At 59.4% G+C, this 41,783-nt stretch carries 34 protein-coding genes, 4 pseudogenes and 1 riboswitch (1 of these 39 running past the window's edge); of the genes and pseudogenes, 17 read left to right on the top strand and 21 right to left on the bottom strand.

What is annotated here, in order from left to right; all coding sequences use genetic code 11:
- The 4 genes from IVA95_RS04425 to IVA95_RS04410 form a co-directional block, all read right to left on the bottom strand.
- Nucleotides 1–593 (bottom strand): transposase (locus IVA95_RS04425; protein ID WP_247509390.1); only part of this gene is annotated, 593 nt, incomplete at its 3' end.
- A 243-nt stretch (nt 594–836) separates the two neighbouring features.
- Nucleotides 837–2,273: an IS1182 family transposase gene (locus IVA95_RS04420; RefSeq protein ID WP_247509389.1), complete on the bottom strand. Its 1,437-nt coding sequence runs from the start codon at nt 2,271–2,273 to the stop codon at nt 837–839.
- 348 nt (nt 2,274–2,621) lie between these two features.
- A complete protein-coding gene (locus IVA95_RS04415; RefSeq protein WP_247509388.1) occupies nt 2,622–3,821 on the bottom strand; it encodes an IS256 family transposase in 1,200 nt (399 codons plus the stop codon).
- A 1,167-nt stretch (nt 3,822–4,988) separates the two neighbouring features.
- Complete coding sequence (locus IVA95_RS04410; RefSeq protein WP_346657978.1) at nt 4,989–5,351, bottom strand: thermonuclease family protein; 363 nt, start codon at nt 5,349–5,351, stop codon at nt 4,989–4,991.
- 390 nt (nt 5,352–5,741) lie between these two features.
- Between IVA95_RS04410 and IVA95_RS04405 the strand changes: the two are divergent.
- Nucleotides 5,742–5,980 (top strand): annotated as a pseudogene (locus IVA95_RS04405) (hypothetical protein).
- Nucleotides 5,981–6,014: 34 nt separating this feature from the next.
- Here the strand turns inward: IVA95_RS04405 and IVA95_RS04400 are convergent.
- Nucleotides 6,015–6,200 (bottom strand): DUF3606 domain-containing protein, encoded by a 186-nt coding sequence (locus IVA95_RS04400; RefSeq protein ID WP_247509387.1) that lies wholly within the window; start codon nt 6,198–6,200, stop codon nt 6,015–6,017.
- Nucleotides 6,201–6,308: 108 nt separating this feature from the next.
- On the opposite strand from IVA95_RS04400, the gene ligD reads away from it, so the two are divergent.
- From ligD to IVA95_RS04385, 3 genes are read left to right on the top strand one after another with little or no spacing between them, the layout of a single operon-like run.
- A complete protein-coding gene (gene ligD, locus IVA95_RS04395) occupies nt 6,309–7,229 on the top strand; it encodes a non-homologous end-joining DNA ligase (RefSeq protein ID WP_247509386.1) in 921 nt (306 codons plus the stop codon).
- The gene (locus tag IVA95_RS04390; RefSeq protein ID WP_247509385.1) at nt 7,229–7,396 is read left to right on the top strand and encodes a hypothetical protein; all 168 of its coding nucleotides are present in this window, start codon (nt 7,229–7,231) and stop codon (nt 7,394–7,396) included. Before ligD ends, IVA95_RS04390 begins: the two co-directional genes overlap by 1 nt.
- Complete coding sequence (locus IVA95_RS04385) at nt 7,393–8,304, top strand: hypothetical protein (protein ID WP_247509384.1); 912 nt, start codon at nt 7,393–7,395, stop codon at nt 8,302–8,304. Before IVA95_RS04390 ends, IVA95_RS04385 begins: the two co-directional genes overlap by 4 nt.
- 58 nt (nt 8,305–8,362) lie before the next feature.
- Here IVA95_RS04385 and IVA95_RS04380 read toward each other — a convergent pair whose 3' ends face one another.
- The 7 genes from IVA95_RS04380 to IVA95_RS04350 form a co-directional block, all read right to left on the bottom strand.
- Complete coding sequence (locus tag IVA95_RS04380) at nt 8,363–9,223, bottom strand: hypothetical protein (protein WP_247509383.1); 861 nt, start codon at nt 9,221–9,223, stop codon at nt 8,363–8,365.
- 10 nt (nt 9,224–9,233) lie between these two features.
- The gene (locus IVA95_RS04375) at nt 9,234–10,670 is read right to left on the bottom strand and encodes a DUF1524 domain-containing protein (RefSeq protein WP_247509382.1); all 1,437 of its coding nucleotides are present in this window, start codon (nt 10,668–10,670) and stop codon (nt 9,234–9,236) included.
- Nucleotides 10,671–10,731: 61 nt separating this feature from the next.
- Nucleotides 10,732–11,073 carry a DUF262 domain-containing protein gene (locus IVA95_RS04370; RefSeq protein WP_247509381.1) on the bottom strand — a complete coding sequence of 114 codons (342 nt, stop codon included), beginning with the start codon at nt 11,071–11,073 and terminating at the stop codon, nt 10,732–10,734.
- A 162-nt stretch (nt 11,074–11,235) separates the two neighbouring features.
- Complete coding sequence (locus IVA95_RS04365; protein WP_247509380.1) at nt 11,236–11,514, bottom strand: hypothetical protein; 279 nt, start codon at nt 11,512–11,514, stop codon at nt 11,236–11,238.
- Nucleotides 11,515–13,198: 1,684 nt separating this feature from the next.
- Entirely contained in the window at nt 13,199–13,690 is a 492-nt protein-coding gene (locus tag IVA95_RS04360) for a GNAT family N-acetyltransferase (protein WP_247509379.1), read from the bottom strand.
- 84 nt (nt 13,691–13,774) lie between these two features.
- Nucleotides 13,775–14,953, bottom strand: coding sequence for a hypothetical protein (locus IVA95_RS04355; protein WP_247509378.1), 1,179 nt, complete (start codon nt 14,951–14,953; stop codon nt 13,775–13,777).
- The gene (locus IVA95_RS04350) at nt 14,950–16,425 is read right to left on the bottom strand and encodes a coproporphyrinogen-III oxidase family protein (RefSeq protein WP_247509377.1); all 1,476 of its coding nucleotides are present in this window, start codon (nt 16,423–16,425) and stop codon (nt 14,950–14,952) included. Before IVA95_RS04350 ends, IVA95_RS04355 begins: the two co-directional genes overlap by 4 nt.
- A 1,645-nt stretch (nt 16,426–18,070) precedes the next feature.
- Between IVA95_RS04350 and ybgC the strand changes: the two are divergent.
- Nucleotides 18,071–18,513 (top strand): annotated as a pseudogene (ybgC, locus tag IVA95_RS04345) (tol-pal system-associated acyl-CoA thioesterase).
- Here ybgC and IVA95_RS04340 read toward each other — a convergent pair.
- The 4 genes from IVA95_RS04340 to IVA95_RS04325 form a co-directional block, all read right to left on the bottom strand.
- The gene (locus IVA95_RS04340) at nt 18,451–18,852 is read right to left on the bottom strand and encodes a hypothetical protein (protein WP_247509376.1); all 402 of its coding nucleotides are present in this window, start codon (nt 18,850–18,852) and stop codon (nt 18,451–18,453) included. The pseudogene ybgC and the gene IVA95_RS04340 sit on opposite strands and share 63 nt — an antisense overlap.
- A 288-nt stretch (nt 18,853–19,140) precedes the next feature.
- Nucleotides 19,141–19,518, bottom strand: a complete 378-nt coding sequence (locus tag IVA95_RS04335) for a hypothetical protein (protein ID WP_247509375.1) — start codon at nt 19,516–19,518, stop codon at nt 19,141–19,143.
- A gap of 37 nt (nt 19,519–19,555) precedes the next feature.
- Complete coding sequence (locus IVA95_RS04330; protein ID WP_247509374.1) at nt 19,556–19,921, bottom strand: hypothetical protein; 366 nt, start codon at nt 19,919–19,921, stop codon at nt 19,556–19,558.
- Between the two features lie 100 nt (nt 19,922–20,021).
- A complete protein-coding gene (locus IVA95_RS04325) occupies nt 20,022–21,218 on the bottom strand; it encodes a Fic/DOC family N-terminal domain-containing protein (protein WP_247509373.1) in 1,197 nt (398 codons plus the stop codon).
- A 682-nt stretch (nt 21,219–21,900) separates the two neighbouring features.
- On the opposite strand from IVA95_RS04325, the gene IVA95_RS04320 reads away from it, so the two are divergent.
- The 7 genes and pseudogenes from IVA95_RS04320 to ccoO all read left to right on the top strand — a co-directional run.
- The gene (locus IVA95_RS04320; RefSeq protein ID WP_247509372.1) at nt 21,901–22,302 is read left to right on the top strand and encodes a hypothetical protein; all 402 of its coding nucleotides are present in this window, start codon (nt 21,901–21,903) and stop codon (nt 22,300–22,302) included.
- On the top strand, nt 22,196–23,164 hold the full coding sequence (locus tag IVA95_RS04315; protein WP_346657979.1) for a carbohydrate porin: 969 nt from the start codon (nt 22,196–22,198) through the stop codon (nt 23,162–23,164). Before IVA95_RS04320 ends, IVA95_RS04315 begins: the two co-directional genes overlap by 107 nt.
- A gap of 716 nt (nt 23,165–23,880) precedes the next feature.
- Nucleotides 23,881–24,480, top strand: a complete 600-nt coding sequence (locus IVA95_RS04310; protein WP_247509371.1) for a hypothetical protein — start codon at nt 23,881–23,883, stop codon at nt 24,478–24,480.
- Nucleotides 24,477–26,279, top strand: coding sequence for an ABC transporter ATP-binding protein (locus IVA95_RS04305; protein ID WP_247509370.1), 1,803 nt, complete (start codon nt 24,477–24,479; stop codon nt 26,277–26,279). Before IVA95_RS04310 ends, IVA95_RS04305 begins: the two co-directional genes overlap by 4 nt.
- 1,062 nt (nt 26,280–27,341) lie before the next feature.
- Nucleotides 27,342–27,770 (top strand): CBS domain-containing protein, encoded by a 429-nt coding sequence (locus tag IVA95_RS04300; protein ID WP_247509369.1) that lies wholly within the window; start codon nt 27,342–27,344, stop codon nt 27,768–27,770.
- A gap of 288 nt (nt 27,771–28,058) precedes the next feature.
- Nucleotides 28,059–29,507, top strand: a pseudogene (gene ccoN, locus IVA95_RS04295) (cytochrome-c oxidase, cbb3-type subunit I).
- An 11-nt stretch (nt 29,508–29,518) separates the two neighbouring features.
- Nucleotides 29,519–29,963: pseudogene (gene ccoO / locus IVA95_RS04290) on the top strand (cytochrome-c oxidase, cbb3-type subunit II); the annotation flags it as partial.
- An 818-nt stretch (nt 29,964–30,781) separates the two neighbouring features.
- On the opposite strand, the gene bluB reads toward ccoO, so the two are convergent.
- Genes bluB through cobU form a run of 3 tightly spaced genes read right to left on the bottom strand, consistent with a single transcriptional unit; the run spans nt 30,782 to nt 32,740 of the window.
- On the bottom strand, nt 30,782–31,414 hold the full coding sequence (gene bluB, locus IVA95_RS04285; protein WP_247509368.1) for a 5,6-dimethylbenzimidazole synthase: 633 nt from the start codon (nt 31,412–31,414) through the stop codon (nt 30,782–30,784).
- Nucleotides 31,414–32,202, bottom strand: coding sequence for an adenosylcobinamide-GDP ribazoletransferase (cobS, locus tag IVA95_RS04280; protein WP_247509367.1), 789 nt, complete (start codon nt 32,200–32,202; stop codon nt 31,414–31,416). The genes bluB and cobS overlap by 1 nt, the downstream gene beginning before the upstream one ends.
- 34 nt (nt 32,203–32,236) lie before the next feature.
- On the bottom strand, nt 32,237–32,740 hold the full coding sequence (gene cobU / locus IVA95_RS04275) for a bifunctional adenosylcobinamide kinase/adenosylcobinamide-phosphate guanylyltransferase (protein WP_247509366.1): 504 nt from the start codon (nt 32,738–32,740) through the stop codon (nt 32,237–32,239).
- 124 nt (nt 32,741–32,864) lie between these two features.
- Here cobU and cbiB point away from each other — a divergent pair, with 124 nt between their 5' ends.
- Entirely contained in the window at nt 32,865–33,806 is a 942-nt protein-coding gene (gene cbiB / locus IVA95_RS04270) for an adenosylcobinamide-phosphate synthase CbiB (protein WP_247509365.1), read from the top strand.
- 11 nt (nt 33,807–33,817) lie between these two features.
- Nucleotides 33,818–34,783, top strand: a complete 966-nt coding sequence (gene cobD / locus IVA95_RS04265; RefSeq protein ID WP_247509364.1) for a threonine-phosphate decarboxylase CobD — start codon at nt 33,818–33,820, stop codon at nt 34,781–34,783.
- 10 nt (nt 34,784–34,793) lie between these two features.
- On the opposite strand, the gene IVA95_RS04260 is transcribed toward cobD, so the two are convergent.
- A complete protein-coding gene (locus tag IVA95_RS04260; protein ID WP_247509363.1) occupies nt 34,794–36,242 on the bottom strand; it encodes a cobyric acid synthase in 1,449 nt (482 codons plus the stop codon).
- Nucleotides 36,243–36,266: 24 nt separating this feature from the next.
- Nucleotides 36,267–36,920 carry a cob(I)yrinic acid a,c-diamide adenosyltransferase gene (cobO, locus tag IVA95_RS04255; RefSeq protein WP_247509362.1) on the bottom strand — a complete coding sequence of 218 codons (654 nt, stop codon included), beginning with the start codon at nt 36,918–36,920 and terminating at the stop codon, nt 36,267–36,269.
- A 35-nt stretch (nt 36,921–36,955) separates the two neighbouring features.
- Nucleotides 36,956–37,173: riboswitch (cobalamin riboswitch) on the top strand.
- A gap of 92 nt (nt 37,174–37,265) precedes the next feature.
- Between cobO and IVA95_RS04250 the strand changes: the two genes are divergently transcribed.
- The 3 genes in view from IVA95_RS04250 to cobN are tightly spaced (each overlapping or abutting the next) and all read left to right on the top strand, a layout consistent with a single transcriptional unit that may run on beyond the window.
- Nucleotides 37,266–37,640 (top strand): DUF1636 domain-containing protein, encoded by a 375-nt coding sequence (locus IVA95_RS04250; protein ID WP_247509361.1) that lies wholly within the window; start codon nt 37,266–37,268, stop codon nt 37,638–37,640.
- Nucleotides 37,637–38,671 (top strand): cobalamin biosynthesis protein CobW, encoded by a 1,035-nt coding sequence (gene cobW, locus IVA95_RS04245; protein ID WP_247509360.1) that lies wholly within the window; start codon nt 37,637–37,639, stop codon nt 38,669–38,671. Before IVA95_RS04250 ends, cobW begins: the two co-directional genes overlap by 4 nt.
- Nucleotides 38,671–41,783: the 5' portion of a cobaltochelatase subunit CobN gene (cobN, locus tag IVA95_RS04240; protein WP_247509359.1), read on the top strand. It continues 139 nt past the right edge of the window; only the first 3,113 of its 3,252 coding nucleotides appear in the window; it begins with the start codon at nt 38,671–38,673; its stop codon lies off the right edge, out of view. The genes cobW and cobN overlap by 1 nt, the downstream gene beginning before the upstream one ends.

Here is a 41,783-nt window from a genome sequence, read left to right as displayed (position 1 = left end):
CCGCCCACAATCTGCTGCTCGATGGCCATTCGGGCGCTGAGTAGCGGCGCTACCGCAACGGCGAGTGCTGGCCGATCTTCGATGAGCTCGGCAGCACGCAACGCGAATACGTTCATCTTTGCTGGGCCAATAACAAGCCCCAGATTCTTTAAGAACCCGCGGACTTGGTTCTCGAGATCCCGCTTGATCTTGACGAGCAGAGCCCGGCTCGCCAAGAGAGCCTTGACCGCGTGACTGTCGAGGTCTTTGACGCGCACCTCCTTGTACCATCCACACTGCATGATGCGGGCGATGCCTATGGCATCGTTGCGATCGCTCTTGTTGATCTGCATTTTCAAAACGGCCTTGGCGTGCCTGGCGTCGATGCAGATGACGGGCAGCTCCAACTTCTTCAACTCAGTGCACAGCCACGTCGATGTTGCTCCGGCTTCGAGTCCGATCCGCGCGACATGCGGAGCGTTTGATTTGATGAAAGCTGCGATCGCTTCCGGGTCGGATTGAACAGTTCCTTCACGTCGAATCTTTCCCGTTCGATCAACAATGCAGATCGCTGTTAGCTTCAGGGACACGTCCAGTCCGACATAATGCTCCATTGCAGCTCTCCGGTTTGCGGGGCCCAAGAGGTGAGCCTCATCGATTCCTGGAGAGCTGATTCGCAGAGCTTCAGTATGGCTCTGGCCCGGAATTACCCCATGTGTGAAAATCGCGCAACTTGGGGCGCTCCGGGGCATTTCGCGGCCGCCGAGCTTCTAATTCGGTGGAATCGACCTCCCGTCATCTCAGTGGCAACCAGGAGCTTCATGTAGGCGTTGATTTGATCGCTCAGAAGGCCGGCCTCACGCCCGCATCGCCTCCAGCAATCCGCCCACGCCCACGATCATCATCACGCGCTTCATGTTGTAGGCGAGGACGTTGAGCGCCATCTCGGTGGCCACCTTTGGCAGCCTTTTCGTGAGAAAGTGTGTTGCTCCCATCCAACACTTCATCGTGCCGAACGGATGCTCCACTGTCTGACGGCGGACACCCATTGCATCGGGGTTTTGGTCGAGCCGATTTTGAACTCTCTCCAGAACAGCTTCGTGCTCCCAGCGTGAGATGCGGCGCTCGGGGCCTGTCGTGCACTGAGCTTTTAGCGCGCAGGTTTTGCAGGTGCTTGTCCAATAGCGGCGCAGTGTCTTTCCGTCCTCTATGTTCGTATAGTGATAAGTTAGCCGCTCGCCGGCGGGACAGCGATAGACATCGTCGGCAGCAACATAGACGAAGTCCTGTTTGCCGAAGCGGCCAGCAGCTTTGGCGCCCGAAGTCATCGGCTTCGGCAGCGTCACCGTGATGGCGGCTTCCTCGCAGGCCTTGATCTCCTCTCCATCGTAATAGCCGCGGTCTGCCACGGCTTCGAGCGTCTCGACAGCCATCTCGGCGCGAGCCTGTCCGGCCATGTTGACGAGTTGGTGGCGATCGGTGCCCACGTTGGTCACTTCGTGAGCCACGATGAGATGATGCTGCGTATCAACTGCAATCTGAACGTTGTAGCCAACGATGCCGGTGTCCTTGCCACTTGTCGCCATCGAGCGCGCGTCAGGATCGGTCAGCGAGATCTGCTTGTCCTCGCTCTTCATCATCTCCGCATTGATCGCATTGAGCCGGACCGTCTCCTCCTTGAGCTTCTCGATCTTACCCTTCAACCGCTCAACCTTCGCCTCTGGCACTGCATCGCCGTGCCGATCGGCGGTCTCGAGCTGCGAGAGATAGCGGGCGATGCTCTCGTCTATCCGCTCAAGGCGCCGCTTCATCTTCGCCTCAGTGAAGTTCTTGTCCCGCGCATTGACGGCCTTGAACTTCGATCCATCGATGGCGACGCTCGCTGCAACAAGCAGATCAAGCTTGCGGCACAGCGCGACGAACTCGCGGCAGACCTCACGAATGGCCTTGCCATTGTCCTTGCGGAAATCTGCGATGGTCTTGAAGTCTGGCGCCAACTGCCCCGTCAGCCAGATCATCTCGATATTGCGCTGGCATTCCCGCTCCAGGCGTCGGCTCGACGGCACGCGATTGCGGTAGCCGTAGATGTAGAGCTTGAGCATCATGCCGGGGTGATAGCCGGATCGCTCCTTGTCGAGTGGCTGGACACCGACAAATCCGAGCTTGTCGAGATCGAGACCGTCGACAAACACGTCGACCGCCCGCACCGGGTTATCCTCGGTCACATAGTCGTCGAGCGATGCCGGAAACAGTGTGCTCTGCCCGCGATCCAATCCTTCAACAAAGCGCTTCATCGGATGCCCCGCAAAATCGCCGGGAATCTTACCGCGCGAATCACAGGAAACAGAGCCTTTTCACACAGCCTGGGCCAGAACCAGTTAGCTACTGAGCGCGCAGTGATGCGCTACAGACGCGTACACGATGTGGAGATGAGTTGCAGTTCTTAGTCCGTACGCTTTTTCATGGGCATGGTTGGGTCACTTCGCTCCCTTAGAATGGTGCCGCGCTTATTGCAAACCCTGCAGATGAATCGCTCCTCGCAAGGCGGACGTGTGTCCGGCCATTAGTCGAACCGGATCGTGTCCCTAAGCGTGGTGTAACTGGCGGTGGGACACCGCGTTCGCCGGCAAGAGCCGGACTGGTCAGCTGGCGATAGCCGGGAGGCTGACGGTTGGATCATCGCTCAACGGAGCGATAGTTTCCAGCGTCATGTAGCGGGCGCGCTGGACGGCCCATTCATCGTTCTGCTCGAGCAGGATCGCGCCGATGAGGCGGATGATGGCATCTTCATTGGGGAAGATGCCGACCACCTCGGTGCGCCGCTTGATCTCGCCGTTGAGGCGCTCGATCGGGTTGGTCGAGTGCAACTTGCTTCGATGCTGGGGCGGGAAGGTCATATAGGAGAGCACGTCGGTCTCGGCCTCGTCGAGGAAGCCAGAGAGCTTCGGCAGCTTGGGGCGGAGCTGGTCGGCGACCTTGCGCCATTGCGTTCGTGCGGCCTCGGCATCGTCCTGGGCAAACGCGGTGGCGATGAAGGCGGAGACGACGCGCCGTCCGCTCTTGCCGGCATGGGCCAGCGCGTTGCGCATGAAGTGGACGCGACAACGCTGCCAAGAGGCGTTGAGCACCTTGGCCACGGTGGCCTTGATGCCCTCGTGGGCGTCGGAGACGACCAGCTTGACGCCGCGCAGGCCGCGGCGAGCGAGCTTGCGCAGGAAGGCTGTCCAGAACGTCTCAGCCTCCGAGGGGCCGATATCCATGCCGAGAACCTCGCGCCGGCCATCGCTGTTGACGCCGACCGCAATGATCACCGCGACTGAGACGATGCGCCCCTGCTGGCGCACCTTCACGTCGGTGGCATCGATCCACAGATACGGCCAGTCGCCCTCGATCGGGCGGCCGAAGAACGCCTTCACCTTGTCATCGATCTCGCCGCACAGCCGGCTCACCTGACTCTTGGAGATGCCGGTCATGCCCATGGCCTGCACCAGATCGTCCACCGAACTGGTCGAGACGCCTTGCACATAGGCTTCCTGCACCACGGCGGTGAGCGCCTTCTCGGCCATCCGGCGCGGCTCCAGAAAGCCAGGGAAGTAGGAGCCCTTGCGCAGCTTGGGGATACGAAGCTCGACCGTGCCGGCGCGGGTCTCCCAGGTCCGGTCGCGGTAGCCGTTGCGCTGTGCCAGACGCTCCGGGTGCTTCTCGCCGTAGGCGGCCCCGGTCTGGCCTTCCACTTCCAGCTCCATCAATCGCTGGGCAGCAAAGCCGATCATCTCGCGCAGTAGATCCGCATCAGGGGTCTTCTCCAAGAGCGTGCGGAGGTTGATCATCTCATCGGTCATCGGTGGTTCCTCGAATCAGGTTGGTGTCAGCAACCCGACCCTATCGGCGAACTGCCGGTGACCACCGCAAAGCCGCCCGCCCGCTACGGCGCTATGTGACGGCGCGCGTACGGGCGGCTTTGCTCTACCGAGCTAGTGCAGCGAAGCTAGCTGCCATTCCAGCGGGTGCAAGTCCCGCCGACACAGGAGTCCAATCGATGTCGTAGTCATATCCAGCGACGGGAAGGGTGACCGACCCGTCGGAAGCCTGGACGTAAAAGCCTCCGGTGGCTGGGTTTATCCCGGTCGGATCCGTCTAGGGGAGGCGAGCAACCTGACAGGCCGCAACAGTTGTAAACCAGTGAAGCCGCGAAAGTGAGCGCCCGCGTGAAACGGATCGCGGGAGCATTGGGAGTGTCGAGCCGGTTAGCTCGTGGCGAAGACCATGTCGGCGTCGTGAACTTGGACGATACGATGTCCGGACTCCCCGAGGTCGTAGAGGGCGGCATGTCAGGAAGGAATGCGCAGCGAAAGCTCGGAACCACTCGCGGGTCGCCTCGGCGCTCCCGCACAGCGAAGGCATCGCGTATAAGCCGCTCCGCGGTGAAATCGCGATGTGCCTGCGAGTGGGGCGGATGGGGTCGATTAAGTGATGATGGTCCGGGACAACATAACCCGGGCAGGAGCGAGGACCCCTGGGGTAGGAGTGGTGATTCCACTTTAATGGCGGTGCACGATCGAGCCCGCGGCCCGACACTGCGCGGGATAACCGTTGGACCACGAGGTGCACGAAGGGTGGAGGCAAACTGGCTGACACGGCGCGTATGTCGGGAGCAGACTTAAGCGCGTGTGGCATCCGGGAAGGCGCCACTTGAAATGCCAGCCTTGCAGCCGTACTGGGGAAAACCCGCCGTACGGAATGATAGGGGGGATCGAGGAAACGTCGGCATCATCCGAAGCCCGCTACGCGCCTCGATCCTACCCGACCACCACCACCGGGGACACGACCTTGGCCCAACACACATTGTGGATCGGCATCTCTCTGGAATCGTATCAAGGATGGGCATTTGCGTCATCCGAGCAGGTGGCCGGCTTTCCACTTGCCCGGATGCATGCACGATAGCGCCATGGCTCGACGTAGCTTCCCTTCCAGAATCCCTGGCCGGTACGCTCAGCCTCGCGCTGAGCTTACCGATATCGGCCCTTCGAGTATTGAGGCCAATCCAACGCAAGGCCGCTCAGTACAAGCCATTCAGCGAGATCCCTGCCTGCGACCGTGCAGGTCGCGACGGTGCGGCCATACGGGTTGAGGCTGACTGGAACACAATTGACGGGACGGCGGGCAATGAAGGCGTCAAGATCGTTCGCGGCCTGCGCACCGCAACGATATTGTAAGCTATCTTCGCCGCGGCACAGCTGACTGCTCTCCGGTGCATCAATACCCCAAAGCCGGATGCGCACTCCATGTATTTCGAGCGTGTCGCCGTCGATCACGCTGGCCTGTCCGACAAAATCGTCCGCCAGCGCCACGCTCGACAGAATGGCGAGCATCAATGCGATAGAGATTCGACGCATTCCAATGACCTTGTAGCTACCGCAATTCTCGCGGATTGGATTTCGGCCAGATCTCGAGTAGTTTCAGCGCCGGCAGGTTCTCGCGTTAGATGGTAGGCTGGTCAGCCGGCGAAGAGGATAAGTTGCGTCCCAATGCGCCGCTTGGGATGAGACAAAGGCGCTGCAGCACCCTTTGCCAGACGAGACCCTGAAAGTCGTCATGCGCGACGCGGGCAAGGAGACAAGATTGCTGCGTGGCTGTTTTGCACAGTGCGGCGGAACACGTGGAAAGCACCTGCCCCGACGATTTGGAATCCCTGCTCTGTGTTAGCAGCCGGAACGAATCGAGGGCCGCAAGGATTCGCCCCTCGCGCAGGAGCGATTGTGATGCTGATGAAGAAGGAGAGGCGGACGGCGATCCGCACGGTGCGGGGGTGGGCTATAGCCGTGCTACAGGAGGCAGGCGCAATCCGCGAGTGTGAGTACCACGGCTGGATGCAGGACCGCGCAGATCCGCACGCCAGGATCCGCCACCGGGTCTTCCGCCCGAGGCGGCCGCCAGCGCAGTGACGGAGGTCCTGGACTCGATCGGCGATACCTGCCCCGAATGCCCGACCGAGGTCTAGGCACGCCCTGAAGGATCGATGCCAGCAAAGGTGACTAACGCCCGAGACGCTTCTCGACCCGCTTCCGGCTGTGGCCGAACTTTTTGACAGCTTTTTTGACCGCTGACGCCGACCGCCCTGTCTTCTTGGACTCGTACCCTACTTCATACTTTTGCCCGCCGGCCACACGGGCCCGGTCCTGCTTGCGCCCGCGCGCCGTCTTCTTCTTCGCTGCCGCCATCGGCTCCTCCTGTCGGATTGATAACAGCCCAACGCAGCACAAGATTCGTCGGTTCCGGAACGATTCGAACTGTGTCAGTTTGAATCAGCTGTTGCGTGGAGTGTTTGAGTGGCGTTTCAGCGTAAAAGGCCCCTGGCCATCGGCGTGAAAGCGCCTATGCCCGGCTTCATCGAACCGGCCTTGGCCACCTCGATCGAGAGGGTGCCGTCCGGAGAACGATGGATTCACGAAATCAAATTCGACGGCTACCGGGTCCAGGTGCATCTGGCCAACGAGGCGGCGAAGATTTTCACGCGCCGCGGCCACGATTGGACGCACCGATTCAATAAGGTCGCGCACGATGCCTGGCGCATCAAGGCGAGCTCGGCCGTCATCGACGGCGAGATCGTCGTCCCCGCTGCCGACGGCACTACGGATTTCTCGGTGCTGCAGAACGAGCTCAAGGGCAAATCGACCAAGATCGTGCTGGTGGCGTTCGATCTGCTCTATCTGAATGGCCGCGATCTTCGCAAGCTGCCGCTGATCCAGAGGAAAGCCGAGCTAAGGAAGATCGTCGATGGCACCGACGTCCAGTTCAGCGAGAGCTTCGATATCGAGGGTCGCGAGATGTTCGCGCACGCCTGCAAGCTCGGCCTGGAAGGTGTCGTCTCGAAGGTGCGAGACGGCCCCTACCCGAAGGGCCGTACAAGCGATTGGGTGAAGAAAACCTGCATCCAGCGCGAGACACTGACGATCGCCGGCTTCGCTCTCGACGAGGGAAAATGGGACGGCATCTACGTCGGCCGCCGCAAGGGCGAAGATCTGATCTATGCGGGCAAGGTCGACCACGGATTTGACAAGACTTCCGCCGCTGACCTCCAGAAGAGACTGAAGCCGCTGATCCGGAGGACGCAGCCGTACACGAAGCGGATCGCACATAAGGGCATTTGGGTCGAACCAAAGTTGCTCGCCGAGATCGAGCATCGCGCGAAGTCGGCCGAGGGAAAGGTCCGGCACCCATTCTTCCGGGGCCTGCGGGAGGACCTGTGATGGATGCATTCGATCGCTTCTGGCAATGGGCGGACAAGCCGCCGGAAAGTTTGCTGACGATTCCGGCCGAGCTACATCGGGCCGTCATGGAGCTCGCTCCTGAGGAGCGACGTGACCCCGCCGCGGTGAACCAAGCCGCAGCACGCGTACCAGATCCCGAACGATGAACGCTTGCAGGGGATCGCCGGCCTTTCACGCCTGGGCGCCGCCACAGAAACTAACCCCGCGCGCGCCGCAGCGCTGCTTCCAGTCGCTCCTTCTCTTTATCCCAGACTTCGGTTCTCGATCTCTTTTCAAGCGCCTCGACCTCGGTCTGGATGGCGGCCGCCCGCTTTGTGTGTTCCTGCTGAGCCTTGTCCAACGCACCTTCCGCCTTGTCGACCGCCTGCTGTCGGCGTTCACGGTCTTTCTGCCTGACAGCACCTCTTTGCTGTCGTCCTTGCCTTTGGTCGGAACGAAGAAAACCCGCGTCGTCGCGGGCTGGCTGGAGGCGGCGGGGTTCAACACCGTGCTTGAAGAGCGCCGCTTCGGACCTTGGACCTTGCGTGGTCCGCACGATCCGGCGGTTGCCTTCTGCGGCGTCGACAACGCGCCGACACGCGCCGATCTTGGCAGCGCGAAATTCGAACTCGTGGTGGAAGCCGGGTTGGGTGCTGGTCCCGGCGGATTTCGGAATTTCTCGCTGCACACCTTTCCGTCGTCCCGGCGGCCCGACCAAATCTGGCGCCGCGAAGATGCTGGAAGCGCACTCGATGTCTCCTCGATGCCCGCATACAGCGCGTTGCGAGACTCCGGGCTCGACACCTGCGGTCTGGCCCAACTCTCCTCGCGCACGGTTGGCGTGCCTTTCGTGGGCTTGATCGCCGCCGCCCTCGCCATCTCGGAACCGCTGCGCCGGCTGCACGGCGCTGGCGGGCTCGAGATTGCCTCGGGATCGGCCCTCAATCTCGATGATATTGAATGTGTCCGCCTGCCGTTTTCGGTCTACGCGTTCGGCCACCTGCCGGCACTGTTAGGCGAGGTGAGGCTTATGCGCGATCGCGCATTTTTCCGAGTTAACGGCGATCGCGTATAAAACGCCACGCTTCCACATCGATCGCGACGTACGTCACGCCCCTTTTTGCCGAGCGCGATCAGCCTACCATCAGCTTCTGCCGCGCACGTTTTCGCGCGCCCCTTCGTGCCTTGGCTTTTGGCCTGCCCTGCTTTCCTGCGCGCTGTTGTAGCCACGCGTTAAGCCGCGCCCGCCTGAGTGCACGGCGCTGGCGCGGGGATAGAGCAGGCGCCGGCTTCCGCTTGGAGACGGTCGCGTACATCTTCAACTGGTCCCAGAAGGTGATTTCGTACAGGTCGCCGCCCTTGGACCGCGCCCGTCGGACGACCAAGCCGGGTTCTCTCTTGAACACCTTGCCGGCCCTATCGAGCATCTCTTTTACGACGTTCACGTCGCCGTCCTTAACCAGAAAAGATTGGATCTTTTGGTCAGGTTCGATAAAGGCGCCGTCTTCACGGAGCGTGATGCCGCGCACGATCTTCTCAGTCATCGCGGGCAGACTTTCCTCCGGGATGCTGATTCCAAGCTGCTCCTCAAGGGGACGATCCCAACCCTCTCCGAGACCTGGCACCACGTTCTTTCCCTTGAGCTCATCCCCTTTGTACATCTCGCCGAGAATCTTCTTTGCCCGATCGTTGCGCGCCGCGGCGTCTCCCTCATTTTTGGCGGCGTCCGGGTTGATGGCGCGCAATGCCTTTTCGGCAAGTCCGGCTGAAGCGGGATTGTTTGCGTCAAGCGTAAGCCCTAAGCGGCCTATCAAATCGCGTTCCAGCTTTCCGTAGCGGTCGTTGCACGCAACGCACGACGGAATCTGCCACTTTTCCATGTCAGCGGCCGTCGTGTCGGGATACCAAGACTTTGGAAGCACGTGATCCCAATTGCGCTCCACCCCTTCTTTAAGGCAGTGAACGCACCGTCCTTTTCCCGGGTTCTTCGCCATAGCGCTACGCTCAGGTCACATCGATCGGCGAGGTACGCCACACGTCTTTACCGAGCGCGATCAGCATATCCTGCCGCTGTTCGATGTCGTGCGCCGACCAGTTCTCAAAGGCCCGTAGCTTTTCGTTGATGCGTGTGATCGACGAATTCTTCCCGACCGGATTCAAGGCGACAATGCTGCGCGTCAGATAATTTCCGGATTTCCCGTACTCCGGCTTCTTTTTCTCGAAGAACCCGTTGCTCGCGACGATGTTGATCGGCTTTTCGAGGAGCGTCAGATTGCCAAGCCGTACTTTGTAGTCATCGTAGCCCTTGCCGGGATTGCCGGTCGTAAAAGATTGGTGGAGATCAGCTTCGGGAGTGTCGGGCAGAATATGCTCGATCTCAAGCGCGGTGAATTCGCCAAGGCTACCGGGCGCGCTCATACCCTTGAACGCCATTTCAACATGCTGCGCGAGCTTGGCCAACAGATAGCGCGTGCGGTATTGCTGCATCGATCCGAGCGTGTAGCGGCGCAGCGTATCGCCAAGCTCGGCATCCTTGCCGACCATGTTCTTGTGCAGCCGCTCCGCCACGATCTCGTTGAGCCGCGTCTTCTGCGCCTTCGCGTCGGCGATTTCCGCGATCTCCCGCAGCTCGTCGGCCCAAAGGGAGAAATTGCGCTCCAGATCCTTGGTCGGCGTCTTGGTGAAGATATAGTAGAACAGGAAGCTTTCGAGCTGCCGCACGAAGTGGTCGAACAAGGCTTTCGGGAAATTCGCGGCGGCCAGAAGCAGCACATAATGCAAGCTGAATGCAGCACCGCAAGACTGCTGGAGTGTATCCATGGCGACGCTGGACGCGCCGTCATTGCCACGGCCTTCAGTGAAGCCGATGTAGTGCTCGACACTACGGATGATTTTGCGGACAAAGCCGAAGGGATCGCTGCGATAGCCGCACAGCTCGGCATTGTCTTTGTCGATCAGCCAATCATAAATTTCGTCTTCGCGCACCACGCCGTCACGCCGTTCGTTCTTCACCTTGTAATTGGCCATGATGAAATAGCGCAGGAAACGCAGCGGCTTCTCCTTGTTGCGTTCAAGCGGGCCGGTGATCTTCTTCCACTCGTCCTTCAGGCGCGTGAACTCTTCCGGCTTCACTTGCGTGAACAATAGATTTTTGAGCAAGTCCATTGAATTGAGCCCGACGCCGCGCTCATTAATGGTCTCGAAAATCTTGAGCGCGCTGCTGACGTCGGTCGAAATCCGGATGAAGACGACGTTGTTGGCGAGATAGCCCCAATATTTGCGTAGCGCGTCGATATCCTTGTAGTTGGCGTCAAAGAACGCATGGATCGTCGCGTATGCACCGAGCAGCTTATCGAGCGAGCCGAACTTCGGGATGCCGGCGGCGGCGACCTTGGCCTTGGTCGTCTGCGGATCGGCTTCGGCCGCGACGATGCGATTCATCAATTCGCCAGCGCGTTCGTAGCGGGGCTCCAGCTTAAGGCTGGTCCTGAGATTACCGCCGCTATCGGTGTAGCTCGTCGAAAGCAATCCCGTAAACAGCGGATATTGCGGGCTGGCCCTGGAAGCGCTGAAGCAAGGCGCATAAGAGCAAAAAGAATGTGGTCAGGCGCTGCTGGCCGTCGATGACCTCGAAATGACCTTTCTGTGCCGTCGGCGAGACAAGGACGGTGCCGATGAAATACTCGCGCCGATCACCGACATCAAACTCCTCGTCGATGTCCTGCAAGAGCTGCTGGACCTCCTTCTCGGTCCAGACGTACTCACGCTGATAGTCCGGAACGACATAAAAGCATTCCCTGAACGCCTCTTCGATCGTGTACTTGTGGTCCTCAATCTTGGCCATTCAAACCCCATATCTCTACGCTCTCGTCCGCGCGTACCGTCAGCATTGCGACCCCAAGCTTGATCAAGCCGCCACGAGTTTCCTCGAACAATGCACGGTAGCGCGGGAAATCAGGAAACCCGAGAGCGACGACGGCGTCCGGGTATTTGGTTTGCAGACGCATCACCTTAAGCAAGGCGTGCGAGTACCATTGCTGCGCTTGATTGGTTGGTTGGTCGGCTTGACTTCGCCCGCACGACGCGGATCCCGGTAGGTCTTTGCGGGATAGCCCTTGGCCTCGACTAGCAGGATCCGGCGGCCGCGGGTGGCATAGATATCGACGCCGCGCTCCTTGGAATGGGTGTCGGCCTTGCCGACGATGGTCCAGTCGTCGTCTGCGAGAAACCGGGCAATCGTCTCGACAACATTGCCCTCCCAAAACCAGTCGGCGGTGACCTCCATCCTTCCCCCGCGTTCATCGTAACTAAGTAGTCGAGTGGCAACCGGGCGTGCCGCTGGGTGCCATCGCGGCGAGTGCTTGCACAATACTGTCATGGCACTTACTTTTGTAGGAGTTGCCGGCTGCAACATGTTTTGGAATTTCATGAATGACTATATGGTCTGCGGCCTTGCGCTGGCGGCTTCAGTGACAGCCGGCCTTTGCGTTGAGCGCATCTTCATCGAGCGGTCCCGTCGGGAGATGATCCGCCTCCACGGCGCGGACTGGCATTCGGCGGAGAACCGACAGCTCGACTCATGAACGTCACCCGTCGCCCGCTCGTCATTTTCATCATCCGATTGTTCGCATTCGACCCGAGGGGCCTGGCCCGATGATCAAACCGGTCCATCCATTCCGGTTCGCTCGCATCGAGCGCCTGCGAGAGCTGCTTGAACGAAACTACGGAATGGCAGTTGATCCGAATGCGGGCGTGAGCACCCTGGTGAGACCCGATCCGCAGCTGCCCGATGCGGGTTTGGTACTCGGTCGTGATTCAGGAGGGTGCGAGCTGGGTCCTTAGTTGAGAGCCTGCGAGCGCTACGGCACGCAACTGGTCGATACGCCCGAGTAGCATCACGATCTGGAAGGGCGACGACCATAAGCTGACCCGACGTAGGGGCGATTGGACGCGCCCGTGCACCCACCGCCCAGCATCGCGCCAAGAGCGGACTTTTGGATTCCATACGCAACAGAATGTTGCGGTTAAATCGAGGTGGATTTGTATGCCGGCTGGCAAGCCAGATCGGGACATAGCCAGGGGCTTGCGCGAGTTATCGCAGAACTTCGGCTGGAGTGCTGCGCAGCTTGCCAGTGAGCTGAAGCTGGAGCGGACGCTGGTTTGGCGAGCGATGAACGATAGGCCTATCACAGAGACTGATGCAGCGCGTCTCATGATTGGATTGGGACGACTCTCGGTCGGAGCGGTCGGCTGTCGTGATGGCGCATATGCATGAAATCTGTTGCGTTTGTTGCTGCGTGCAGTTGAGGCATTCGAGGTCGACGACGCGGTTCGGACAAGGCGGTAGACCTGATGCGCTATATCGTCTCGAAGACCGCGACGCTGCCCTGGCTGGAGAGTTTTGCCGCGCGCATGGCGCCGGGGCCACTCGCTCTACGATCCGTTCGCCGGCACATGCACCGTGTCCAGGCATTTCAAGCGGCTGGGCTATCGCATCTTCACGGGGACCTTTAAGTCTGTCCCACGCTATGCAGGTTGCGACCGTCCGTCTGAACAGGCGGCCCCGACTTCCGCTGACTTTCGACGCTTCGCGCCATCCGCTCACGTCGCGAGCCCACGACGCTCCAGAGCGTCTTCGCCTATCCGCCGCTGGCGCACAGTGTCAGCTCTCGTTTTGAATTCAACGCTGGTTCGGCCAGGCGTGAGTTTGTGCGTGCGTTCGACGCCTATCGGTCGCAAAACCTTCACGTCCTTGTCAGCTACAGTGACACGATTCATTCCGATCGCAGATCTCGCGGGACTCAACGAGAAAATCCTCGCGGATGTTACGGTTTTATCTGAGCGCATTCGACATCATTCCCAAGGAGCGAGTTTGGGCGTTTGGGCTAGTCAGGGGCAGTGATTGAATTTGTGCTCGTTGCGCGTCCGTAGAGCTTCACTGGATTATCCGGTCTCACAACCTCATTTGCTCATGCGGGGTCATCCTGGCCAATGAGCCGCTTCTCGTAAAAGATCACTGCATATCCGTGCGACATCCCTTCCCTGCGGCGAACATAGCCAGAGCTCTCATAAAGTCTTTGGGCCCCTACTTGGATCGTTGTTGTGTCGAGCATTATCCATTTGAAACCGAGAGCAAGAGCTCGCGACTCCAATTCACGAAGAACCCTCCTTCCAAACCCTCGTCGCTGAAAGACGGGGTCGACCCGCATACGTTTAAGTTCTGCGACATCATCATCAAAAGGGTTCAGCCCACCCATGGCAGCGAGTCGGGGACCAATATGCGCAACTACGAAGTCTCCGCCCGAGGCGATGTATACTTCCCCGATATTGCGTAAATCATCCTCCCAGGCCCCTTCCGGGCCACACACACCAACATCCTGCGATGCGCTTCTGTGCAGATGCCATACATCATCGCTATCCCCAGACTCGAACCGACGAAGGATCAGTTCGTCTTGAGACATCGACTATCACCTCTCGACCGGTGTCGGACGCCTGCGCCTCTGGCATCGTTGTCTGCTTTTCGCCACGCAGAGACCACCGTCAGCTTACCGGCGCGCCTCTGTCAACAGCCGCTGAGAAAGGACAGCCTCAACACTTTCCGATACCTCAACTCCGACAACTGGACGACCCGGCTCAACCGTATATTTTAAGGCCGTACTACGGTGCATCCGGGTAAACCGATCTAGTGCACAAACACAGGACGTGCGCAGCGTTCCGATTTCGCCGCCGTGATGCTCCATGACTGGCGAAATGGTCGCAACCCTGGGAAAGTCCGCTTTCCCCTTTAGCCAACCCGGCTTGAGCGGTGCACTCCCTTTGCCTGACGACAGCCAGCGGAATACCTCGTGAATGCATCTCTGCGGATAATATTCGGACAGCCGATACAGATCCCTATAAAATTGCGGTTTCTGGTGGAAGAGTTCTTCACCGACCAGTAGCACCGAGACCGCCACGATACGGGCCGAGAAGCGGCCGCTTGGACCAAGCGTATTCTTGTAAGGATTCTTTCCGTAAAACACACGAAATTGGCCAAATAAGTCCGGCGACATATGTTCATAAAAGCGCGTCAGAACATAGTTTGCTGACTCAAGGCGCTCCAGGCATAGCGCGAGACATTGCCCCGCATCCACGTCGGCCACATCACGCAAGTTAAGCAGAGCGTCCATTGCTGACTGCAATTCGCTCTCGATGATCTGATGGCCCAAGCAAAAATCTCGCTCCTCGACCCCGGCCGCGCCGAGGCAGTATACGCGTGGATCGTTCTGCAATGGATTCGTAAGGATCATATCTTCATAGGAGAGGACCTCAATGCCAGGCTGCCGTTGACAACTTGAGCGCGCAAGGCGGCTCAGTGCCTCTCCCACCGTCAGCTCGGCGTCCACGGGATGAAGGCCGGCAAACGCAGACATCTGATAAGCACAATTTACGAGATATTGGATGTCTGTCTTAGCGATCTCGAAGTCCGGCTGCGGCAGACTGAGCAGCTGCGCATCATAGTCCGTCTCCGCAATCATCGCGTTGATGCTACGCCCAAGAGCCTTAACCGCTTCATCTGGTCGTTCACTGCATTTGATCTCCGCAATGCAGTGCGGCAGTTGATCGGCGACAAAATTGCTGACCGGCCCAAGCGGGCGTTCTCGCTGCCGGCGATCAATGCTATCGGTCAGATGCGAAAATATGTCCTCCGCCTGGCAGGGCGACCCTTGCGGCGCCCGCGACTTCATCGAAAAGCAACTTGCATTTCGGCACTTGACCCGTATCGTCCGGCCGGTGAGTAATCATGTTTTTCGAGCAGATCAGTTCGTTTGTCTACTATCCTACTGTCGTTGTACGCGACCCGCTCAAGTATACTGTTCGAGAAAAATAGCAGCGATACGGCGCCCGAATTGATGGTGCCGGCGGCGGTTAACGAAAGCAGGCCATCGTTTGAGATGCAGATGAGTCCTGCCTCATTCAAGAGTTCAAGCTCGCGGCCAAAGCATTTCTCGATGGACACCCCAAACTCCCGCTCGAAGCGGGAGAGCAACACCCCGCTGCTTCGCAGGGCAAACATTACCGTTCTGCGCATGAGATCATCTTGCGACAGGACAACACCCTTCCACACTGGCTTCTCGCCCGCCTCAACCCTATACAGGTAGCGATCCAAATCTGCCTCGTTATAGAACTGGCACTGGCTCATGTAACCAAATCCGGCAACCCCAAACGGGACCAGATTATTGTCGTTCCAGGAATCGTATTTGCGGCTCTGTTGAACCGAGTGTGGCTGCGGCTGCTTACTCCAATAGAAAATCGGCCCATGGCGATAGCCGAGTTTCGTGAGGATGTGCTCGGCCATAAAATGCATGATAATGCGCTCCTTAGCCCCAGCAAATTGATATCGTCCCCGAGCCAAATGGCGGGCTACGGGGTCTGTGGATTTAAACATCAATGGGAATACATTGAACTTCTCTATTCCCATATCCAGTAAGCCGATAAGTGAGTCGTACCAGCTCCGGAGCGTTTGCTGCGGCAACCCATACATGAGGTCAAGCGACAGATTCTCAACGCCCATCTCATTCAGTAACTTTACGAGTTGTACTACCTCGTCCACGTGGTGCCCGCGGTTCAATATGCGTAAAATGCTAGGATCTAGACTCTGAACGCCCAATACGAAGCGGTTTACGCCGGCTCTAAGCAGTGTGGATATGCGATCTGCAGCGTCCACTTCCTTTGCAAGAGAGGGATGCAGTTCGAAACTCACCTCCGACTTAGACAAATCAAAGCGCCGGCTAATCATACCAAATAGCGTTTCGAGTTGACGGTTGGTCAAGAACGAGGGAGTGCCGCCTCCAAAAAAAGCAGTCTCAACAGCTCTGCCAGCCAGCGCCGCGTCCGACCAACTCATCTCTTTATCTAAAGCCGCCAGATAGCGCTCCACTCGCCCGGAAGATGGATTGATTTCCTTGGCGAAGTGGCAAAAGGTGCAATACTGATCACAGAAGGGGATGTGAAAATAGAGATCAATTGACGACGTAACCTGGAGCAACAACTTTTCGGCGTTCAGGTCGCCCATTGCCTTGAGAGGCGGATATGTGCCGACAAGATAATCGTTGTGCGTGTCAAGGTGCAAATTCCGTGACCTCAACATGTCAAGGTTGATGTCGTACGAGCGGTCGATCGCGAATTCCAAGGCCTCGGAATAGGTCGGCGCGCGCATTTTTCTAAACTCCTCTAGCTTTCGTGTGAAGGCAAGCCGCGATGGCAGCTCCGTTCCTCGTGTCACATCGCGCTCTTCAGCTCGGGCTCGATACCGAAGTCGTGCATTTCGATCAAAGGCGCGGATTTGTCGGCTCCCACTCGAGGTAACCACCGTAGATCAGAACGAGTGTCGCCATCCGCTCGGCGACACGCGCGGGATGATTATGGTTCCGCGAGGAAGACAGATGCCGTGGCCGAGGCCGAATGTCCTTCGGCGTTGCGAAACGGCACCGAGGAAGGCTTCAGGCGCCGAGGAGTGCGAATACTGCTCGTGGTGCTCCACCTCCGAGTGTGACCAGCGCCGAGTCGGGCGCCGAGCTCGATCTGCTCCAGCGTGCCATTGAACAACTTCGGTCCGCTCCCCTCTTCGAAAGGAGGCGGCCATTGCCCGAGACCAAGCTTGATTTGGTTTCCTTCCGATCCGACGCCGACATTCGCATGCCGCTGCATGCATTCGCCACACAGCCGCCCAAACGTGTCACACTGGTTTGGATTTGCTCGGGAGTAAGCGCGCTGAATGCTAGTCGCGTCTGGTGGTCTTGAGAGTTATCCAACGCGAAGAACGACAGCGGCACCCGCGAGGGACGCGGCAAAGCTTTAGGCGGGACCGCACTCAACAGCGCAGCGTCCATGGCATTGATTTGGATCAATCGAGCAAGTTTCATTTGAACTCCTGGGCCGGCGAATGCGAGACCGTCATGGTCGTGCGGATCCTTTACGGTGTCCCAGCAATCCACGTGCCACAAAAGACATTTGCGAGCCTCGCTTGAAGAGGGCAGAACCATGTGCTTCGCGTCCACCGACGGAATACTCGCGCCTCAGTGTCTGGCCCCGGACATTAACGTCTTCAGCCGGACACGGCTGAACACGACAACGCGGAATATTGAATGACGATGGCGGCCTCTCATGCCGAACTCGAACATCTGCTCCAACGGCGACCTTACGACCGAATCGCTCGGCTGATAAAGGCAGCGTCCCGGCACGTGACGGATATGCAAATGAACTCGTCGCTTTCTTGCGGCGGGGTGGCCACGGAGCGGCTTCGATCTCGTGGCGGCGCTCGGCGCGGACTTCCCAGGCGCGGTGCGCGTCGTACCGAGCGACGAGGCCCGGCCGCAGCGCGTCGGCGCGGCCGACTCTCCAGTCAAAGTGCCGTGGATCATTCTGCCCGGTTTCATCGATCTCCATGACCATCTCACCTGGAATATCCAGCCGCGATGGCTGACCGGCCGGAGTTTAACAATTGCTATGAATGGTAGGATTCCGCGGAACAGGACTGCTTGCTGAACAATCCGCACTGCCGGGCAATCCCAACTTTGGCCTGCGAAGCGCAGATTACGCGGATATCAAGGCACTTGCCGGTGGGGCGACTTCGGTCCTCAGGGTTGCTGAGCAGCGATAAGAGCTCTGCAAACCATCCGTGCGTGCGGGACTTGCCCGAAATCTGGATAGGGGGTTCCGGCTTCTCGCAACAGCAACCGGTCTCCGAGCGGCCTTGCGCCGGGAGCCTCCACCTGCACGCACCAAGCCCATTGGCACTTGCTGCGGAAACGCGCGTCTGTGCAAGACAATTCGTCCCAGAAGGGCAGTAAGGGAACCGCATTGTGACAGCTTCTCTTGATGGCGAACTTCGCGACGGCGGCCATCATATGCAGGTCCGCGTCTATTTCGAAGATACTGACTCCGGTCAGATTGTTTATCACGCAAATTTTTTGCGCTTCATGGAACGCGGTAGAACGAACTACTTGCGCCTGCTCGGAACCACTCAGCAAGCGCTACTCAAAGAAGCCAAGAACGATGCGCCCGGCTTTGCCTTCGTTGTCCGCTCCATGACGATCGATTTTCTAAAACCGGCGGTCTTGGATGACCTGCTTGATGTCGTGACAGTCCCGCAAGAGGTGAGGGAGCGTCGATTGCCTTGCTGCAGGAATGCAGGCGCGGAGACGATCTCATAGTCACGGCGCGTGTACGCGTGGCGTTTATTTCAGCCGGAAAGGCGCAGCGCATCCCGAAGTCGCTGCGGCTCGCTATGGAAGGGCTTAGATAAATCTGCCGCCTCGATGCCGCCCGGGGGTAGTCCGGCCTTCTTGGCCTCGCGCGCAATCTCCGCGGAGAGTTGTTGTATCGGATTATCCTTATCGAGGCCGTCATCCGAAACAGCAGTGATGTCGGCGATCAACCCCACTGCAGCTTCACCCAGAAAGCTAAAGCTGATATCCGGCTTCTTGCCGGTTGCGAGCGCCTGCTCAGACGTGAGCTTTCCTATTTTGCCAAAAGCATAGAGGAAAATTATCTCCCACATCGCTGCCAGTCGGTCGCTACCTGGCTTGTTAAGGCGAGCGGCAGTTTTGTCGCACTGATCATGGTCGAGCACTTCGTAGGTCATGAAGGCGCTGTTGAATTGCCCTCCTGGAAAAGACAAACATGAGAATTCCGAGGCGATTGAGGGTCGGTCAGCTCTGCTGCTGTTTGGAGAAGCGATCCCCATTCTCAGCTTCCTTCAAAACTGCTTCGAACGGAGGCGGCTTAAAGGGCCCCTTAACGCGCCAAGCCGACTACTGGAGACCTGATTTACTGCGATTTGACGAAGCAGATTCAACGATGACCGTGCGGGTTGATGTTGCCGTCAGGCACTTTTTGGTCTGTGGCGAACGGCGAGCTGTTGATTATAACGCTACAGGCCGAGTAGCGCCTTGAACGCGTACCCGAGCAACACGCCCAATGCGGTGACGGTCGCGTTGGCTGCGTTGGCGACGATACCATCCTTCACTTTTGTCGCATACTGCACGACAGTTGGTTTAATCAGATCCACGAGCAGATCGACGCGAACACGAGCCGATCTTATGAGGCGCCGCGCGGCGGAGATTTTCGCCTCGCGCTGCTCCCTCTCTGCCGGATCGTCAAAGTCGTTGGCTTCGCGGATGGCTGTTTCAAGTTCCGCCATCGCCCCGTCGGCATCGGTATATTCCTTGCTGTTGTGATTGATAGTGACGATGCGGTCGGATGCTGGAATGTCGGCAGCATCGAAATGCCGTTCAATGTAGCGTATCAACTCGCGCGTCGTCGGCAGGAAGAGTTGCCGGGATATATCATAGACATAGTATTGTAATCGTTAGCCGTGTACAGGAAGGCGGCACAGAAGTCATACATATCCAGCTCGCATTGCCGAGCGCCCGGAGCAGGGCGACGTGCATGGCCAGTCTGTCGGTCTTGTCCTTCGGCCATGCGAGCGTCCCGCTCCCGACCATCGATCCAATCGTCTCCTTGCACTCCGCGTACCATGTCGGAAAATCGACGCGCTTCTCCAGGTCGGAAACGACGCGGTGCGCTCTTGGCGTGTCGTCGATGTTACGGTGGAAATTCTCCAAATGGTCTTTGAAGAATTGATATTTTGCGCTTGTTACAGCGTCGGTCAGCTCGTTGTAGACGGCGCGGAAATTCGAGAAATCGCTCATATTCGCCCTGGCTCAGCAATGGTATGTGGACAATACCATGCGAAGGTTTGTGCTACACTGTCTGGTATGAACGAACCATCAGATCATGGACTGAGAATCGTCATGAAGGTGGGCCGGGAAGAATCGGGTCTTCGCCGAACGGGCGGTTGATAATCGACAGCGCATCAGGCGCAGTGAATACGCGGTTGCGGGCATAGCCAGTCCGCTCCACGAGAATCTTGCGCTCGACAAGCTGCTCCACTGCTTGGGAAGCTGCCTGCACAGTGATGTCGAGAAGCTTAGCCAGGCGCTTCACGGTTAGAACTGGATAATGGGGTAATACATCGAGTGCGCGAAGGCTGGCAGAGCCCTGCCGGAATTTCCGACGTTCGCGCCACATAGCACCAAGTGTGGCCAAGGCCTCGCGCGTCTTGAGTAGCTCATCGGTCGTGCCGACCACTGCATCTGCCATGAACCCCACCGCTTCGTGCCATTCCAGCCGTTGCTGCGCTGCCTTGAGGGAGTCGTAATAAGCCGTCTTGTGGGCCTCGATGTAGGGCGAGAGATAAAGCGGCATCATTCCCTCTGCCGCCATCATCAGCGGTAACAGCAGACGTCCAACGCGGCCGTTGCCGTCGCGGAATGGATGGACCGCCTCGAAATGCGCATGCGCCACTGACATGCGCACGATGAAGCTCTGGTACATCGCCTGCGTCCCCTCGCAGCGCATGTATTTCACGGTGTCTTCGAGGCAGGCCGCGATATCGGCAGGTGGCGTTGGATTATAGGTCGAATACGCGATGTCGCCTCTGCCGCCGATCCACACCACCCGCTCTCGGAAATCTCCGGGCTTGTCCTTATAGTCAGCATCGCCACGCATAACGGCACGGCGCAAATCCTGAGTCAGAGCGGTCGTGAACAATTTCAGCTTTTCTTTGCGCGCGCGGGGTAGAAAATTATCGAGCGCGAGTGCGTAGTCGCGCACTTGCGCGGCGGCTTCGCCCTGCGGGGAATCTTCGCTTTCCTCAACTGACAGCAGTTCGTCGAGTGTGCTGTTCGTCCCTTCGATCGACGAACTGCTTACAGCCTCGCGCCGGGGCAATATGCGGCTGATGAGATAGGGGTCCTTGAGTTCCGCCGCGAGTGTCTCAATTCTGACAAGGGCCGCGTCTGCCGCCTTAAGCCGTGCGAGGACCGGACCCACCGCAATCCCCTCCTCGGGCGGTGGCAGTGGAACGACCCCGTAATGGGAGTCGAACGGCGACGGTAGCCATTTCAGTCGCTCCCGGATGGCATGGCTGAGATGGTCGCGATTCACGGAAAACCTTGGGTAAGAAAGCTCTATGCCTATCCATATTCAAGGTTATTTCTAAAAACTTCAATAAAGATTCAGGATTCCAGTCTGAATGCAAAGAAATTCGGCTATTTTTTGCCTTTCTGGCATTGGGGAACGCACTTGAAATGTTGCCCGGCCGCATAGCCAGCGTCTCGCCTTGGGACAAGTGTTCTTATTTCTGCTCATTAAACGCAGAGCCAAATGCGGATCTGGGGCTGCAGCCCAGCCAATTGTGGCGGGCTCCCCTTACAACCGCGTCCTATGGAACTTACCTTTGCGGATTGCGCCACCCGTCGAATTTCCGGCTGAAGGACCACTCTCATGCCTGCCGCAACCGCTTACGTCCTCCATGTTCCGGAGGGCCGGCGTGACATTATTCTGAGCTACGCCGAAGAAAACCGGCACGAGGCCACGCGGTACGTCGCCGAACCCGTGCCGAGCTTTTCCTGCGGTAGCAACATGTTGGTCGTGCTGGCGTGCTTCGCGACGGCGCGATCACGCACATCGCCGACGGCCGAAAGGGCATGTCGGCGGGGACCGGGTTGGCCCGGCTCAACATGACCGAGTTGCAGAGATTGGAACGGCCCCTTCCATTGAAGAACTTGTCGGCCTGGTTCCCGCAAGACTCAGGGCCCCCCTTCGTCGCATCCTCGGCACCGGCGGATTGCTGCCGCCGAAGACATTCGCGGCCGCGGTGGACGCATTGACGGCGCGCGATCCCAACCTGGCCGCAAGGCTGGCGCGGTTTTCGGAGAACCGCGCCCGGGCCATCCCGGGTCTGACATGGAAAGAAAGAGAAAATCTTGCCGTGCAAAAGGAATCCCTGGGACTTGCACTTGCGATCGCAGGGGTGCCGCGGGCTGAAATGCTCTCTTGGTCGGCGACGCCTGGAAGACCGGCTTCGTTCCTCGAAGGCTTGCCGGGCGCACGCGTCCGCGAAGACGTGATGATCATCAGGGATTTCACATCCTTGCCCGGGTTCAAGCCGCTTTGGAATTCCCGATGGTCAGATCATCGTAGGAGCCGAGCAGCAATACTGGACATGGAAGCCCGGCGGGCCAGATAGAGTAGGAATCAACACAATTGCCTACTATCAGACATTTTTCGGCAGGAAACTCGAACTCAAAATGGGTTACCTCAGAAATCAAAATGAGTTTGCAGGCACAGTGGTCGGAGGGAACGCAGGAGTAAACGTTTTTGGACCCCCGTCGAACATCCTTTACCAAGCAGGCATGAGCAACAATCCGGCGCCGACGCCAGCTCTCAACCTGAAGTACAATTTTGATGCTCGCCTCTATAATAAGGTTTCAATCCAGCGCTCACTCAGTCCAGACGGCCAATCTGCGCAGATAACAGAAAATCCCAGCGGCTTAAACTGGAGCACGCCCAACGCGGGCATTCTTTTGCTTGATGAACCTGGCTATAAGAACAAAGCTGCTCCTGGCGTGCCCGAGACCTGGTTGCTGGCAGGCGCCGGTTTCAACAACAGCAGCTACACGAATTTGCAGTATCCGAACCAGCCGAGAGCCAACGCGAACAGTGTCTACTACGTCGCTGCGGACAGGCAACTCTGGCAGTCTGATGTCCAGGGCTCGGCATCTCGTGGTGTCTATGGTGGGTTCTCTGTAATGTACGCTCCGACTGACTTGAATAAAGTCAGCCAGTATTTTGAGCTTCGTCTTTATGCGAAGGGACTATTTGACAGCCGGCCCAGTGATCAGATTGCCGTTGTTGCTACTAACACCGTGTGGGGCAACTTTGCGGTGGAGGCTGCATTGACTAAAGGCCATCTCGTACATCGCGACAGTACTGCGATCTCGGGAACATATACAGCGCATCTGGCACCTGGGATATATACAAGCATTACATACACACGCCAAACGGGACGTGCTCTGAATTTTTTGGTGTCTACGTCGATATTCTTCTAAGTCATGAAAGGTAGGGTGTACTCGAAATCGGAGCACTGCGGATCAGAATGCTTTGATGTCCGCGGCGCTCCTGACGCGAAGAGCGAACATCGCCAATCTTCCGAGTGGGGCCACAACACCGAAAGGGCGATAATCAAGGCCAGGGACTCGAAAAATGACGAACGTGTACTCTGGACTGTTTCGCATGAGCCTCAAGCGTAAGCGGTGTTGTGCTCCCATTTTTTGCTGACCGAATGATTGCGAGTTTATCCGTTTTTAACCGTAGGCTTGGGATGGACACAGTGCGTAATGTTATCAACGCCTCGGTGCGGCGACTGAGGTGTCATGGATTCCGGACGGCACCGAAACAAAGGCGCGGATGTTACCGAGATCGGTGCGAGTGTCGAAGTATGTACCGCGGCTGCGCCTTCGGCTGGCGCAGCAAACTGCGGGGCGCCGAGGTTAGTATTGGTAAGCATGTTGACCGCGATCAATGACAGAGCCGTCAATATTCGGTTTTCTATGAGCTTGTCTCGAATGGGACGTTCCGCGCGTGGAGCAACCACTTCTCACCTTTGCGTCGTTAATCACCCATATTTCTACGAAGGCAACCGCATGCTCAGTCTAGATTCCTACAAAATTACTCCAAGCTCGCGCAATCGAATGCCACACGGGAATTCCGGAAGAAAGTGCGTCTATGCAGACCGCATCATCCAAGGTTCGCGAGGGGGAGTCCGATGATCCCGCTAATTCGACGCAAATCGACGCCGTCAGAATTGTCCAGTGGTCTGACGCCGGCCATGTTCGCCGCTGAGCCATCAACTCTGCGCGCAGGCTGGAACAAGTTGTGGATAGATTTGTATACGGAATATGACGCAAGGCATTTGGAAAAGGAGTTGTCCATCCGTAACTTGATCGCTACCGAGGAAGGTGCAGCTTTCTTTAATGCTTGGGCCGCGGACGGAGAGCGCCACACCAATGGTTTCATCCAAATCATGGAGCTCGTTGCTGATGGATCCCAGAAGGATCTTTGGGAAAGATTGGGCGGCCGGCTACGTTATTTTAGTAAGGTCAATGACTACCTGAGAGACGAATTCTCTCCGATGGTCGTGATAGCATTTGATGAAATGTGTAGTTGCCGCGCCTATGCTGCGGATAAAGAATTTTATGGTGGACTGGGGGACAATAGATTCCATCGTTGGCTGGGGGAGCTGATCGCCGACGAGGCAGCTCACTCAAGAAACGCGGTCAACATTATCCGCGCCGCCTTTGTGATGCCGTGCGTCAATTCAGATGGAGCCGGCTTGCGCTGTGAGAGCGACCGGATTGCACCATGACCGCTGTAGATGACAAAAGTTCCACCGCGATCCGCGTGGTGATCCCATTCGTGTTCCGCCACTGGCTGCAGCAGCCCATCCGCGCTGTCGTCGTGATCGTCGGCTTTCTCGGCGCTACGCTGGCCGACCTGTTCATGCCGGTGTACTCCGGCCATCTGGTCAACGCACTGACGTCAGGCCCTTCCGACCAGGAGGCGCGACATGCGGCGCTGGTTGCCTTCGGCGGCACCATCGCGCTCGGCCTCGTGTCAATCATCCTACGCCTTGTAGGTCTGCAGGCGATCGTGCCGTTCAACCTCAGGACAATGTCGGACGTGGCGCGCGAGGCGTTCATGCGCGTCCAGCGTTTCTCGACTGACTGGCACACCAACTCCTTCGCCGGTTCGACCGTGCGCAAGATCACGCGCGGCATGTGGGCGCTCGACCTGCTTAACGATACCATCCTGATGGCCCTATTGCCGTCGCTGGCAGTGCTGGTCGGCTCGATGATCCTGCTCGGGCTGCATTGGCCTGCGCTGGGCGGCGTGATGGGGGTCGGCACGATGATTTATGTCGCCATGACGATAGCATTCTCGATCCGCTATATCGCGCCCGCCGCACAAGTCTCCAACGGCTGGGACACAAAAGTTGGCGGCACTCTGGCGGACGCCGTAACCTGCAACGCGGTGGTGAAATCGTTCGGCGCCGAGGCGCGCGAGGACGCGCGACTTGAAAGTGTCCTTAGCCGCTGGCGCATGCGATTGCGGCGCACATGGCTGCGCTACAACGCCACCTCCATGGCGCAGCTCATGATGCTCCTGTGCTTCCGTGGATCTGTGATCGGCGGCGCGATCCTGTTGTGGATCGCCGGGCGCGCCTCGCCGGGCGATGTCACCTATGTGCTGACCAGCTACTACGTCATCCACGCCTATTTGCGTGATATCAGCATGCACATCAACAACCTGCAGCATTCGGTGAACGACATGGAAGAATTGGTCACCATTCACGGGGAGCCGCTCGGCATTGTCGACGCGCCTGACGCGAAGCCGATCGATATCGAAGGCGGCCGTATCACCTTCGAGAAGGTGACGTTCCTCTACGGCGACCATCGTATGCCGCTCTATGACGGGCTGTCGATCGACATTCGCGCCGGCGAAGGCGTTGGCCTTGTCGGCCGCTCGGGCTCAGGCAAGACGACATTCGTCAAACTCGTGCAGCGGCTCTACGATATCTCCGGCGGCCGGATCCTGATCGATGGCCAGGATATCGCGAAAGCAACGCAGCAATCGCTGCGCAGCCAGATCGCGATTGTACAGCAGGAGCCGATCCTGTTCCACCGCACACTGGCGGAGAATATCGCCTACGGCCGGACCGGCGCCAGCATGGCGGCGGTCGAGCAGGCGGCGCGGCTTGCCAATGCGCACGACTTCATCCTGCGGCTGCCGAAGGGGTACGGCACGCTGGTGGGCGAGCGTGGCGTCAAGCTGTCGGGCGGCGAGCGGCAGCGCGTCGCGCTGGCGCGCGCGTTCCTGGCGGATGCACCGGTCTTAATCCTGGACGAGGCGACCTCGAGCCTCGATTCGGAATCGGAAGGCCTGATCCAGCAGGCGATGGAGCGGCTGATGAAGGGCCGCACCTCGATCGTGATCGCGCACCGGTTGTCGACGGTGCGCAGCCTCGATCGCATCCTGGTGTTCGATCGGGGCGAGATCGTCGAGCAGGGTACGCATGCAGCGCTGACCGCGCGCCCTGGCGGCATCTATCGCGGGTTGTTCGAGCTGCAGGCGACCGAGTTCGGCCAGATCTCGGCGGCCGGCTAGCAGTAGTTCCAGGCGCGCGTAGGCCGTAACCTAAGATACGCAGCTGCGCATCGGGGAATTCCGGGTTTCCAGGTTCGGCTCTTCAAGTCGCCTTCCAGCGCCACGTACTCGACGATGAACTCGTCACGCTTTGACACCGAGGTATGACAGCCGCAGTACCACCACATCCACCGGCAGAACGGAACCTGCAAAGAGGGATGCCGCAGGGGAGGCGGGGATGGCAGGCAGCCAATCGACATAGGTTTCGCCATCGACGGCAGAAGAAGTGTGGCGCGCTCAGATAGCTCGTTTAGCGCGGTAGGCGCTCCTGTCCATAATAGTTCGCAAGCTCACTTCGCTTGTCGTTCTCGCTCGATTCAGCTGTATCAGGCTAGCGAGACGGAAGCAGAACACATTGTACCAGCTCAACTGGACAGCCGATGGCCCTGCGGCACGTCAGGTCGCCGATTGGATGTCATAGTTCGCTTGGCATTCTGCCGATGGGGTCGACCGTGCGCCAGAGCTGACTAGAACAAGAGCCAGGCCGATTGCCAGACCCATGTTGCCTTAGCCGAAACGTGCAGCGCGGCCTTTCTGTCCAAAAGCAAACACGGTGCGATGTCTCAAATCCGCCAAGCTATTGCGAACGACATTGCGCAGGAAAAAAAACCTGAGGAAAATCCGCAGCGCTTGTGGTGGCCCAAATCCTGCAATCCGATGAGCTACGTGGAAGGCGCGTCGCAAAGAAGGATCAGGGGTGCCTTTGAGTCTCGACCTGCCAAGTTGTGATGAGGTCTCCCTCCCGCCGTTGGCGGGTGGCCTCGCGCGCGTGATCATATACTCCACCGGAAAGCTATTCTCGGATGTGAGTTGCCGCATCATCACCTATGTGCGTCAGCCTTTTGAGGGACGCGTTGCCCGTGGAGTTTCGGGAGCGATGAACATGTTAAGGTTGTTTGTGAGCGATCATCACGCGCTTCCGCGCGCCATAGCGGAGGTTCAACAACGCCGGAATCTTACTTAACGCGACAGCCCTACAGGAGAGGGTGATTGAATTGGTGTTCAGCCGGAGAAGGGGGCAGCTTGCACAGCTTCCTCGAACAAATTGTTGCAGACCACATGACCAGCACGCCGAAAGTCGTTACGCGGGACCTCACTTTGCGTGAGCTTTGTGATCTCTTCCAAAGGGGTGATTTCAACTCCTATCCCGTTCAAGATCACTCGCAAGTCATCGGCGTGGTTTCAAAGTTGGATGTCATGTCGCGCTTTGTCGTCACCCGCGCTCGCATCATGCCGCGCCACGACGATCTGATGAACTTGACGGCTATGGACGTCATGACGCCGGACTTCATTTATGTTAGAACAGAGACGAAATTAACTAGGGTGCTTGAGCTCATAGTCAATCATCGGATCAAAAGCATGCCGGTGATCGAAACGGGTCAACATTTTGCTGGGATCATTTCGCGCACCGACGTGCTGCGCGCTTTGCAACGGTGCTCCCAGAGCATCTAGCAGCTGCAACAGGAGAGTCGCTATGCTCCTCGAGTCGATACTTGTTTCCGTAGGTGTGGTGTCGGTTTTTGCGATTTTCGCCGCCGTCCTGGCTTGGGGCGGCTCACATGGGACGACGTCACAACAGCCCACGGCGAATTCCCGGAAGCGACGCGCCTTCTGAAATTGCTGGCGGAAGCACCTGGTCTGGCCTCGGACCGGGATCCAACTAAAGCGGAATCTGCGTTCCGGGGCAGATGCCTTCGCGAAGAGAATGCGAGAATGTATCCATTTCAAACCACCAAACGGATGACCCATGGCGAAGCCGGACTAACGTTGTTTTTCGCGGTAATGGCCTATCTGTGCCTGATTGCAGGCGCGAGAGCCTTGGATGGGCCGTTCGCCCTCCATGCTTCGCTTGGTTTTATCGCAAGCGGCGCCGCCGCATTCGCTATCCTCAACCGTTACTTCGATCGCCCGGCGGCATCGCCCGCGCAGGAAATCAACGGCCGCCTCAATTACAATATGGCCCCAATCAAGTTCTCGGCCGTGATGTCGGTCATCTGGGGCATCGCCGGATTTGAGGTCGGCTTGCTGATCGCTTCCCAGCTCGCATGGCCCGCGCTCAATCTGGATCTGCCGTGGACGAGTTTTGGCCGGCTACGGCCGCTGCACACGTCCGCGGTGATCTTTGCCTTCGGCGGCAACGTGCTGATCGCAAGTTCGCTCTATGTCGTGCAGAAGACCTGCCGGACGCGCCTGCCGGCGATCTTGCACCCTGGTTCGTCGTCATCGGCTACAATTTCTTCATTCTGGTCGCCGGCACCGGCTATCTGCTTGGCGTCACGCAGTCCAAGGAATATGCCGAGCCGGAGTGGTACGCAGATCTCCGGCTGACGATCGTCTGGGTGGTCATCTGCTGGTTTTCCTCGCGACCATCATCAAGCGGAAAGAACCGCATATCTTTGTCGCGAACTGGTTCTACCTGACCTTCATCGTCACGATCGCCGTGCTGCATCTCGGTAACAACCCGGCGCTGCCAGTCTCGGTGTTCGGCTCGAAGTCCTACATTGCCTGGGGCGGCGTGCAGGATGCGATCTTCCTGTGGTGGTACGGGCATAATGCAGTCGGCTTCTTCCTGACGGCCGGCTTCCTCGCCATCATGTACTACTTCACCCCGAGACGCGCCGAGCGGCCGGTCTATTCCTATCGACTGTCGATCATTCACTTCTGGGCCCTGATCTTCCTCTACATCTGGGCCGGCCCGCACCATCTGCACTACACGGCGCTGCCGGACTGGGCACAGACGCTCGGCATGACGTTCTCGATCATGCTGTGGATGCCGCCCTGGGGCGGCATGATCAACGGCCTGATGACGCTATCGGGCGCCTGGGACAAGCTCCGCACCGATCCCGTGCTGCGCATGCTCGTGGTGTCGGTCGCCTTCTACGGCATGTCCAGCTTCGAAGGCCCGATGATGTCGATCAAGGTTGTGAATTCGCTCAGCCACTATACCGACTGGACCATCGGTCACGTGCATTCCGGCGCGCTGGGCTGGGTCGGCTTCGTTTCCTTAGGCGCACTGTACTGCCTGATCGCCTGGCTATGGGATCGGAAGGGTCTCTACAGCTTGAAGCTGGTCAACTGGCACTTCTGGACCGCCACCATCGGCATCGTGCTCTATAATCTCTCTGGATGACGGTACGGGTGGCCGAGGACGAGGTGCATTCGCCGCTCGCTCATCAGCCGGCCGAATGAGGAGCTCGTCAATGTCTTTCTGGACGCGACATCGTATTTTCGAGAAGAACTCGAACATCCTGATAGCGAGCATTCTCGCGATGATCGCGATCGGAGGCCTGGTCGAGATCACTCCGCTATTGTAGTTGAAGAGCACGATCGAGGTGGTCGATGGGGACGTCCCTACGCGCTGCTCGAGCTTACGCGACGCAACATCTACGTGCGCGAGGGCTGTTACCTCTGCAACTCGCAGATGACCCGCTTATTTGCGCGACGAGGTGGAGCAGTACGGCCACTACTCGCTCGCGGCCGAGAGCATGTACGGCCATCCGTTCCAGTGGGGATCGAAGCGCACCGGACCTGGACCTAGCGCAGGTCGGTACAAAGTATTCCGACGACTGGCACGTGCGCCATCTTACCGATCCCAGCTTGATCGTCCCGCAATCGGTGATGCCGGGTTATCCGTTCCTAGCTGATTGTGTTGCAAAAGTCGATTTTCGCCGATGGCCAAAATTCTGCGGGGCGTGGGCGCGACTTTCGTATACAAAATGTGAGGGACCTCACGGCCCCACGCAAAATTCACAGGCGATTTCGATAACGTGATTGAGGTCATACGAATCAGCGATCGCTCGCCGCTTAGTGCTTTCGCGAAAAATCTTGAGCCCTGCAACTTTCGACTTTTGCAACACTATCAGCTAAAACCGAAATCGACACCATAACGACTGCCCCACCAGCCAGGTTGTAGGCGGCGGCGAGCCAGAGGTTTTGCCCCAAGTGTCCCGACCTGGTCTTCCTCGGCAAACCGCTGATTCCGGTCCGGCCGCAGACATGTCATGCTCCTCGACGTTGGTTATGCTCAATGCGTTGCTGGTCGCAGTCGAGCTTGCGCGCAAATACTTGCGCAGATGATGAAAAAATCCGGAATCCGACGACCAAACGCCAAACGGCGGGGGGCAAGGTCCTGATGGTCGGGGGCGCGAGGAACGATGCGCCGGAAGTGCTATTCGGCCGAAGCCCCATGCTGCAATCCTTGACTTACGAAAGTGCCTTAACGGCGGTCCGCATCGCAGTGATTGGCGTGGGTCGCGAGCATTGACACGTCACTGGATGCCATGATGGTCGCTCTCACGGTCATAGCGGATTCATGGATCTCGTTGTCGTCCAGTGGTTAGGAAAGTCGCGTAAAAGTTCGCGTCGCGCGACAAGTCATTGGTCCATTTCTGCGTGGAGGCTCTCTCAAAGGAGACGTCCGAATCCTCGGAGCACAAAGCCGCGGTAATTGCGCCCGCGATGGGTTAGCGTCTAATCGTAAACTCCTTCGATGTTCGGCGATGTTCCCAGTTGGCGCGTTCAAGTTCGGGTCGATCAAACTCCAGCTGGGGATAGCCCACGCAGAGATAGCCGATGAATTTCCAGGACTCCGGCACTTCAAGAATCTCGTGGATGCGATCCGGATTCAGGATCGACACCCAGCCTAGTCCGATGCCTTCTGCGCGTGCAGCGAGCCACATGCAGCAGATGGCTGCGGCAACGGAATATTCGATAGTTTCCGGCATCGTTGCACGCCCGAGGCCATGACCGAGATCGCTTGCCTTGTCCGCGAAAACGGCCAGATGACCCGGCGCCTCTTCGAGGCCGGCGAGCTTCAGGGTAGTGTACTGCGCGCCGCGTTCGCTTGAATAAGAATGCAGCGCATCGGCGTTGCAGGTCTTGAAGTCCTCGACTACAGCGCTGCGCCTCGCCTTGTCTTCGATGATGATGAAGCGCCAAGGCTGACTCAGGCCGACCGAAGGAGAAAGGCAGGCGATCTCAATGAGCCACTCCATGGCACCGCTCGGCAGAGGATCGTGACGAAAGCGCCGCACATCGCGGCGCCACACAAAGAGCTCGTGCAGTTGCCGGCGAAAAGCTTCGTCGAATGAGACCATCAGGGTCGCAGTTCCGTGTGGGGCAGGGCGGCCGCCATCAGCAAAATCGCGATCTCGCCAATCTGCTCAAACGCACCTAGTATATCACCTGTCTGTCCTCCGACCTGTCTTGTGGCAAGCCACGCCAGCATCAGCCCGACCAGTGACAGCAAAATCACTCCGATCATCGCCTTGCTCGGCCCGAAACCGAAGATCAGGCAAAGAGCCCCAAGAGCAAATGCAAGGGCCGCACTTCGCCCCGGCGGTCGTCCGGCTCCGGCCGAAAGCCCGTCCGATCGCGCCGGCGGGATCAGCCACATGAAAGCGGGCAAGCCGGCGCGTGCCGCCGCATGTGCAACCGAAAGCGCAGCCGCAATCGATTTTGGCTCGCCGATCGCTTCCAGCGCGCTCCATCGCAAGGTAAGGGATCCAATCAGCGCGCACGCGCCGTAAGTGCCGATCCGGCTATCCCGCATGATCTCGAGCTTTCTCTCGCGCGTCCGGCCGCCGCCGAAGCCGTCGGCGGTATCGGCAAAACCGTCCTCGTGCATTGCGCCGGTTAAAAGGACCGTGGCCGCCAGCGCCAGCATGGCGGCGGGCCCAGATGTCAAACCGACCTCGCGCGCGATCCAATAGACCGCAGCTCCTGTAATACCCACCAGCAGTCCGGCCATCGGCAACGCCCAGCCCGCGCGGGCAACATCGCCATCGCTAACCGGCTTCGCCGGCCCGAAAGGCAGGATCGTGGAGAACGAGATGGCATTTCTCAGGTCAGTGACGATGCCCCTGAGAAGCTTGAAATGATACATGTGTCTTCAGCCCTGTACCCAGCAACTAGCGGAGCTACTTCAGCTTCATCGGCAATCCTGCGACCACGAGTTCGACTTCGTCCGCAACGGAGGCAATCGTCTGGTTCAGGATACCTGCCGCGTCCCGGAATGCGCGCGCCAACGCATTGTCTGGCACGATGCCGAGCCCAACCTCGTTCGTAACCATGATGACCGGGCTGCGTTGCCGGGCGAGCACGTCAGCGAGCAGCGAAGCCTCTTGCAACCAGTTCCGCTCCGCGTGGAGCAGGTTCGACAGCCAGAGCGTGAGACAATCGACCAGCCTTGCACCGCGGCCATCTGTTTCGACCAGCGCCTGCACGAGATCGAGCGGAACCTCGCGCTCGATCCATTCCTTTCCTCGCCGCGCCCTATGCCTTGCTATTCGCTCGCCCATTTCATTGTCGAGCGCCTCTGCCGTGGCAATATAGAAGGGTTGCCCCGAAAAGGCGCAGACGCGGACTTCCGCGCGTCGGCTTTTGCCGGATCGGGCGCCGCCCGTGATGAGTATGATAGCCATGACGTCCTCCGTTTAAGGCCAGCACTAATCACCAATCTCTGACAAACACAAAGACGAATCAGGCGAAATGGGCTTGCCTTGATCCAGAATTCTTGTGCATCAGGACCCAGACGGGAGACGACGAATGGGCTTTGCGGGAGCGATGGCGATGGCAATGATGGTGGACGCCTTGTTGGGCTGGCCCAATGGACTGTTCGCGCGCGTCGGTCATCCCGTCACCTGGCTCGGCAGGCTGATCAACATCCTCGATGTTAGCCTTAACAGGACCATCGACCCTTCTGGAGTCCGGCGCATTGCTGGCGCAGCCGTAGCGACTTTCGTGATTGGAGTTTCGGCCGGCATTGGATGGGCAATCCAACTTGCGCTTGTCTTTGATTGGAGCCGCGTTGTGTTCCTGGGAATTTTCGCATGGCCCTTGGTTGCGCTGCGTTCTCTTTATGATCATGTGGCCGCTGTTGCTCACACCTTGCAATACGGTGATATCGCAGCCGCACGCTCGGCGATCGCGCAGATCGTCGGACGCGATCCCGCAGCTCTCGATGAAGCGGGCATTGCGCGCGCTGCCATCGAGAGCCTCGCCGAGAACGCTTCCGACGGCATTGTGGCGCCCGTGTTCTGGGGGGCGTTGTTCGGGCTGCCAGGCATCGTCGGTTACAAGGCGATCAATACACTCGATTCCATGATCGGCCATCGCACGATGCGCCACGAAGATTTCGGTTGGGCTGCCGCGCGCATCGACGATCTCGCAAATTTCATACCAGCGCGTCTTACCGGCTTGCTGTTTGTGCTGCTGGCGGCGCGCCCTTCGAACTCCTTGTCTTGCATGGCGCGTGATGCGAACCGTCACCGCTCGATCAATGCCGGCTGGCCGGAAGCAGCGATGGCCGGCGCGCTTGGCGTGCGGCTCAGTGGGCCGCGAGTCTATCACGGAAGCATCGCCGACGAATCCTGGCTCAACGAGGGCGCACGCGATCCGCTCGCCGCAGACATCCGGCAAGGGCTGATGCTCTATGTCCGCGCCATGGTTCTATTGGCCGGTGCGCTTGCGATTTTGGCTTTCGCATGACGGAGAGGTCAATGCTCGAGCATGGAGGAAATCTCGATCTTGCCTTGCACCGCTTCGGCGGGCGCACGCAGGACTGGATCGACCTCTCAACCGGAATCAATCGGCGGCCCTATCCGGTGGGTGAGGTGGAGCCCAGGTCCTGGAGCGCGCTGCCTTCGCGATCCGATATCGAATCCCTCCATCAGGCCGCGCGAGAGGCCTACGTCACCAAGGCACCAATCGTGGCGCTTGGTGGTGTACAAGCGGCCATCCAGTTGTTGCCAAGTCTTTCATCGCGCGGTCAGGCACGGATTCTTGCGCCGACTTATAACGAATATGCGGGGGTTCTTTCCGCTGCAGCCTGGGACGTGGTCGAGGTCTTTGATCTCGAGGGGCTGCTAGGAGCGGATATCGCCGTGATTGTCAATCCCAACAATCCAGACGGCCGATGCTTTGATCCAAGCGAACTGCTGGCGCTCTTGCCGCGCGTCGGTCGACTCGTCGTCGACGAGAGCTTCACTGATGCCGTTTCCGGCTTGTCGTTGGCCCCTGAGGCGGGACGCCCGGGGCTGTTAGTCCTGCGCTCGTTTGGAAAATTCTACGGGCTTGCGGGACTGCGCCTCGGTTTTGCGCTCGGCAGTGAGGCCGATGTCGCTGCGTTGGGGGCCATGGCCGGCCCGTGGCCCATTTCGGGTGCAGCGATTGTGATCGGACGGCGAGCCTTGCTGGATCGCGATTGGGCAAACGCGACCTCGACGCGTCTGGCGCGCGATTGCCTCCGCCTGGATGCTCAAGTGCAATCGCAGGGCTGGACATTGGCCGGCGGCACGCCGCTGTTCCGGCTGTATGAAACTGGTGACGCACGAGCGGCGCAGCAGAAGCTCGCGCGCCGCCAGATATGGTCGCGAATGTTTGGGCAAAGGCCGGGATGGCTGCGGCTTGGCTTGCCGGGTAACGAGACGGAATGGGCGCGGTTTGCTGCCACAGTCTCGCTTTGATCGCCGTTCCTCAGCGGGCAAGCGAAAGTAGGCCTTCGACATCAAGATGGGCATCGATGTAATCGGCAAGCGAATCGAGCGCGCTATCCACCCTGGCGCGGTACTGCTGATCGGCGGCCGGAATGTTCAGTTGCGCCAGAAATGCCTTGCGAAAACTGTCGGAAGCGAACAGGCCATGCAGATAGCTGCCGTACACGCGGCCGTCGCTGGATACCGCGCCTTCCGACGCTCCGCCAAGCAAGGCAAAGGGCCGTGCACGATCCGGCCCGTCGGTATGCCCGATGTGAATCTCGTAAGCCTCGATCGGCCGGTTCGTCGCCGCGTGGACCGCCTTGACGCGGGCTAGAGTCTTGCTTGGCGTCATCACTGTCGTTACGTCGATGAGTCCGAGGCCTGGAGTTTCTCCGGCCGGTCCATCGATTCCCTCCGGATCCGTCACACGGCGTCCGAGCATCTGGTAACCGCCGCAGACGCCGAGCACATGGCCGCCGCGACGATGATGCGCAAGAAGATCGATGTCCCAGCCTTGGGCGCGCAGGAATGCGAGATCCCCGCGTGTCGACTTCGAGCCCGGCAGGATCACAAGCTTTGCATCGCCAGGGATTACCTCTCCAGGCCGCACCATCACAAGGTCGACATCAGGTTCGAGCTTCAGTGGATCGAGGTCGTCAAAATTCGCGATCCGCGACAGCGCGAGAAAAACAATCTTGCACTTGCCTGCCTTGCGTGCGCCGGCAAGCCCAAGCGCGTCTTCGGCCGGAAGTTCGCTAGCGCGAGCGAAGTAGGGAAGGACCCCAAGTCCCGGCCATGATGTGCGCGCCTCGATCAGCCGGTAACCGTCCTCAAACAGTGACGGATCGCCGCGGAACTTGTTGATTAAGAAGCCGCGGATCATGGCCGCATCTTCGGGATCGAGCACGGCCTTAATTCCGACGAGCTGCGCAATTACGCCGCCGCGGTCAATATCGCCGACCAGCACGACGGGAACGTCGGCCTTGCGGGCAAAGCCCATATTCGCGATATCCGCGGGCCTAAGATTGACCTCGGCGGGGCTGCCGGCGCCCTCGACCAGTACTAGATCGGCGCGATTCTTCAAACGGGCGAAACTCTCGAGAACCGGCGCCATCAGCGATGGCTTCATCGCAGCGTATGCACGCGCGCGCAGCGTCGCCACGCGGCGTCCGTGCACGATGATCTGGGCGCCGACATCGGTTTCCGGCTTCAGCAAAACCGGATTCATATCGGTATGCGGCTCGACACCTGCGGCCTGCGCCTGCAATGCCTGCGCGCGTCCGATCTCGCCGCCATCAACGGTCACGGCGGCATTGTTCGACATGTTCTGCGGCTTGAACGGCAGCACCCGATTGCCGCGCCGGGTCGCAGCGCGCGCAAGGCCGGCAACGATGAGCGACTTGCCCACGTCCGAACCCGCTCCCTGGATCATCAATGCGCGCGCCATCGAATCCAACTCCCGATTGTTTGGTCAGAACTCAACGCCGGGCTGGGCTTTGATGCCGGATCGGAAGGGATGCTTCACCAGCGTCATCTCCGTGACGAGGTCGGCGGCGTCGATCAATTCCTGCTTGGCATTGCGTCCGGTGAAGACGACATGCGTCATTGGCGGCTTTGCATTCTTAAGGAACTCTATGACCTCTCCGATCTCCAGATAGTCGTATCGAAGCGCAATGTTGATCTCGTCGAGAATCACCATGCGCAAGCCTTCATCGGCGATCAGCTGCTTGGCCTTTTCCCATGCGGTGCGGGCGGCGGCGATGTCGCGGGCGCGGTCCTGCGTTTCCCAGGTAAAGCCTTCCCCCATCGAATGGAATTGGCACAGTTCGCCAAAATGCCCGGTGAGCAAGCGGCGCTCGCCAGTGTCCCATGCACCCTTAATGAACTGTACCACGGCGCAGGGAAAGCCATGCGCAACGCACCGCAAGATCATGCCGAAGGCCGAGGAAGATTTTCCCTTGCCCGACCCGGTGTGGACAATGATGAGTCCCTTCTCTCCGCTCTTGGTGGCCATCATCCGGTCGCGCGCCGCCTTCTTCTTGGCCATTTTTGCCGCATGGCGGGCATCCAATGCGATTTCGGAGAGCGCAGTTTCGTCATCAGCGGCATCAGATCCGGAAGTCATCTGCACGTCCTTCTTGACAAGTTGCACGCTTGGGCAAATGGTGGGGTGGCGTTGGTTCCTGTCCTACGACAGGCGAAGAGGGAATGCGATAGGACTCTAGCGTCGAAGCTTGAGTCTGAAGCGCAGCCGCCCCCGCGACCGTGACCGGAGAGATCTCCAAAAGCCACTGACCCGTTCGGGGTTGGGAAGGAGGAGATCGAGGGAAAAACCTGCTCCGCAAGCCGGGAGACCTGCCAGCGCAACGATCGACCACCGGCGGACGGGGTGTTCCGCGACGGGGAGCGAACCCGTGCGTCATTGGTTCGCTTACCTCATCGCCTCCGCCAAAATTGTTTGAGAAGGGCGATGACCGTCACGCTTCACGTCTGCATCACCTGCCGTGCCGGGCAGGCCTTAAGAGAAGGCGAAATCACACCGGGCGCGCGTCTACACAGCGCTATCCTCGAGACTGGCGTGCCGGAGGGCGTCATCGTTGTTCCGGTCGAATGCCTGTCGGCTTGCAGCCAAGGCTGCTCGATTGCGCTCTCTGGAATTCGGCGCTGGTCTTATGTCTACGGTCGCTTGTCCGATGCAAACGCGCCGGATGTGCTTGCCGGGGCTGCCGCCTACGCGGCGGCGCCAGATGGTATTGTGCCCTGGCGCAGCCGGCCGGAGATCTTCCGCAAGCAATCGCTTGCCCGTATTCCACCGATCGCTCTCCTGCCGGAGGCCGCAGAATGAATACGCTCGCCAAGGTTCCGGTGACCGTCGTCACTGGTTTTCTCGGGTCGGGCAAGACTACGCTGATCCAGAACCTGATCACCAACGCGAACGGCAAAAAGCTTGCGGTGCTCGTCAACGAATTCGGCAGCGAGGGCGTCGACGGCGAGATCCTGAAATCCTGCGCCGACGCCAGCTGCCCTGCCGAGAACATCCTTGAGCTCGCCAATGGCTGCATCTGCTGTACAGTCGCCGACGATTTCATCCCCGCCATGGAGCAGCTACTCTCGCGCCGCGTGAGGCCTGATCATATTGTGATCGAGACATCGGGCCTGGCTTTGCCGAAGCCGCTTCTCAAGGCGTTCGACTGGCCGGAGATCCGTTCACGAATCACGGTCGACGGCGTTATTGCGCTTGCGGATGCCGAGGCCGTGGCGGCCGGTCGCTTTGCGCCGGACCCTGCCGCAGTGGAAGCGCAGCGTTCGGCCGATCAAAACCTCGATCACGAGACGCCGCTGTCGGAAGTATTCGAAGATCAGATCGCGTGTGCGGATATCGTGCTGCTTACCAAGGCGGACCTTGCAGGCGAGGCAGGACTTGAAGCGGCCAAGGCGGCGATCGCCGCCGAAATGCCGCGTCGCGTGCCGATGCTGCCTGTAGTCAACGGTGCAGTCGATGCGCGTGTGATCCTTGGTCTCGAAGCGGCCGCTGAGGACGATCTCGCCGCGCGACCTTCTCATCACGACGGCGAAGAAGAGCACGAACACAACGATTTTGCTTCAGTAGTCGTCGAGCTCCCTGAAGTTGCTGACGTGGATGCGCTGGTCGAATCGATCCGGCGGCTTGCGCGTGAGCAGAACGTTTTGCGCGCTAAGGGATATATCGCGGTCGCGGGCAAGCCGATGCGATTGCTGCTGCAATCGGTCGGCGAGCGGGTGGGGCATCAGTTCGATATGCCCTGGGGAACGCGGCCAAGGCGGTCGAAGCTGGTTGTGATCGGTGAACACGATGATATCGATGAGGCGGGCATCAGGGCGGGACTCGGTATTTGATGCACGTCGTCTTTCGCGAGAGCCGAGGTCTTTCGGAGACCGCGATCCCTAGGGATCTCGACCAGGACCCGGCCGACCTTGTCGTGCTCTCGTTCTCGGACAGCGATCTCGCCGCGTTCGCCTCCGGCTGGCGTCGCAGCCGTGCCGGCCTGCCGTCGCTGAGGCTCGCGAACCTTGCGGAGCTGCGTCATCCCCTGTCGGTCGACACCTATATCGAGCGGACGCTGTCGCACGCGCGCGGCATTTTGGTGCGCCTGATCGGCGGTGAGTCCTACTGGTCATATGGGCTGGCTGCCTTACATCAACTCGCGAAGGACCGCGACATCGCGCTTGCGGTGCTCCCGGCGGACCGTCGCGACGATTCGCGCCTGGATGCGCTCTCGACAGTGCCCGTATCGACGCTCAGACGGCTGAAGGCGTTCTGCGACAAGGGCGGAACGATTGCGGCGCAGGCTGCAATCGCCCAACTCGCACTAGTCTCGGGTCTCTATGCGGGACCTGTCGTCGGCGAGGTCGAAAATCCCGAGATCGGTTTCTACGATCCGCGTCGTGGTGCAATCGAGGCGCCGCCAAACAACCCCGCTTGTGGGCCGCGTGCGCTCGTCACCTTCTATCGCTCCTATCTCACCGCGGCGGATACCGCCCCGGTCGACGCGCTGATCACGGCCCTGCGGAAGAAGGGTTTTGATGCCTATGGCGTGTTCGTCACCTCGCTAAAGGCGGCCGGTGTGGCGGATTGGCTTAAGGGGAAGTTTGAGCAATGCCCGCCTGCGGTGATCGTCAATGCAACCGCCTTCTCTGCGGTCACTGACGATGGCACGACGCCTTTCGATGCCGCATCCCGTCCGGTGTTCCAGGTCGCGTTGTCGACAGCCCGGCGCGATGAGTGGGCGCAATCGCTTCGCGGTCTCTCGCCGAGCGATCTGGCGATGCACGTGGTGTTGCCGGAGGTTGATGGCCGGCTGCTAGCGGGCGTGGTCAGCTTCAAATCGCCGAGCGCACGCGATCCTGATCTGCAATTCGCGCACCTGGCGCACATGCCCGACGACGAACGTATCGGTGCCGTTGTGGATCGGGTGGTGGCCTGGCATAGGCTCGCGAACAAGCCGGCAGGCGCGAAGCGGCTGGCGATTGTGCTCTCGAACTATCCGGGCCGTCCGCACCAGATGGCGCATGCGGTCGGGCTCGACGCGCTTGCTTCGGTCGAAACGCTATCGTCCGATCTCGGCGCTGCCGGTTTCGACGTGAAGGCGATAGAAGCGCTTGGTGCGGCTCTCCTGCGGGAGGAATTGACCTTTAGCGTTGCTGATTACGGCGCGGAGCTGGCGAGACTTCCGCACCAGCTGCAGGATGACCTCGCGCGCGCCTGGGGTGCGCCGGAGAACGATCCCGCCTGTAGTGGCGGCGAATTTCATTTCGCAGCGATCCAGCGTGGCAAGGCGATTATCGCCGTTCAGCCGGAACGCGGTGATGTCACCAATCGTGACACCGAGTATCACGATCTCTCACGAACGCCTCGCCACGTCTATGTCGCGTTCTATCTCTGGCTCAGGCAGCAAGAGGTCGACGCGGTCATCCATATGGGCGCGCATGGAACGCTGGAGTGGCTGCCCGGCAAGTCCGTTGCGCTGTCGGCTGCCTGCTGGCCGGAAGCGCTGATTGGCGACGTGCCGGTGATCTATCCCTTCATCGTCAACGATCCCGGTGAGGCAGCCCAGGCCAAGCGGCGCATCGGCGCGGTCACGATCGGCCATTTGCCGCCGCCGCTGGCGCAGGCCGGATTGCCTAAAGGGTTGCGTCGGCTCGAGCAACTGCTCGATGAGTATTCGACGGCCGATGGTCTCGATCCCGCGCGCCGCCAGCGGCTGATTGTGGCGATCCGCGATGAAGCGCGTGCCGCGGGCCTGGAAGATGATCTTGGTCTTGGCGCCTCGGCTGCCCCGGCGGAGGCCATTCTCCGGATTGATCGCTTCGTCTGCGATCTCAAGGAAAGCCAGTTCGGCGAAGGCCTGCATGTGTTCGGTCGCGGGGAGTGCGGCGAGGCGGAAAAGGGCGCGCTGCTTGACGCGCTCTCTGGTGGGCGCGTTGCTCCGGGCCCGGCAGGCTCGCCGCATCGCGGGCGGCGCGATGTGCTGCCCACGGGGCGCAATCTTTTCACCGTCGATCCCCGCGCGGTGCCTACGCCCTCGGCGCATGCGCAAGGGATCAAGCTTGCCGAGGAATTGCTGCGCCGTCACCTGCAGGATCACGGCGACTGGCCGAAGGGGCTGCTGGTTGATCTTTGGGGATCATCGACCATGCGCACCGCAGGCGAGGATTTTGCGATGGCCCTGCACCTTGCAGGCATCGCGCCGCGCTGGGATCATGGGTCAGGTCGGGTGTCGGGTTATCAGATCATCGCGCCAGCCGCTCTTGGCCGGCCGCGCATCGATGTGACGCTGCGCGTGTCGGGGCTGTTCCGCGACGTCTTCTCATCTCTTGCGCAAATGTTCGAGGCGGCGGCCGAAGCGCTTTCTGAACGCGACGAGGAAGGCGACGAAAACCCCTATCGTCACCGCGCGGCGCGCGTGTTCGGGCCGCGGCCGGGGCACTATGGTGTCGGTATGGCATCAATGCCGGATGTATTCACGCAAGCATCGCAAAATGCGGCCGGCGAAGCCTGGCTTTTGGCTTCATCGTGGGTGTTCGCGCCCGACGGCACGATGCGGCCTGATCGCACAGGTATCGAGACAAGGCTCGTCGGCACCGATGCCTTCGTCCATGCGCAAGACCTGCCGGAAACTGACCTGCTATTAGCCCCGGACTACGCCCTACATGAGGCCGGCGCTGCGGCCGCGGCGGCACGGCTGGGCATGGCCGTCCCATCACTCTATCACCTCGATGCTACGCGCCCTGATCGGCCGCATGCACGCTCGTTGACCGAAGAGATATCGCGCGTCGTGCGTTCGCGCGCCGCCAATCCGAAATGGATCGCCGGCATGATGCGCCATGGCTTTCGAGGGGCGGCCGAGATCGCGGCGACGCTTGAACACATGGCCGCTTTCGCCCATCTCGCGCAGGCCGTGCCCTCGCATCTGTTCGATCTCTATTACGACGCAACGCTTGGTAGCGA

The sequence above is a fragment of the Bradyrhizobium sp. 157 genome, from assembly GCF_023073815.1.
In the GTDB taxonomy this organism is placed as follows: domain Bacteria; phylum Pseudomonadota; class Alphaproteobacteria; order Rhizobiales; family Xanthobacteraceae; genus Bradyrhizobium.
This window is presented reverse-complemented; position numbering and strand designations above follow the sequence as displayed.

What these genes read in the sequence shown, in the direction of transcription:
- IVA95_RS04420 (WP_247509389.1), bottom strand. Translation starts at nt 2,273, where the DNA reads ATGAAGCGCTTTGTTGAAGGATTGGATCGCGGGCAGAGCACACTGTTT.
- IVA95_RS04415 (WP_247509388.1), bottom strand. Translation starts at nt 3,821, where the DNA reads ATGACCGATGAGATGATCAACCTCCGCACGCTCTTGGAGAAGACCCCT.
- IVA95_RS04410 (WP_346657978.1), bottom strand. Translation starts at nt 5,351, where the DNA reads ATGCTCGCCATTCTGTCGAGCGTGGCGCTGGCGGACGATTTTGTCGGA.
- IVA95_RS04400 (WP_247509387.1), bottom strand. Translation starts at nt 6,200, where the DNA reads ATGGCGGCAGCGAAGAAGAAGACGGCGCGCGGGCGCAAGCAGGACCGG.
- IVA95_RS04390 (WP_247509385.1), top strand. Translation starts at nt 7,229, where the DNA reads ATGGATGCATTCGATCGCTTCTGGCAATGGGCGGACAAGCCGCCGGAA.
- IVA95_RS04385 (WP_247509384.1), top strand. Translation starts at nt 7,393, where the DNA reads ATGAACGCTTGCAGGGGATCGCCGGCCTTTCACGCCTGGGCGCCGCCA.
- IVA95_RS04380 (WP_247509383.1), bottom strand. Translation starts at nt 9,223, where the DNA reads ATGGCGAAGAACCCGGGAAAAGGACGGTGCGTTCACTGCCTTAAAGAA.
- IVA95_RS04375 (WP_247509382.1), bottom strand. Translation starts at nt 10,670, where the DNA reads ATGAATCGCATCGTCGCGGCCGAAGCCGATCCGCAGACGACCAAGGCC.
- IVA95_RS04370 (WP_247509381.1), bottom strand. Translation starts at nt 11,073, where the DNA reads ATGGCCAAGATTGAGGACCACAAGTACACGATCGAAGAGGCGTTCAGG.
- IVA95_RS04365 (WP_247509380.1), bottom strand. Translation starts at nt 11,514, where the DNA reads ATGGAGGTCACCGCCGACTGGTTTTGGGAGGGCAATGTTGTCGAGACG.
- IVA95_RS04360 (WP_247509379.1), bottom strand. Translation starts at nt 13,690, where the DNA reads ATGTCTCAAGACGAACTGATCCTTCGTCGGTTCGAGTCTGGGGATAGC.
- IVA95_RS04355 (WP_247509378.1), bottom strand. Translation starts at nt 14,953, where the DNA reads ATGAAGTCGCGGGCGCCGCAAGGGTCGCCCTGCCAGGCGGAGGACATA.
- IVA95_RS04350 (WP_247509377.1), bottom strand. Translation starts at nt 16,425, where the DNA reads ATGCGCGCGCCGACCTATTCCGAGGCCTTGGAATTCGCGATCGACCGC.
- IVA95_RS04340 (WP_247509376.1), bottom strand. Translation starts at nt 18,852, where the DNA reads ATGACCTACGAAGTGCTCGACCATGATCAGTGCGACAAAACTGCCGCT.
- IVA95_RS04330 (WP_247509374.1), bottom strand. Translation starts at nt 19,921, where the DNA reads ATGAGCGATTTCTCGAATTTCCGCGCCGTCTACAACGAGCTGACCGAC.
- IVA95_RS04310 (WP_247509371.1), top strand. Translation starts at nt 23,881, where the DNA reads ATGATCCCGCTAATTCGACGCAAATCGACGCCGTCAGAATTGTCCAGT.
- IVA95_RS04305 (WP_247509370.1), top strand. Translation starts at nt 24,477, where the DNA reads ATGACCGCTGTAGATGACAAAAGTTCCACCGCGATCCGCGTGGTGATC.
- bluB (WP_247509368.1), bottom strand. Translation starts at nt 31,414, where the DNA reads ATGGTCTCATTCGACGAAGCTTTTCGCCGGCAACTGCACGAGCTCTTT.
- cobS (WP_247509367.1), bottom strand. Translation starts at nt 32,202, where the DNA reads ATGTATCATTTCAAGCTTCTCAGGGGCATCGTCACTGACCTGAGAAAT.
- cobU (WP_247509366.1), bottom strand. Translation starts at nt 32,740, where the DNA reads ATGGCTATCATACTCATCACGGGCGGCGCCCGATCCGGCAAAAGCCGA.
- cbiB (WP_247509365.1), top strand. Translation starts at nt 32,865, where the DNA reads ATGGGCTTTGCGGGAGCGATGGCGATGGCAATGATGGTGGACGCCTTG.
- cobD (WP_247509364.1), top strand. Translation starts at nt 33,818, where the DNA reads ATGCTCGAGCATGGAGGAAATCTCGATCTTGCCTTGCACCGCTTCGGC.
- IVA95_RS04260 (WP_247509363.1), bottom strand. Translation starts at nt 36,242, where the DNA reads ATGGCGCGCGCATTGATGATCCAGGGAGCGGGTTCGGACGTGGGCAAG.
- cobO (WP_247509362.1), bottom strand. Translation starts at nt 36,920, where the DNA reads ATGACTTCCGGATCTGATGCCGCTGATGACGAAACTGCGCTCTCCGAA.
- IVA95_RS04250 (WP_247509361.1), top strand. Translation starts at nt 37,266, where the DNA reads ATGACCGTCACGCTTCACGTCTGCATCACCTGCCGTGCCGGGCAGGCC.
- cobW (WP_247509360.1), top strand. Translation starts at nt 37,637, where the DNA reads ATGAATACGCTCGCCAAGGTTCCGGTGACCGTCGTCACTGGTTTTCTC.